This window comes from Streptomyces sp. NPDC005863, from assembly GCF_042871345.1.
Classification (GTDB): domain Bacteria; phylum Actinomycetota; class Actinomycetes; order Streptomycetales; family Streptomycetaceae; genus Streptomyces.
The window spans coordinates 287,243-343,100 of sequence record NZ_JBIAII010000002.1; the positions used below are offsets into that span (position 1 = coordinate 287,243).

Here is a 55,858-nt window from a genome sequence, read left to right on the forward strand (position 1 = left end):
CGGATACGGCGGAAACCGGGGCGACTCTGACGTCATGCCGGAACGCTACCCAAAGAGGCGGGGGTCAGCTCGGCTTGACGGCCAACGTCGCAAAGTAATGCGACATGTACTGGGCGGATGCGTTGGATTGGTGCGGCGCTTCCGAGAAGCCGGTGAGGACGAACCCCGCGGCGAGCTGCCCGGTGATCTGGTCGGTGAGGGTGTGGCTGTATTCGAGTGGGGCTTCCGCGCCGAACTTCGTGGCGCGTTCCTCGGCGGAGTAGTGCGTGAGGTCGCTGTAGGGCAGCTTGTGCACGACGTTCAGTTCGCCGCGCTGGTCGAGCGCCTCGTGGTCGAACAGATACACATCGGGGTTGAGGAAGCCCGCGAGCAGAGTTCCGCCCGGTCGCAGGACGCGGAAGCACTCACGCCATACCGCCGCCACGTCCGGTACGAACGGGTTGGAGACCGGATGGAATACGACGTCGAACGTCGCGTCGCCGAAGGAGCTGAGGTCACGCATGTCGCCGAGGACGGTGCGCAGTTCGAGTCCGTCGCGTTCCGCCACCATCTGATCCTGGCCGAGCTGGCGGGGCGAGTTGTCGAACACGGTGACGCGGGCCCCCGCGGCGGCGAGGATCGGCCCCTGCTGGCCGCCGCCGGAGGCCAGGCACAACAGGTCCTTGCCGGTCAGGTCCGTCGGCAGCCAGGAGCGGTCGACCGGCTCATGCCCGATGAGCACCACCGACCAGTCGCCGTTGCGGGCGCGCGCGACATCCGCGGAACTCACGGGCCGCGACCACTCGTTGCCATCCTGGACACACTTGTCCCAGGCGGCCCGATTGTGGGCAACCGGATCGACACCAGTCTCACTGTCCTGCACGTCCAACTCCCTGCAAGTTCGGTGCCGCCAGCCAACACGATGGCGGGGCGCGGGATCAACGAGATTAGCGGGCGTGGAGGTGGGCCGAACGCTCCAGACCCGACGCGCGAGGGCATCGGCGAGATCAACGGTGTCGTTGGCACACAGGAGGTAGAGGGCTGACCGCGCTTCCTGCATCTGGTTCACCAACTCATTGGCTCCGGGACCGCCGTCGCCGCCCAGCTGTGTTCCCGTGAGGCAGTCGAGTAGCTGAACCACAGCTGTGTTGCAGCCCCACCGACGGCCAGCGTTCTTGACCATGACTCGCCCGCCGGCCGGCAGCACAGGTCGACCCAAGGTTCAGTCCCTGCGCGGGCCGGACAGGCGCTGGGCTTCGGCGATGACGTTCGCGTCGATCTCGGCCAACGTCCTGGCCTCGTCACCGGTCTCGTATGCAGCGCTGTCGTAAGCGTCATCGAGCTCGGCGAGGCGCACGGCCAGGGGTAGTTGGTGGCTGAAGCGTTGATGGATTCGCAGAGCGAGTTCGCGTGGGGTCAGCTTTCCTGTCAGCAACTGGCGCGCCAGCGCCCGCACCGCGGCATCCTGCCTGGCCTCGACGTCGACGTCTTGCGGGTAGAACACCCGGTCCAGTTCGTCGAGTACGGCGGGGAGTAGATCAGGCATCTCGTAATCCGCCTCGGTGCGCGTGCAGCCGGCCAGGATGCGGAGCGTGGGACTGTCGAGTCCCACGACTAACGCGGCGCAGGCAGCCTCAACGATCTCGTACGCGCCGACCTCGCCGACGCTCCAGAGCGCCGCCAGGTCTTGCAGGTCATCCGCTGCGGATTCGTTCCTCGATATCTGCGGCTGCACGTCGTCCTCCCCTGCGGCTCCACTCATACCGGCCTCGCCGCCAGCAGCCGGACGCCGAGCCACTGTTCCGCGCCGTAGGCCTCGTACCGTTCCTCCTCACGGAAGCCCAGTCTTGACGCCAGGCGCATCGAGCGTGTGTTGGCGGTCTGCGTGGCGAGCACCACCGGTTCGCCCGGAAGCGCGGTGGCGAACCAGTCGAGTGCCGCCGCGCACGCCTCGGCGGCGTACCCGTGGCCCCACACCTCCGGCAGGGAGTCCGGCGACGCCAGCAGGTCTATGAGTGCGGCACGGTCCCGGCGTTCCGGTTCTCGGACGACGAGTCTCTCGGTCTGGATCGGAGCAGGGGGGCCAGGCGATGGGGCCGAGCTCAGGCACGTCGAGCATGTCCAGCAGCCAAGCACCGGGCTCAGCGGCCATCAAGGCCTTCCGGCCAACCGTCACGTCATACCGCTGAACACGACTCGCGCCCCATCCGTATCCAGAGGCCTTACACGGTTCCAGGAGCCATACGCGGCTTCAGGCACCCTGCACGTTCCGGAACCCGCACAGGAGGCGACGAGTTGAGGCACAAGCGGATAACCAGGCGCAAGGCCGTCCTGACAGGAGCTGCTGCCATGAGCGTCCTGACGACAGCCCTGCTGTTGCAGCATGCCGACGCGTCGCAAACCGGGAAGCCCAGCCGAGCCGGTCAGCACGGCATGCCCGACCTACGGAAAGGGACGAACGTGCGCAAAAGCGCCCGTGAACTTCACGCCGCCGCACGCACGTTGGCCGACCGTGCCACCATGCCCGGCACTTCGTGGGCCGTTGATCCCCGGACCCGTCAAGTCCTGGTCACAGCCGACCGTACGGTCGTCGGCAAGCGGTGGGACCGGCTTGAGGCGGTCGTCGGATCCCTTGGCGCCGGGATGGCCCGCATCCAGAAGTCCGCGGGCGAGTTCAAGACGTTCGCCGCAGGCGGTGACGCCATCTTCGGGGGCGGCGCGCGCTGTTCCCTCGGCTTCAACGTGACGACGGAGGACGGCAGCCCCGGCTTCCTCACCGCCGGCCACTGCACCGTCGCCGCCCAGGCGTGGTCGGCGGAAGCGGAAGGCGCACCCATCGGTACCGTCCAGGCCGCGACGTTCCCGGGCGACGGCGACTTCGGGCTTGTCACCTACGACGACGCGGCCACGGATGCCCCGAGCGTCGTCGATACGGGGGACGGCCGGACCACCCAAATCGTGCGGGCCGCCGACGCGACGGTGGGGCTGGAAGTGTCCCGCATGGGCAGCACGACGGGCCTCCAAGACGGCGTGGTCACCGGGCTCGACGCCACGGTGAACTACCCGGAAGGTACCGTCACTGGCCTCATCCAGACCGATGTCTGCGCGGAACCGGGCGACAGCGGCGGCCCGTTGTTCACGGTTGACGATGGCGGTACCGGAAACGCGGTCGGCCTCACCTCGGGCGGCAGCGGCGACTGCACCGCGGGCGGCGAGACCTTCTTCCAGCCCGTCTCCACCGCGCTCAGCGCCGTCGGCGCAGAGATCGGCGACGGCGCCGGCAACAACGGCAGCAACAGCGACGGCGCCCCCAACCGCGACTGACCGTCGAGCAGAGGGCAGGCCCCGGAGGCGGGGACGCCACCCGCACCACGGGCACCTGACACGATACGGCCGTGCCCGCCTCCCCCGAACCTCCCGCGCAGCCCACCCTTCCGCTCCCCCTCCCCCTCGCCACCCCTGCCCACCTGAAGCCGCTGCTGCACGCTCTGACCGGCAACACCTCCGCCCCCGCGGACGTACTGCTGCGCCTGTCGGTGGCGGACATCGACCGGCGCGGCCTGGCCCGGCGCCCCGATCTGCCCGGTGACGTCGCGGCCGCTCTCGCCGCCGTCCCCGACTGGTCCGTGCGGTCGGAACTGGCCGGGAATCCACACCTTCCCGCCGCGGTTCAACGCGCCCTCGCGGACGATGACGACCCGCGGGTGCGAAGCCGACTGGCCGAAGGCGCCGAGTACTTCAGCACTTTCGGGCCGCGCGGAAACCGGCTCCCGGACCCACTTCCGTACGAGGTCTACGCACTTCTCGCCCGCGACCCGGCACCGAAGGTCCGCCGCGCACTGGCCTTCAACCGTCACCTGCCGGACGGCTTGCGCAGCAGGCTGCTCGATGACCCGGATCCCCGAACTGCCGCCCTCACCGCGGAGGAATGGCCCCACGTGCCGGGCGGCCGGATCGAGGAGTTCCTGACGAGGGGGACCGGTGGTTTCAGCCGGGAGCTGCTGCTGTGCCACCTCGACGGTCCGCTTCCCGCCGAGACAGCACGTGCCCTGCTCGCCGACATCGGCTCCCCCGCAAACGTCTCCTCGACGGGCGGTTCACCTGTCGACGCCTCCCCGGCAGGAGACTCTCGCGACACGAGCCTGATGCGAAAGATCGCCGAAGTCGCCGCGCTGGACGCCGAACTGACGGGACGTCTTCTCGCGCATCCGGATCTTCGTCCGGGCCTAGCGGCCAACCCCACCCTGGATCCCCGGCACATCGCGGAGCTCGCGGGTGATGCGGACAACGGCGTACGCGCCGCCGTCGTCGCCAGGCGCGGGCTCGACCCCGCGCTGCGTGAATCCATACCGGTCACCTACGAAGAGCGCAGCAGCGCCGTCGTCAACTGGTTGCTGACCGAGGAGTTGTCCGAGCAGGAGCAGTCGGCGTACGCCCGAAGCCGTCACCAGATACTCCGCAAGACCCTCGCCCTGCGGCCCGGCCTCTCGGACGAGGTCGTCCGGATCCTCGCCGATGACGAGAGCTTCGCCGTGCGGCTCTTCGTCTGCGAGCGGCAGCCGAACGCCCCCGGACCGCTGCTGGCCCGTATCGCCGAACAATGGACCGGCTACAGCCGTAGGGACATGCTCGCCCACCCGAACTTTCCCGCCGATGCCGCGGATCGCCTGGCCCGCTCCGGTGAATCCCAGGACCGCGCGGTCGCCGCGGCGCATCCTGGTCTGTCGTCCGAGCGGATCGAGGCGCTGCTCGTCGACGCCGAGGCCCCCGTACGACATCGCGCCGCGACCAATGGCGCCATCGAGGCCTCCCGGCTCGTCGAGCTGCTCGCGGGCGCCGATACGGCGGTCGCCTCGGGCGCTGCCGCGAACCCGCGGCTTCCCGCCGCCGCGATGCGCCTCGTGCTCGATCAGGCGGGGTGGTGACGACTGGGCGATACGGACGCGCCACCCCGGGAAGTACCGCCCCCGACTCTCCAGGCGCACGCCCCGCCCCTCCGCACCTCCGCGAAGCACGGCCTCCAGCACCCCCGATTCCCCCAGCACCCCCAGCTCCCCCAGCAGACCAATGGCCTGAAACTCGGCTTCGCCATGCGCCCGCCAGCCCAAGCCACCCCTCCCGCGAAATTAGTTTGAGGCCCACCTGCTTGCCCCCCCTCCTTGTCCCCGGTGGTGCTCGTACGAGCGCCGTAGGAGTGCTCATGACGGTTGACTCGACGGCGCCCTCGGCCGCCGTGGCCATGACCCTGGCCGCGCTCGCGGCGACGGGGGCCACGCCTCGGCCGTCCGGGGAGGGCGTGACGGAACAGAAGCTGCGCATCGCCTCCGGCATCGAGCGGCAGCTCTCCGATCCGGCCCTGGCGACGCAGGGCAGCTGGCAGCTGGCGTGGCTCGCGGTGAGTCCGGACAACGCGAACATGGCGTACATCGCGAAGGACACCTCCGGGTCGAACGCCTTCGCCGTGGTCGTCCGCGGGACCGTCTCGAACGCGGTCGACACCCTTGAGGATCTCGACGTCGGCACGGTGGTGCCCTTCACCGCGGGCGGGCCCTCGCCGGTCTCCGTGTCGAAGGGCGCCATGACGGCGCTCACCCAGGTCACCGGCATGACCGACGGCTCCCCGGGAGCGGGCTCCTCGCTCGCGCGGGCGCTCTCCCTGCTCCTCGCGGACGCTCCCCCGCAGGCCACGGTCACCGTGATCGGGCACAGCCTGGGCGGCTGCATCGCCACCATGCTCGCGCTGTACCTGCGCGACCAGAGCTGGGGCAGCCTCGCGCCGCAGTTCGGTGTCATCACGTTCGCCGCCCCCACGGCGGGGCTGCAGGACTTCGCCGCTCGCTTCAACTCCGTGCGGTGGAACGTGAATCAGGCCTACGTCAACACGTACGACCTCGTGCCACGGGCCTGGGCCGATCTGGACGCGGCCAAGCAGTGGTACCCCGCTCCCCCGGGCCCGGCCGCACCCGACGACGTCAAGGACTTCCTCCTCCGGGAGATCGAGGCCCTGCCCGGGCCCAACGTCTACGTCCAGCCGGACAACGCCACCTCACCCCTGAACGCCGACTACCACCTGTACGACCCCGCCGTGGTCAAGAGCTCGACCGAGGACTTCCTCGCCCAAGTCGCCTATCAGCACGCCAACTCCACCTATCTGGCGCTGCTGCAGGCACCGCAACTGCCCACCGGCCCGGTGGTGACGGCGATCAGCCCGAACGTCGGTACCGCAGGCACCACGACGGTCACCGTCACCGGACGCGGCTTCGGCTCGGACAGCGTCGTCGACTTCGGCCCGGTCCCCTGTACGAACACCGTCATCGTCACCGATACGGAAATCGTCACCACCCCGCCCGAGGGGTTCGGCGTCGTCGACGTCAGGGTCACCGGGGCGCTGGGCACCTCCCCGGCCGTTGCGACCGGTCAGTTCGCGTACGGCGGGCCGCAGCCGGTCCTGGTCACCGGCGTCTCACCCGACAGCGGGAAGTTGGGGCAGCAGGTCACCATCACCGGCGCGGGCTTCGCCGAGCATCCCGTCGTGTACTTCGGCAAGAATTTGGCCGCAGCGTCGTTCGTCTCCCCCACGGAGATCTCCGCGACGGCACCGTCGACCGGCCCGCTCCAGAGCAGGACCGCCGACGTCAGGGTCCTGGTGAACGGTTACCTGTCCCCCGCCGTTCCCGTGGACGAGTTCACGTACCCGTCGCCCTGACGCCGCCGGCCCCAACCGCTCTCGCCGCCGCCTCGACCTTCGCGTACCGGGCCCGCCGGTACTCCTCGCCGGGCTCCGCCGCCGAGTGTTCGGCGGTGGTGCCCGTGGAGCCGTCGAGATGTTCCCGCAGGATGTCGGCGTGGCCGACGTGCCGGCTGGTCTCGGCGAACATGTGCACCAGGATCTCGGTCAACGTCACCTCTGGCCGTGGCCACCAGGGCACGTGCCCCGGCGCGTCGCCGGTGAGGGTCGTGATGGTGGCGTCCGAGTGCTCCGCGACGCGGCGGTACCGGCCGACGATCTCCTCGCGCGTCTCCCGCTCGGTCGCCCACATGTCGGTGCCGCTCGCCTCGGGGTCGTCCCATCGGGGCAGGGGTTCCGGGTACGGGCGGCCGAAGACCTCGCCGAAGTACCTGGCCTCCCAGGTCGACAGGTGCTTGACCAGGCCGAGGAGGTTGGTGCCGGTCGACGTCAACGGGCGTCGGACGTCGTACTCACTCAGCCCGTCGAGCTTCCAGACCAGCGCCTCGCGGAGGCTTCGCAGGTAGCGGTGCAGGGGTTCTTTCGCGGGTTCATCGATCACGGCCGAGGAGCCTGTCACCCGCCCTCGACGACCGGCAAGGGAATAAGGCGGGCCGGGGGCGCGCCTCTCGGGTCGCCGCCTGCCGCGTGTCGCCCCTGGTCGCGCGCGGCCGGGGCGGCGCCTGCCGCCCGTGTCAGGTGCGGCCGGGGCGCCGGCCGGTGGACCCCGTGCCGTCCGCAGGCCCCGCGGCACGCACCGCACGTCCGATCTCCAGCAGCAGCAACTCTCCCGCTCCATCGATCCGCTCTCGCCAACCCGGCTCACCGACGCGATCGGCCAACCACGCGATGTCGCGCGGCGGTTCACCGGCCTCATGCCGAGGCCGGTCGGCGGCGGCCCGGTGGCGGTGGGCCGTCATGGAGGCGCGGAAGGCCACCCGGGTCTGCTCAAGCAGCCGTTCATGTGCGCCCCCGCGCAACAGGTGTTGTACGGCCAGCAGCACCGTCTCCGCATGCGCGACCACACCCTCGGCGGTCGTCGGCGCGGTGGTCGTGGAACTGACCGTGCGCGTCTGCCAGTTGACGGTGACCGTGGTCAAGGGAGCCATGACCGCCCGTACGGCGGCGGTGAGTTCGGTGTGTTCCCGCGCCGTGAAGTCGGCGGTGGACTGGCCGAGCCGGGTCACCAGGCGCACCAGGCGTGAGCGGGCCGGCGCCGTGCCGGGCGGGTGGGTGAACCGCGCCAGCGGGCCGAGCGCGACGTCGCGGGTGACCTCCTGGCTGCGGCGGCCTCGGCCCAGCCAGGTCAGCAGCGCCTTGAGGGCCTGCCGCGTGGGGACGGACTCGTCGCCGTACAGCCAGAGCCACAGCGGGAGTTGGGCCAGGGAGGTGGGTTTCGGCTGCTCGCGGCGGTGTTCCAGCAGGATCAGAAGCAGTCGCCGCTGGCCCGCGCTGTACTCGGCCTTGCCCGAACCGCGGTGCGCGGGGCGCGGGCGCGGATGGTCGAGGAGACCCATGGAGACCCAGGTGCGGATCAGTCGTTCGTTGACGTCGGGGTGGCCCGCGGCGTGCGCGTCGACGACGAGAACGTCGATCGTGCCCGGCCCCTCGATGTGTTGCCAGTGCTGCACAGCCGGAAAGCTACAGCTGCTACATGTCTCAACAATTTGTGCAGAACCGCTGGAAATCGGCGCCGCCTTTTGCCCCAGAGGCAAGTGACCAGCGACATTTGACCGTACGTCACCGTGCGGTGACGCGAGCTGGTACGTACTTTTCGGTCAGGCGTCCTGGCAGGTTGGCGCGATGAGGCGGTACAGCGCCCACGTTGTGCGAACGATCTTGACCGGGCACCATGTCGTACCGCCGGGACACCGCGCTCATCAGGGACGCGCGGAGACCGGACCCGGAAGGAACAGCGCATGATCCGGCTGGCCGATTCACCCATGACCTGGGTGGCGACCGGAGACAGCATCACCCAGGGGGTGCTGCACACGCACGGCGCCCGCGGCTGGGTGGAGCATCTGCACGAGCGCGTCCGGTGGCAGTTGAACCGCCTCACGGACGTCGTCATCAACACCGGCGTCTCCGCGTGGACGGCCACCGATCTGCTCGCGGCGTACGACCTGCTCGTCGGCCGCCACGAGCCCGACGTGCTCTCGGTGTCGTTCGGCACCAACGACTGCCTGGCGGGCGAGGCCGGGCTGCCCCGGTTCCATGACGCGGTGCGGGGCATCATCGAGCGGACGCGGCCCGCGACTCAACTCGTCCTGCACACACCGGTACTGGTCAGCGTCTCGGGCTCGGACCGGCGCGCGGCGCTTCCCGCGTACTGCCAGGCGGTACGGGAGATCGCCGCGGACACCGGCTCCCTGCTCGTCGACCACGAGGCGTACTGGCGGGAGCACCACGGCTCGGACGACCCGATCGCCTGGCTCGACGACCCGGCCCACCCCAACGCGGTCGGCCACCGCCACATGGCCGACCACGCCCTGCGCGTCATGGGGCTCGGCGAGCTGAACCCTCTCTAGCGCGGCGCGGCCGCTCGGGTGTCGTCCAGACGGGCGCGCTGCTCCTCGGTCAGCTCCAGGTCGAGCGCCTCAAGGGCCTCGTCGAGCTGGTCGAGGCGGCTGACGCCGACGAGCGGGATGACGGCGGGCGAGCTCTGCAGCATCCAGGCGTAGACGACCTGGCCGGGCGTGGCCCCGGTCTCCGCCGCGATCTTCGCCAGGACCCGCAGGGCGGGCTCGGTGCCGTCGTGCAGGTATTCGACCGGGACGGGCTTGCTGCCCGCGTAGGCGCCGTTCAGCAGCGCGCTGTAGGCGAGCACGGTGAGATCGGGCTGCGTGGCGGCGTACGCGAGCGTCGGCTCGTCCAGGGCCACTTGGTAGTCGAAGTCCGCGTCGGGCGCCGGGGTCAGATAGGTGTGCCGCTGCTGGAGCGCGGTGAACGCGGGCAGGTTCTGCCGCTTCGCCAGTTCCCGGGCCCGGGCGAGCCGCGTCCCGTTCTGGTTGCTCATGCCGACCTGGCCCACCAGGCCTTCGGCGACGAGCGCGGCGTACGCGCCGACGGTCTCCTCCAACAGGGTCGACGGGTCGTCGATGTGCCCGTACAGGAGGTCGATGCGGTCGGTGCCGAGCCGTCGCAGGCTGCCGTGGACGGCGTGCCGCAGGGCTTTCTCGGACAGGCCTTCGCGGTTGGCGGGCCAGGTTCCCTCGCCGGCGGGCAGTGCGCCGGTCTTGGTGGCCACGGTCACCTCGTCCCGGATGCCGCGCGTGGCCAGCCAGCGGCCGAGGAGCCGTTCGCTGTCGCCGCCGTCGCTTCCCTCGCGCCAGAAGCAGTAACAGTTCGCGGTGTCGATGAACGTGCCGCCCTTCTCGACGAACCGGTCGAGCAGCGCGAAGGACATGCCCTCGTCGACCACCGTGCCGAACGGCAGTGTGCCCAGGCACAGCGCAGAAACCCGTTGAGAACCCATGGTGTGATGACGCACGGGATACCCCCTCCTCAAGCCCACGAGCAGCCGCCGTCGCTCGGCGGTGATCGGGATCTTGGCACCTGGAGTGCGCTCCAGCGCAAGGGGCCGCCCCGCACAATGGCCGGGGTCGGCCCGGCGCACCCGGGTCGTCGCGCGGTATGGCGCGGATCACAGGAACTCCGCCGACGTGACGGAGAGAAATCACCGTGAGGGACTCAGAGAACGATTTGCGCAGACGTGTGAGAGCCGGGGAACGCGACGCGTTCGCCGAGCTGTACGACCAGCACGCGGGCGCCGTCTACCAGCACGCGCTGTGGCTCTCCGGCGACTGGTCGACGGCGGAGGACGTCATGTCGGAGACGTTCCTGGCGGCTTGGCGGGCCCGCGAACGGCTCCATCCGGACGAGGGCTCGCTGCGCCCCTGGCTGCTGGGCATCGCCACCCACAAGGTGGAGAACACCCGGCGCGGGCTGCGTCGCCGCCTGGCCTTCCTGGCCCGGCAACGGCGCCGGCCCGAGGTCGCCGACTTCGCTCCCGAGGTCGCCGGGCGCATCGACGACGCGCGTCGACTGCGCGCCGTACAGGACGCCCTGAACCGGCTGCAGCGGCACGAGCGGGAAGTACTGACGCTCTGCGTGTGGTCGGGCCTCGACTACCGGCAGGCGGCGGAGGCGCTCGGCGTCCCCGTCGGCACCGTGCGCTCACGTCTGTCGCGGGCCCGCGCGAAGCTCGCCCGGTTCGCCGACGAGGCCGCGGCCGAAGAACGGGCGGACCACGTGAAGAGCGCTGCGAACGCGACGCATTCGAGGAACGCAGGCAACGCGGCGAACGCAAAGAACAGGGAACCGCGCGGCGCCCGCGGAGAGATGACTGGTGAAGCCGCACTCGCGGCCCTGCCCATGCGGGAGGAAACGGCATGAACGACAGGGACACCGCCTCGACCGAGGCCCGGCGCACCGATGCGGACATCGCCGCCGACGCCGACATCCGGGAGATCGTCCGGCTCCTGCCGCCCCCTCCCCCTCAAGGTCTCCCGCACGGGCAGCACCTCCAGCACAAGGAACGACTGATGCGACGCATCGACAGCGACCAGGCCGCCCAGACCGACCGGGCCGCCACATCCCGGCACACCGGCACCGACACGGCCCACTCCTCCGGCACCCGCCCCTCCCGCCGCCTGCTGCGCCCCGCGCTCCTGGTGCCGGTCTCCGCCCTCGCCCTCGGCGGCATCCTCGCCGCGGGCATCACCCTCACCTCGGACGACGACGGCCGGGCCACGACGGCGACGCGGCAGCACGACGGACGCGACATGCAGCCCGCCGCGGCGCTCCTCGCCCAGATCTCCGACGCCGCGGGCAAGGGTGACGCCCTGCGCGTGAGGGACGAACAGTTCCTTTACACCCGGGAGAAGATCCGTGAGGCAGATCTGAGCAGCGGCAAGGCGGTGGTCGGTCCGCTCCGGGACTCCGAGTCCTGGGTCTCCCAGGAGCCGGGCCCGCTGCACAAGCTCGGCCTGACCCGCAGCGACGGGGAGACCCTCCCCATCAACGCCGAGCTGGGCGACACCCACGGCACGCCCGCCGGCCTGTACCGGCCCACGTACCGCTGGCTCTCCTCGCTGCCCACCGACCCCGAGAAGCTCCTGACGTATCTGTACGCGAAGACCCCCAGGTCCGAGCGTGCGGAGCGGGACCAGGCGGTTTTCGACCGCATCGGAAGCCTCCTCGGCGGAGTGATGCCTCCCCGGACGGGCGCCGCCCTCTACCAGGCGGCGGCCAGGATCCCCGGCGTCACCAAGGTGTCGGAGGCCCATGACGTCACCGGGCGCTCCGGCGTCGCGATCGTCCGCGACGACGCGACGTTCGGCGCCCGCACCGAATGGGTCTTCGATCCGCAGGACTTCACCTTCCTCGGCGCGCGCAGCTACCTCTTCAAGGACACCCGGTACGGCAAGGCCGGCACCCTCATGTCCGCCACGGCGATCATCGATCACGCCGTGGTCGACAAGGCGGGCCAGGATCCGTCCTCCCCGCGCACCTCCACACGGGAGAGCTGACCCGCACCCGCTCCGGTCACCTCGGCCGCCGCGACGTTCCCGGTCGTGGCGGCCCACAGGGTCGCGGCGGTCCGATACGGTCGCGGCGGTCATCGCCCCGGGCTCCTCGCCGTCACCCCATGAGGGGCGAAGTCGGGCAGAGCGAGGCAGGAGTGAGCGGGCTGCCCTTGCGTGGGCGGCAGGGTGCTCAGACCGCGCAGCATGTCGTTCCGCCTCTCCAGGGCCGGGGCCGTGGTCGGGAAGAGTTTCGCGTCGCCCTCACCGATCAGGTCCTGGTTCCTTCTCACGAACGCACGGGTGCCGTGTTCGTAAGCGGCCAGCCCCGCCGCCGCATCCGGGCCGGCCAGGGAGCTCGCGAGCATGTACGCGCCGACAAGCGCAAGGCTGGAGCCCTGTCCGGTGAGGAAGGAGGGCGCGTACGCGGCATCGCCCACCAGTGCCACCCTGCCGCTGGACCAGCGGTCCATGCGGATCTGGCTGACGACGTCGATGAACAGGTCGTCCGCCTCGTCCATGGCGGCGAGCATGCCCGGGACCTCCCAGCCCGCGTCGGCGAAGGTCGTGACGACCAGGTCCCGTTGGGCGTCAGGGTCGCGGAACGCGTCGAACGGCGGCGGCTTCGCGTGGGCGAAGTTCAGGAAGGCGTGTACTTCGTCGCCGTCGTCCACGGCATAGAGCGCCGCGGCCCGGCCCGGGACGTTCCACATCAGCGTCTCGTGGGAGAGGCCGAGAGTGTTGCGCATGGTGAAGACGGCGAAGCAGTACCCGAGGTAGCGGTGGAACTGCTCTTCGGCGCCGAACACGGCCGCCCGGGTCCGCGAGTGCAGCCCGTCCGCGCCGACCACGATGTCGAACGTACGGCTGCGGTCCCCGCGGAAGCCCCCACGAAAGCCCTCTCGGAAGCCCTCGCGGAAGACGACATCGACATGGTGGTCGGACTGGTCGAGGGTGTCGACGGAGGTGTCGAACAAGAACTCAACGTCGTCCCGGACCGCCTCGTAGAGAGCGGCGGTCAGGTCACCGCGCCGTACTTCGAGGTCTCGTCCCGCGACACTGCCGACGACGGCGTGCGGATTGACCGAGGCCACCGTGGCGCCGCCCCCGTCGAGAAAGGTGATCCGGCGCAAGTCGACCTGGACGCCTTGCAGTTGGCGCAGGATTCCCATTCTGCGCACCACCTCCAGTGCGGTGCCACGCACGTCGACGGGGTAGCCCCCGCTCCTCGGTGCGCTCGCCTTCTCCACCACCGTGACCGCGTATCCGCAGCGGTTCAGCCAGTACGCGGTGGCCAGGCCCGCGATGCTCGCGCCCGAGATCAGGGCCGTGCGGCGGGGTGGGACGCTGCCCCTCGACAACAGGTCGGTGTGGCTCACTGCTTGACTCCCTTGTTCATGGTGCGGACGACGAGCAGGGACAGTGCCGTCAGGGCGCCGGCCACGATGAAGCCGGTGACGAAGGCCAATTCGGCCGGGTCCTCCGCCCCGGGGTGGGTTCCCGCGGCGAGGATGCCGCCGCTGACCTGGACGCCCGAGGCAAAACCGATCACGCGGGTCACCAGGACAAGGCTGGTGGCAATGCCGGTGCTGCCCTGGTCGACCGAGGTGGCGGTCCTGACCACCATGGCCGTGATGCAGACTCCGCCGGCCAGGGCGATCAACGCCTTGCCGACCATCAGGTGCCAGACCTCGGAGTGCAGGAACGACAGGGCGATCAGGGTGCTGGTCATGAGGCCGATTCCGGCGGTGACCACGGCCGTCGAGCCGTACCGGCGCGCGGCGAGACCGCCGAGGGGCCCGCTGATCGCCGCCGTGACGGCGCTGGGCAACAGGTACCGCCCGATGTCGGTCGAGCTGGCCCCGAAGCCGTACCCGCCCGCGGACACCGCGAACAGTTGCGGGACGAGGTAGGTCGCCGCCGAGGTCCCGACGCAGACGGCGAGCGTGACCACGTAGGAGCTCCGGATCGCCGGCTTGGCCAGCAGGTCGAGGTCGACCATCGGCGCGGCCGACCGGCGTTCCACGACGACCCAGCGGGTGACGAGGACGGCGAGGAGCGCGACGAGCGCACCGAAGACGAGCGGCTGGTCGGCGGCGTCGGCAACCGTCGCGAGTCCGGCCATGAGCGTCAGAAGGATGCCGCTCAGCAGGGCAAGGCCGGGCCAGTCCATCCGGGCGCCCGACCGGACCGGCGCGTCGTCCGGCATCACCCTCTGGACCCACACGGTCGCCACGAGGATCGCGGCCGTCGGTATCGCGAACATCCAGTGCCGGGACAGCCCTTCGGCGATGGGCCCGGCCATCAGCGTGCCCAGCATGCCGCCGCCCACGAACAGTCCGCTGACCACCCCGATGGCCACCTGGGACTGTCCGGCCGGGAGATGCTTGCGCACCAGGATGAACGAGAGCGGCATCGCGCCCACCATCGCGCCCTCCAGCATCTGGCCGAGCAGCAGCACCGGAAGGTTCGGCGCTAGCGAGGAGATCAGACCACCGACCGAGACGATCGCCATCAGCCGGAGCATGACCCACTTGCCGCCCCGGCGGTCACCGAGGTTGCCCGCTATCGGGGTGACGAGAGCGCCGGTGATGAGCATGGTGATGCTGAGCAGTGCCCCTTGGGCGGTGCTCAGCGACAGTTCGCGCTGCAGCAGCGGGAGCGTCGGTGTCACCACGGACTCCAGCGATCCGGTGGCGGCCGCCAGCATGCCGAGAGCGGCGACGGCGGGTTTTCCGACGCGTACGGGGTGAGCGGGCGGGGCGGGATGAGCCAGGGTCGTCGTCATGGACGTGTCTCTGGGCGCGTGGTCGTGCGCGTGGTCGTGCTCGTGCTCGTGGAGGCGCTCGTATGCGTGCTTGTGGTCGTGGTCGTGCTTGTGCTTCCTCACATGGGCTCCCTTGTCTCGAGAGCCGGATGTTAGGAATCGGGCCGTTCCCCCCACATCACCCCACGGAGCCACTGTTGATGTCATACCGAGGGGTGAGCTGGTGCCCCTTACGAGCAGAGACGGGCCGCTTCCGGAGCGGTCGACAGGTCAGGACCCGCCCGGCAACAGCACCGCCGAGTCCGGTTCCGGCCGGGTGGCGAAACCCCCGGTGACGGCGAAGCGTTCCAGGTCGACGACCGCGATCCGGTTCGGTCCGAGCAGGGACACGTACGCCATGGGCCGGTCGGGGTGGAAGGCCACCGCGGCCGGTGTGCCGTCGAGCGTGAGGGAACGGATGGGGCGCAGGTCCGTGCCGCAGAGAGTGATCGTGCCGGCGACGATGTCGGTGACCAGGAGCCGCTCGTCGTCGACGGTGTAGACCCGCAATGGGTCCCCGCCCACCTTCCGGCTCCGCCGCACCCTGAGGGTGTGCGCGTCCAGGGCGACCAGTGTCGAGCTCTTGCGGGCGCCGACGAACAGCGTCTTCTCGTCCCGGCTCAGACAGCTGCTCTCGGGCAGCCGCCCAGGGGCGGCCAGGAGCGGCGGCACGGAGGCGTCGTGCGGGCGCACCAGGCTGACCGTGTGGGACAACAGGCCGGTGACGTAGGCCCGTTCGCCGTCACGGCTGAGGGAGAACAGGTGCGTCTTCACTCCGTGGGTGGGCACGGCGTCGGTGGGCGCCTCGTCCGTCGCCGGGGTGTCGAAGCCGAGCAGGACGGCCTTCTCCTCGCTCAGTGCGTACAGCCGGTCGTGGCCGTCGATCCCCATGCCGTGGATGCGGTTGAACGGCCGAGTGTCGATGGTGCGCGCCAGGGACCGGGTGGCCAGGTCGATGACGAAGACCGCGGAGCCGCCCTCGCCGACGGTGGAGGACATACGTACGCCGTAGTGGCCGACGTAGGCGAACCGCCGGCGCGAGTCGACGACCATCTCGTGCGGGTAGTGGGGCAGCGGGACCGTTCCCCGCGGCCGCCCCGAGGCCACGTCGTAGAAGCTGACCGAGTGGCCGCTCTTCTCGACGACCACCAACTCGTCCGCACGCGTCGCCCGGGACCCGGGCAAGGGCATATCGGTCGCCAAAGTCCCCGCCCCCGCTCCTGCCGCCGCCTTGATGACCGTTCGACGTGTCGCCACGCTGCCCACCCCACCCTGATCTCTCGCCGCACCGTCGACGCACTCTCGACCGTCCGCCACGCCTCCGGGACCCGTGCCCCTGACATCCAGATCCTCCATCAGGTCGACGCTCAGGCGCCGGCGTTCGCCCGGGTCAGCTGTATCGGCTCCGTCAGCTGGGTCGGCTGGGCCGGCTGGGCCGGCTGGACCCGGAGGCGCTCCGCGGGTGAGGGTGGGGCCGTGGCTCATACGACGCAATCAGGTCTTTTCACCCGCAGATACGGGCCGTCGCCTCGCCAGGGCGGGCCCGTCGCCGTTCTCGTCCACGGTCTCGGCCTCTCGGGGCGGTACTTCGTTCCGCTCGCGCGACGGCTGGCCGCGGGCGGGGCGACCGTACTGGTGCCCGATCTGCCGGGCAACGCGCGCTCGCGCCGCGCCGTCCGCCGCGCGCCCGAGGTGGGCGAGGCCGCGGACGTCCTGGCCCGCTGGTGCGAACACTCGGCTCCGGGGCCGAACCTGTTCGTGGCCAACTCGGTCGGCTGCCAGGTGGTCGCGTCCCTGGCGGCACGCCACCCGCACCTGACGGGCCGACTGGTGCTGATCGGCCCGGCCCTCGAACCGGGTACGTCCGGCGTACGTCAGTTCGGCCGGCTCATCGCGGATGCGCCCCGTGAGCCACTCGGCCTGCTCCCGCTCGCCGCGTTCGACTATCTGGCGACCGGCCTGCCGCGCTGCGCCGCCTCGTTCCGGCACGCCCTGCGGGACGCCGCCGAGGCATTCGAGGTGAACCTCTCCCGGGTGCGTGTGCCGACGCTCGTCGTACGGGGAGCGGGTGACACGATCGCCTCCGACGCCTGGATCCGGCGCGTGGCACACCTGGTCGGTCCCGAGGCCGGCGCCGCCACGGCCGTACTTCCGGGCGCCGCCCACGCAGCCCACTTCAGCGCGCCGGACGCCATGGCGGCACTGATCGAGAAGTTCACCGCGGGAGGAGAACCCGGATGAGGCCGTCGAAGACATCCGACCCCGCCCCGTCCCGGCGACAGGAACGCCCGTCGCCCTGGCTGCGGCTGTTGCCCGGCATCTCCCCCAAGCGCCGGGGGTTCATCCTCGCCTGGTGGGGGTTCGCCCTCACCTTCGGCGGGATGCGCCTGCTCACCTGGCTCATCCACATCGACGTGGCCGGGGTGGGCGACATGCAGGCGGGCGGAGTGCACATCCACCATTACGTGTGGGGCATTCTGCTGCTCGCGGCGGTGGGCGCCGCCGGTCTGGTCGACCGTACGGCGCGGGCCCGCGCGTGGATGGGCCTTGCGTACGGGGTCGGGCTGGCCCTTGTAGTCGACGAGGCAGCCCTCCTGATCAGCCTGGAAGACGTGTACTGGGACACGGAGGGCGGGTTCAGCATCGCCCTGGCGATCGCCCTGATCGCCGTCGCCGGGAGCGTGCTGGCGGTCACACGGGGGCGGCGCGCCTCAAAGGAAGACGACGACTGAGGGCGCCGAGGGCACTGCGACACGGGGGGGGCGCTGAGGGCGCGTAACGACGAGACTCAATCCTCCGGCCGCAACAGCACCGGCAACGTCCGCACACTGTTGCTGATGAAAGAGGGCAGTGGCGCCACGTCGGCGACGGAACAGGCGAGTTGCATGTCCGGGAAGCACGCGAACAGGGCCGGCAGCGCGGTCTCCGCTTCGAGACGGGCCAGGGCGGCGCCGACGCAGTAGTGCGGTCCGTGTCCGAAGGAGAGGTGCCTGCGCGCCGGCCGGGTGATGTCGAACTCGGCCGCGTCGGAGCCGTGTTGCCGGGGGTCACGGCCCGCTGCGGCGTACGAGGCCAGTACCGCCTCCCCCTTCGGGATCACGGTGTCGCCGACAAGGATGTCGTCGAGCGCGTACCGCAGCGGGAAGTGGGCGACGGGTGAGTCCCAGCGCAGGGTCTCCTCGACCACCTCGGCCCAGCCGACCCGTCCCGTGTCGAGCGCCTGCCGCTGCTCCGGGTGGGTGAGGAGCGCCTTGGTCGCGTTGGTGAGCAGGTTGAGCGTGGTGCCGTGACCGGCGACGATGACGAGGACCAGCGTGCCGATCAACTCCTGTGGAGAGAGCCGGTCTCCTCCGTCGTGAGCGGCCGTCAGATGGCTGGTGAGGTCGTCGCCGGGCCGGTCGCGCCGCAGCGTGACCAGTTCGGTCAGCAGCGCGTGCAGGGAGTTCCGGGTCGCCGCCGTCTCCTCGGGGGTCGTCGTACTGCTGACCAGACTTGCCGACAGATCACGGAAGTCGTCGAACCGTTCCGCGGGCACACCCATCAGCCTGCCGATGGTGTTCATGGGCAGCGGATAGGCGAAGTGGCGGCGCAAGTCCACTGCTCCGGGCGGGTGTTCGGCGAGTGCGTCCAGCAGGCGATGGGTCTCGGCCTCGATGCCGTGGCGCATCGCCTCGACCCGCCGGGCCGTGAAGGCCTGTGAGATCAGGCCGCGCAGCCGGCGGTGGTCGTCGCCGTCGGCCGTGGTCATGCCGGGGTTGGTGACGAAGTCGATCAGCGGCCAGCCGTCGGGGACGCGACCCTCGCGCAGCGCCTGCCAGTGCGCGGGATTCTTGACGACGCGAGGATCGGCGAGCAGGTCCTGCAACGCGTCGTGCCGGGTGATCACCCAGGCGGGAACGTTCCCGGGGAGCTCCACGCGTACGGCGGGCCCGAGTTCGCGCAGGCCGGCGTTCTCGCCGTGCACGTCGGCCGCGGTCGCGTCGAGACGTATGAGCGGGGGGTCGGTGGTCACTGGGCACCTTCCTCGTCTGGAGCCGGGTCCGGGGGCCGGGCCCGGGGGCCGGTTCCGGACTGGTACCGGCGGCCGGCACCGGGCGAACGGATGCGGACATGGGCGCCCACCGTCACTACAACGGGTCTGCTGTACGCCAACTGTCCACCATGGCACGCCAACCCGACGTACAGTCACGGAAGTTGACGGGAGGGGAGCAGCGAATGCTTCATGACCTGGGCGAGCTCGGTCGTGTCGGCCGTGTGCTGTACGAGGTGATGGGCCTGCTCGAGGACGAGCAGAAACGCCTTGAGGAGCTGTACGGGGAGACAGCGGCCGACGAGTGCACCGCGGGCAGCCCCCGGCAGACGTTGCACGGGATCTGTGACCTCACCCGCGGCGTGAGCGAAGCGCTGCGGTACGTCGCCCTGGCCCTCGGCTATGTGGCGCTCGGCCTGGACGCGCGGGCCGACCACGCGGTGAAGATGGCGCGCATGAAGCCGGTCGGCGTCCCCTCCGGGGTGGACCGCATGGCACGGCCGCTCGGCGCGTCCACCGTGCGGGCGCTGGAGCTGATCGGCCAGCTCGACGACTTCTTCGCCGGTGGCATCGGGATGGCCGTCGAAGTGACGTTGGCCGCGCCCCAGGCGACGTACCCGCCGGACGACTGGGAGGCGTACCAGCGCCAGCAGATGAACCGGCCGGACTGAGGGCGACGCCCCCTCGTACGGCACGCGGGGAGCGGTACGCGGGGAGCGGTACGCGGGGAGCGGGGAGGGAGAGGCCGGCTCAGGCCTCTTCCTGAGTCACCGACATCGCCGAACCCACCGAAGAGGCCGGACTCACCGAGGCCGAGCCCACCCCAGCGCCCATCCGGTACGCGTGCCGCGTGACCGCAGGCCGCTCCCACGCCGGTGGACGCAACGTCATCAGGAGGTCGGCGAGGCCGCCGGGGGCCCGCCCGCGCAGCCGGGCCGCCGTGCGGACGGGGTGCCGGTCGGTGCGGGCGACGCGGTGGCCGCTCGCGACGAGCCGGCCCACCAGGTCGCGGTCCTCACCGGTGGGCAGCGCGGCGAAACCGCCCACCCGCCGGTACGCCGCGGCGGTCAGGCCCATGTTCGCGCCGTGGACGTGCGGGTGCTCCCACGCCGTGGCCCTGCCGGTGCGCGGGCGGGTGCGGAAGTAGTCCGCGTCGTGCCGGGCGACGATCAGAGAGCCGGTCCGGGCGGGGGCGAGCCGGATGGTGCCGAGGACGGCGTCGTACCCGCGCCGGGCCCAGGCCATCTGCTGTGTGAGCCAGTCCTCGGGCACGGTCGTGTCGGCATCCGTCATCGCCAGCCACACGCCCTGACCCGCCGGCCGCGCCCACGGTCCCGCAAGCCGCTCCCCCGCTTCCCCGAGCCGCTCCCCCGCCCCCGCCCCCGCGAGCCACTCCATCGCATGCTCCGTGCCGGCCGCGCGGGCGGCACCCACGTTCCGCGCGTCGATCTCGACGACCTCCGCGCCGGCATCCGCGGCCACCGCCGCCGTCGCGTCCGTGCACGCGTCCGCCGCCACCACTATCAGCACGGGGACCGGCGCCGCACGCGCCGCCGCCCGGCGCAGGCTGTGCAGGCAGGCCCCGATGCGGTGCTGCTCGTTGTGTGCGGGGACGACGACGGCCAGGGCCGCCGGGGCCGGAGCCGAGGCAGGGGTGGAGCTCACGCAAGCCCCTCCGCGCGGGCGGGCGAGAGCGCCGGGCCCCCGTCCGGGACATGTGCGTGGACGGTGAGGGTGAAGTCGGGGTCGTCGTAGCGCGCCAGCCGGCTCAGACGTGAGCCCGGGCTCCGCTCCGGACCCGGCAACGCGTCGAGGTGGTCGGCGATCTCCCGCCCCGTACAGGTGTGTTCGGCGACGGGGTGGTTCCAGTGCACCGTGACCAGGTGGCCTCCCGGGACCAGACTCTCCACGCTCCGCCGCAGCAGCCGGGTCCGCGTCGCCTCGTCGAAGTAGTAGAGGAGTTCCGAGAGCACCACGAGGTCGAAGGTCTGCTCGGGCCACTCGTCGGGGACGGTCATGCGTTGTACGTCGACGTGGTCGAGGCCGGCCGTGCGCCGGACGGTGGTCTCGACGGCCGACGGCGCGCGGTCGGTGGACAGCAGGTGGTCGCAGCGGCCGGCCAGCAGCTCGGTCAACACCCCTACCGAGCAGCCCGGTTCGAAGGCGCGCTCGTAGCGGGGGCGGGGCAGCGCCGCGACGGTGAGCTGGTACTTCCGGCGGTCGTACCACCGCTCGTCGAGGTGCCAGGGGTCGGCGGCGCGGGCGTACTGCTCGTCGAAGTAGGTGGCGGGGGTGCTCATCGGATCACCGTCTCGAAGGCGCGGGTGTGGTGGGCGATCTCCTCCGCGGGAAGCACCGGCCCGACCTCGGGGCCGCGGGGCTCCAACTGGCTTGCGAAGCGGGCGAGCGCCGCCTTCTTCCGGCCGAGCGCCGCCTCGGAGAGCGGCAGGACGCCGCAGCGGTGCCACGGCACCCGCGCGTCGTCGGGCCGCGCCCAGTGCCACATCCACACCGGGTACGACCACACCGGGAGCGACGTGCTGCGGCAGGCGCGCAGGGCGGCCCGGCCCGCGGCCTCGTGGTCGCTGTGCAGGTCCGCCGCCCACGGCGCGACGCACACGGCGGCCCCGGCCGCGTCCAGGACCCCGCCGATCACGGTGGCCGCCTCGTACTCGTACGCGTCGAGTTCCGTGTCGGGCAGCGCGGCGAACACCGGCTCGGGTACGGCGGATACGGCGGGAACGGCTGATGCATCGGATACGGCTGATGCGTCGGGCACGGCTGATGTGTCGGGTACGGGGCCGAGTTCGGCGAGCGCCGCCCTCAGTTCGTCCCGCCGCCGGGCGGCCAGTTCGGCTCGGGCGGAGGCCGACGCGGCGCCGTGGGACGCCTCTCCGTCGGTCAGGCACACGGTGTGCACCTCGACACCCGCGGCGAGCAGCGTGGCCATGGTGCCGCCGAAACCCAGCACCTCGTCGTCGGGATGGGCGGCCACGACCACTACGGGCCCGGTCGGCAGCTCCAGCTCCGGCAGTCCTTCGAGCAGCCCCGCGTCCCGCCACTCGGCCTCGGCGGTGCCCCGCGCGTCGATGGCGGCGGCGGCAGCCAACCGCGCACTCGTGCTCGTATGCGTGCCCGTGCTCTCGGGGTGGGCGGTCTGCGGCAGGCTCATCATGCGGCTCCACCTGCCTCGGCCGTGGCCAGCCGCCCGAGTTCCGCGAGGGCCGCCTCGGCGTGGTGCTGGCGTACGTACACCGTCAGATCCGCCACCGCGCGCGCGTGCGCCTCGTCGTGGCACAGCGGCCCGGCGCCCGTGGCACGCCCGACCCGGTCGAGCACCTCCGTGCACACCTTCTCCACGAACGACCGCACCCGCAGGCTCCGCGCCCGCGCCTCGCCGCGCTCGTCGAAGGGGTCGGCGTCGATGTCGTCCCCGGCCTGGCGCAGCAGCGTGTCGGCGGTGTGCAGCAGCAGGTCGACGGCGCCGAGGTGGGCCGCCGCGTGGTCGTTGAGCCGGCCCGCCGCGGCCCGCTCGTACAGCGGCGCGGCGACCGCGTGGGCGCCGCCGAGCCAGCAGGCGGCCACGCCGATGCCGCCGTGCTGGAAGCCGGGCCGGTCAAGGTAGGAGTTCACCTCGCCGACCGCCCGCGCGGGCACGTCCGCGAATGACACGTCGAGGCTGTCGCTGCCGGCCATGCCGACGGCGGGCCACGTGCCGCGCACCGGCGTCACGCCGGGATGCGCCAGGTCCACCGCGAAGAGCCGGTACCCGTCGTCGGCGTCGGCGCTCACCAGGGCGTGTGTGCAGGCGCGGGCGCCGGAGCAGTACGGCTTGACGCCGCTGAGCGTCCACCCCCGCCCGGTGCGCGTCGCCCGGACGCCGGGGCCCGGCGGACGCGCCGCCCACACGCCCCACCGCTCCCCCGGCGCGGGCGCGGAACCCTCCACCTCGTGGAGTATCGCCGCCGCGTCCAGATGTCCCTCGGCGAGCCGTACCAGCGACAGGTCACGTCGTCCGAGCGCCGTGAGAGCGGCGAAGCGGCGAGCCGTGGCCTGGCCTGGGAGCGGTACGCCGGCGGCCTCCCGCTCGACGAACCCCGCGAACAGGTCCGCGGTGCGCCGCTCCGCGCCGCCGAGCGGTTCTCGCTGCTCGACCAGTTCGGGGGACGGGGTGATCACGCGGCCTCCTGCAGATCTTCGACGACACCGACACACGACCTGGTATCCGGAGGCTCTGGCTCAAAACCACCGGTCACTGTGTGTGCGGCGTGGCAGACGGTGTGTGTGTGGGGTCCCATGCGCGGCGGGGCGGGGTACGCGGATGAGGAGGACGTGACCGCGGCGGCCTCCACCGCCCACCCGCACGGGAGCTCCCAGGCTGCGCCCCGCCCGTACGCGTCGCAACCTGGAGACATGTCACCGGACCCGGCCGACGCCCAGGCCCCGATAGTCGTCCACCGCCCGTCCCCGTCGGGCGGGCGGCGGGTGACGGCGCGCGGGCAGATTCTCGGCCTCGCCCACTCCGACCACGACGTCGTGGAGTTCCTGCGCCGGGCCGGGCTGCCGGACGCGGAGGGTCTGCTCGACGATCCCGCGTGGGTGAGGTGGCGAGGGGGCCGCGCCCACCACTACGAGGCGGCCTAGGGCAGGTAATGCCCAGGTCAGCCGCTCGGCGCGGTGGTCCTGAAGCGGGCCCGGTAGGCGGACGGGCTGGTCCCCAGAGCGTGCTGGAACACGCGGCGCATGGTCTCCGAGGAGCCGAGGCCGGACTCCTCGGCCACCTGCTCGACGGTGTCGTCGCCCGCTTCGAGGAGGGCCTGCGCGGCTTCGAGACGTACGGATTCCAGGTACCGCCCCGTCGTCATCCCGGTCTCCCTGCGGAACAGCCTGCCGAGGTGGCGGGCGCTGACGCCGACGTCGCGTGCGAGGGACTCCAGGCTGTGCGGGGCCGCCGGATCCGTGCCGACGCGGTCCATCACCCGGCGCACCACCGGGTGCCCCGCCTCACGCGGTGTCAGCCGGGCGCTGAACTGGGACTGGCCTCCGGGCCGCGCCATGAAGACGACCAGCTCGCGGGCCACGTCCCGCGCGAGGTCGGCGCCGTGGTCGTCCTCGACCAGGCACAGGGCGAGGTCGATGCCCGCGGTGACGCCGGCGGAGGTGATGACGTCGCCGTCCCTGACGAAGATCGGGTCCGTCTCCACGCTCACCTCGGGATACGCGGTCGCCAGCTGCCCGGCGAGCTGCCAGTGCGTGGCGGCGCGCCGCCCGTTGAGGGTGCCCGTCTCGGCCAGGACGAAGGCTCCGGCACACACCGACGTGGTCCGCCGTGCGCGGCCGACGACGTCGGTGACGAGGTCCACCAGGCTCCGGTCGGCGACGGCCCGCCGCCAGTCGCGTCGGCCCGGCACCACCACCGTGCCGAGCCGCGCGGGCAGCGCGTCCGGCGTGGCGTCGACGCCGATGCGCACGCCCGACGAGGTGCGGACGTCGGTGCCGGTCGGCGAGAGGATCCGTACGTCGTAGCGGGCGCCGAAGGCGTTGGCCGTGGTGAAGACCTCGACGGGGCCGGTGACGTCAAGGAGTTGCACGCCGTCGAAGGCGGTCACCACGACCACGTGGGGCGCCGGTGGGCGAGCCGCTACTCGGCCCACGGGGAGTCCAGGATGGTGCGCACGAAGTCCCCGCGCTCGAAACCGGGCACGTAGTGCGCGAGCACATCGGCCTTCACGTTGCCGAACGTGGTCTGCGGCTTGGGCCGCACCCCGTCGGTGAAGGCCGCCAGGATGCGCTTCTTGAAGTCGGGGCGCGGGTGCACGGCGACGACCGCGGCGCGGTCCGCCGCGTCGAGGTCGTGGTAGCCGATGCCGAGGACGTCGTACTCCACGCCCGCGGTCACCAGCGCCACCTCCGGCTCCATGTAGGCCGGGATGCCCGGCGTGGTGTGCAGGGCGATGGCGGTCCAGACCCGTCGGACGCCGTCCTGCGGCACCTGATGCGCCTCCAGGAACCGCCGGGCCTCGTCGGCGCTGTCCACCTCGAAGCGCCGCCCACTGGCGTGGAAGGGCTCGTTCAGGCCGAGGTCGTGGAACATCGCCGCCACGTAGAGGAGTTCGGGATCGAAGCTCAGCTTCTGGCGGGCGCCCTGGAGGCTGCCGAAGAAGTACACGCGGCGCGAGTGGTGGTAGATCAGCTCGTCGGTGCTGTCCCGCACGAGCTCGGTCGCCTCCCGCGCGAGCCTGGAGTCCGGCACCCGCACGCCGGCGGGGGCGGAGGAGTCGTCCGTCATCGTCATCACCTGGTCCCTCGGTCCACCGGTCCCTCCGGCGACACCTCCAGTCTCCGGTGTGCCGGGGCGCCGTGCCATGGCTGTGGGGCCGCATGCCCCACAGATACGGACACGGCCGCCACTGGGTCAGCGTGCCGCGCCGAGCCGCTTCCGCACCGGTGTGCCGGTGCGCGTGCGGTGCGCGAGGCGGGCCGTGCGGGTGGCTACGTCGACCGTGTACGCCTCGACGGTCATCGCCCGCCCGGACACCTTCAGGACCATGAAGCCGTGCTCGGAGAAGTTCTGCCAGGCCGACGGGTGGCCGAAGTGGGCTTTTCCATCACCGGACTTGGCGGCCGCGCCGCACACGATCTGCCGGGTGCCGCCGGTGCGGGCGGTGGGCTCCAGGATCTGCAGGGTGTGGTCGTGCCCGGAGAGGATCAGGTCGGCCTGCCCGCACACCACCTCCTCGTACAGTTCCTTGAGGTGGATGCCGCTGGTGTAGTTCCCGATCACGAAGCCGTCGTACGAACCGGCGCTCCCGTGCTGGCCGTTGTTCAGGTACGGGTGGTGGCCGAGCACGATCTTCCAGCGGGCCCGCGACGCCTTGAGCGCGCCGTCCAGCCAGCTGCGCTGCTCGCGCATGTACGGGCCGTTCCACCAGTAGTGCGGGTCCATCTGGGCGACGTACGAGGCGACGGGGTTGGTGTCGAGCGCGAAGAACTCCACCACCGGGTCGCCGCCGTCGCCCCCGCCGGCCGACAGGGCCACGTTGTAGTAGCGGCTCGGCATGTGCCAGCGGGGTGAGGTGGCGGCGTACGCGACCTCGCGGTCGCCGCGCGAGGGGTCGCCGCCGCTGCCGGGGATGAGGCCGGAGCAGTCGTGGTTGCCGAGGACCATCAACCAGGGGATGTCGAGACCGGAGTTGGGGTCCTCGAACTTGGTGCGGAACTCGGAGTCGTCGGCGGACTCGGGGCCGTTCTCGTAGATGTTGTCGCCGAGGCCGACCGCGAGGCCGATGCCTTCCGCGCGGCACACCTCGCGGGCCGCGGCGGCGACCGCGTGCTGGGCCTCCTCGCCCGTACCGGCGTCACCGGTGAGCAGTACCGCGTACTCCCCGGCCCTGTTCGGCGCCGTCGGCAGCGGGAACTTGCCGGTGCGGGCGGCGGCGGGCGCCGCCGCGGCCGGTGACCCGCCCGGCAGGACGGTCAGCGCGGCCGCCCCCGCCACCACACCGCCGAGGACGGCCCGGCGGCCCGGCGCCCGCAGCTGCCTGACCCGCTCCCCCACCGGCCCTTCGGCCAGGTCCGGGTCGGCCGTCAGCCACTGATCCTCCGTCAGATCCGCGCTCGGCGGTATCAACTCGTCGTCGCACATGGAGGGTTTCTCTCACGGGAGCGCGTGCCGATGGTGGGGAACCGATGAACTCCTGGTGGACGAATGGACACGGATCGAGCCCCGCGCCCGCGGTCCTCAGGCCGCCTCCACGACCTCGGGACCGTCCGACGGCTCGGTGCCCTTGGCGAACTGGGTGCGGTACAGCTCCGCGTACCGGCCGTCCAGGGCGAGGAGTTCCTCGTGGGTGCCGCGTTCCACGATCTGTCCCGCCTCGACGACGAGGATCTGGTCGGCGGAGCGCACCGTGGAGAGCCGGTGGGCGATCACCACGGCGGTGCGGCCCTCCAGGGCCTCGCTCAGCGCCTCCTGGACGGCGGCCTCCGAGGTGTTGTCGAGGTGGGCCGTGGCCTCGTCGAGGATGACGACCCGCTGACCGGCCAGGAGCAGCCGCGCGATGGTCATGCGCTGGCGTTCGCCGCCGGAGAGGCGGTAGCCGCGCTCGCCGACCACCGTGTCGAGGCCGTCGGGCAGGGAGCGTACGAGGTCTTCGAGGCGAGCGCGCCGCAGCACGTCCCAGAGCGCGTCCTCGCTCGCGCCGGGCCGGGCGAGGAGCAGGTTGGCGCGGACGGACTCGTGGAAGAGGTGGCCGTCCTGCGTCACCATGCCGAGGGTGGCCCGCATGGACTCGGCGGACAGGTCCCGCACGTCGACGCCGCCGATGCGGACGGCTCCCTCATCGGTGTCGTACAGGCGCGGAAGGAGTTGCGCGATGGTCGACTTGCCCGCCCCGGAAGAGCCGACGAGGGCGATGGTCTGGCCGGGTTCGGCGCGGAAGGACACGCCGTGCAGCACCTCGTCGCCGCCGCGGGTGTCGAGGGTGGCGACCTCTTCGAGGGAGGCGAGGGAGACCTTGTCGGCGGAGGGGTAGGCGAACCGCACATCGTCGAACTCGACCGCCACGGGACCCTCGGGCACCGGCACCGCCTCGTCCTTCTCCTCGATGAGCGGCTTCAGGTCGAGCACCTCGAAGACCCGCTCGAAGCTGACGAGGGCGCTCATGACCTCGACGCGGGCGCCGGCCAGTGAGGTCAGCGGCGCGTACAGGCGGGTGAGCAGCAGTGCGAGGGAGACGACGGCGCCCGCCTTGAGGGAGCCCTCAAGGGCGAAGTAGCCGCCCAGGCCGTAGACGAGGGCCAGCGCGAGGGCCGACACGAGCGTGAGGGCGGTGATGAAGGCGGACTGCGACATGGCGGTGCGTACGCCGATGTCCCGCACCCGGTGGGCGCGCTCGGCGAACTCCGCGGACTCGTCGCCCGGCCGGCCGAAGAGCTTGATGAGGGTGGCGCCGGGCGCCGAGAAGCGCTCGGTCATCCGCGTGCCCATGGCGGCGTTGTGGTGGGCGGCCTCGCGCTGGAGCCGGGCCATGCGGGAGCCCATCCGGCGGGCCGGCACGACGAAGACGGGCAGCAGGACCAGCGCGAGAAGCGTGATCTGCCAGGAGAGCGTCATCATGACGACGAGGGTCAGGAGCAGGGTGACGACGTTCCCGACGACTCCGGACAGCGTGTTGCTGAACGCCCGCTGGGCGCCGACCACGTCGTTGTTGAGGCGGCTGACCAGGGCGCCCGTGCGGGTGCGGGTGAAGAAGGCGACGGGCATGCGCTGGACGTGGTCGAACACGGCGGTCCGCAGGTCGAGGATGAGCCCTTCGCCGAGGTTCGCCGACAGCCAGCGGCTGAGCAGTCCGAGCCCGGCCTCGGCGAGGGCGATGCCCGCGATGAGGAGGGCGTACCGTACGACGACCGAGGAGTCGTCGCCCGAGACGATGGCGGTGACGACGTATCCGGCGAGGACCGGGGTCGCCACGGCGAGCAGTGCGGTGACGATGCTGAGCAGCACGAACTGCCAGATGCGTCGGCGGTGGGGCCGTGCGAAGACGGCGATGCGGCGCAGTGTGGCGCGGGCGAAGGGGCGGCGGTCCTGCTGGGCATGCATGACGCTGTACATCTGCGTCCATGCCGTCGTTTCCATGCTCATGCGGAAAACGTTAGAACCTCAACTAAACTTGAGGTCAAGCCCCGGCGGGTATTTCACCCGCCGGAACCGCCGTCCTCACCCCGGGGTGTCAGCGACCGGACAGGCCGGTGCCTGCCCGGCGGGCGACCCTAGCCGAGTTCGAGCGAGGTGACGCCGAAGACGCGCTCGTGCGCGTACTCCCTGATCGGTCCGGTGTACATGCGGGCCGTGTCGAAGGTGGGCTTCATGCCGCGCGCCTCGGCGAGCGCCACCGCCTCCGGGTTGGTGCCGGGCACGTCCATCGCGACGGGCTCGCCGTCCGCCTCCGCGGCCAGTGCGTCGAGGAGCGCCTCGGCGTCGGCGCGGGTGTCCGCGAACAGCGGCCCGACCCGCCGGGCATCGCGGCCGGGCCTGAGCACCCCGTATCCGGTGAGCCTGCCGTCGACGATACGGGCGAGGGAGCGGTGGCCCGGGGCGGTCAGCCAGGACTGGAGGAAGCGCGGCCGGTCCGCGGGCAGGCACGCGCCGTCGTACGCGACGAGCGCCCGCAGGCCCGCCGCCTCCACGGGGCGCACCTGCCGGTCGGGCTCGTCGACGACGGGGAGCGTGCCGATGTACCGCTGTGTCCCGTGCTTCCACGCGAAACCGGAGCGGCGGTAGTTGTCCTGCTGGGCCGGGACGCCGTCCAGTCCCACGGTCCGGGCCCCCGCGTGCGCGAGCCCCGCCCGCCAGGTGGCGAGGCCGTGGCCGCGGCCGCGCAGGTCGGGGCGGACGAGGTAGCAGCCGAGAAAGGCGTACGCGTCCCCGTAGTTGACCACGGAGATCGCGGAGACCGGTTCGCCGTCGACGCGCCCCAGGAAGAACCCGTCCGGGTCCTGCGCGAAGAACGAGGGGGTGTCGGTGAGGCCGGGGTTCCAGCCCTCGTCCGCCGCCCAGCCCGTCACCACCCGCCAGTCGTCGGGCGTGGCCCGTGCGATCGTGAGCCGCCCGGCGGCCGAATCCGTCATCGCTGCACCCTTCTCGATCCGACGGGGCGCGGCGTGGACCACCGCGCCCCGCTGCATCCTGCCCGGACCCGCGTCAGCCGATGCTCGCCACATGACGCTCGCGCGCGGCGCCGAACCCGGCCACGACCTGCGGCACCAGCAGGACGAGCAGGAGGATGAGCGGCACCGTCCAGCTGTGCGAGACGTCGTGGACGGCGCCGAGCAGGGTCGGCCCGGTGGCGGCCAGGATGTAGCCGAAGCACTGGGCCATGCTGGAGAGTTGCGCCGCGTGCCGGGCGTCGGGGGCCCGCTGCACGATGAACAGGAGCGCCAGGCTGATGGCCGCGCCCTGGCCGAGGCCGAGCAGCGTCATCCACAGGTAGGCGCCGCCGACGGGCGCGGCGAGCAGTCCGCCGAAGCCGAGGGCGCAGAGTACGGCGCCGAGCGCGGCCAGTATGCCCGGGCGCAGCCTCCGGCCCACGACGACCGGGGCGAGGAAGGAGCCCGCGATGCCGAGCAGCGAGGAGAAGGAGAGCATCCAGCCGGCGTCACCGGCGGCCATCCCCGCGTCCTGGAACACCGTCGGCAACCAGGCGGCCGCAGCGTAGTAGTTGAGGGACTGCAGGCCCATGTACGCGGTGACCTGCCAGGCCAGCGGGGAGCGCCAGAGGCCTCGTACGGGATGGGCGGCCTGCCGGGCCGCCGCCGCGCTCACCCGCGTAGGGGAGCGCAGCTGCGGCAGCCACACGATCAGCGCCACGACCGCGAGGGCACCCCAACACGCCAGGGTGGTACGCCAGTTCATGCCGCTCGCCTGCTGTACCGGCAGGGTGACGCCGGCCGCGAGGGCGGCGCCGCCGAACAGCGACATCGAGTAGAGGCCGGTCATCAGGCCGGCCTTCGCGGGGAAGTCGCGCTTGATCAGGCCGGGGAGCAGGACGTTGGCGACGGCGATGCCGGCGCCGATGACGACGGTGCCCGCGAAGAGCGCGACGACCGAGTCGAGCAGGCGCAGGGCGGTGCCCGCGCAGATCAGCGCCATGGTGCCGAGCAACGAGCGTTCCATGCCGAAGCGGCGGCCGAGCCGTGGCGCGAGCGGCGCGAGCAGGCCGAAGCAGAGCAGCGGGAGCGCGGTGAGGAGGCTGGTCGCGGCGGCCGACATGCCGCTGTCGTCGCGGATGGTGTCGGCGAGCGGGGAGACGGCGACGAGGGCGGGGCGGAGGTTGAGCGCCAGCAGGACGACGCCGAGGGCGAGGTAGAGGGCGCGGCGCCCGGCCGGCAGGGAGGAGGGGGCCGGGGGTGCGCCGGGCCCGGCAGGCGTGTGCTCCGGGGCTGCGCCGGTCTCCGCGGCCACGTCGGCCTCCGTGCCCACGCCGACCTCCGCCGACACACCCGCCGAGGCCGCGTCGGCCTCGGCGGAGGAACGCGCCGGGCCCGCACCGGTCGCCGTGGCGTCGCCGGGTGCGGGCCCGCCGGTGGCCGGTGCTGCTGTGTCACTCATGTACTGCTCCTGCTCCTGCTTCTGCTTCGCGTGCTGCTGGTCACTCATGTGCGGGGTCACTCACGTGCGGCGTCGGCTGCGCGGGGGGCCGCGCCCGCCGCGTCCGGGTCGTCGTCGAGGGCTTCGCCGGGGCCGTCCAGCGGCTGCTCGCGCAGCGCGGCCATGCCCTCGGAGATGTGGGCGAGCACCGCGGCCTCGGCGGCCCCGGCGTCCCGCGCCTCGATGGCGTCGACGATCGCCTTGTGCCCGGCGAGCTGGTGGCGGACGGAGTCGGGGACGGGCGCCCCCATGACGGACTGCACGGTGGAGCGCAGGGCGTCGCTGAGGTGTCCGTACAGCTCGGCGAGGACGGTGTTGTGCGCCGCCTCCGCGACGGTGCGGTGGAAGGCCATGTCCGCGTCGACGAACGCCGCGGTGTTGCCGCTCTCCCAGGCCAGGGTGCGCTCCTCCAGCGCGGCCCGCAGCGTGGCGAGGTCCTCGTCCGTACGGCGCTCCGCGGCGTACCGGGCGGCGTCGCGCTCCAGGCCCGCGCGCACCTCGTACGCCTCCAGGACCCCCGCCCTGCGCATCCTGCGCTGGACCGCGGCGCCGAAGTCGCTGTTGGCGCGCACATAGGTGCCGTCGCCCTGGCGGGGTTCGAGCATGCCGGTGTGCACGAGGGCGCGGACCGCCTCGCGCACGGTGTTGCGGCCCACGGCGAGCTGCTGCACGAGCAGGGGTTCGGCCGGGATCTTCTCGCCGACCCGCCACTCGCCGTCGGCGATGAGGCTCTCCATCTGGACGATGACGAGGTCGACGAGGTTGGTCCTGGCGGCGCTGCGCAACGGCATCGGTCGGCCCACCTTCTCTCCGGGACGCCCTGCCGGGACGCCACACCTGGGAACATCCCATGTATACGAGACATGGGAACATCCCATGTTTCGACTGTCAAACGACGTGGACACCGGCGCGGGCGAGGCACGAACGAGGACAACAAGGGCCGCCCACCTGTCGCGCCGCAGGTTTTACCCGCACCTCCTGGTCTAGACCTTGACAGGTTCAGACCATTTCGCTTGAGTCGCGGCACCCCCATGGCGGCGCGGGCCCCAAACCGCCCTGCCCGTAAGGAGAGTTGGCATGATCCGACGCATCACCGGCTTCGCGGCCGCGCTCGCCGCGCTCGGCGCGACGATCGTCCTCGGTCCGGCCGCCACCTCGGCCTCCGCCGCCGAGTGCGCGGCCCCGTGGAACTCCTCGTCCGTCTACACCGGCGGCAAGGCGGCCTCGTACAACGGGCACAACTGGACCGCCAAGTGGTGGACCCAGAACGAGACTCCGGGCCGCGCCGACGTCTGGGCGGACCAGGGCACCTGCGGCGGCGGCACGAACCCGGGCGACCCCGACCCGTCCGGCTTCGTCGTCAGCGAGGCCCAGTTCAACCAGATGTTCCCGAACCGGAACTCGTTCTACACGTACCAGGGCCTGACCGACGCGCTCAAGGCGTACCCGGCCTTCGCCAACACCGGCAGCGACACGGTCCGGCGCCAGGAGGCGGCGGCGTTCCTCGCCAACGTCAGCCACGAGACGGGCGGCCTGGTATACGTGGTCGAGCAGAACCAGAGCAACTACCCGCACTACTGCGACCAGTCCCAGCCCTACGGGTGTCCGGCGGGCCAGGCCGCCTATTACGGGCGCGGACCGATCCAGCTCAGCTGGAACTTCAACTACAAGGCCGCGGGCGACGCCCTCGGCATCGATCTGCTCCACAACCCCTACCTGGTGGAGCAGAACGCCTCCATCGCCTGGCAGACGGGCCTCTGGTACTGGAACACCCAGAGCGGCCCCGGCACCATGACCCCGCACAACGCCATGGTGAACGGCGCCGGTTTCGGTGAGACCATCCGCGCCATCAACGGCACCCTGGAGTGCAACGGCGGCAACCCCTCACAGGTCCAGAGCCGCATCGACCGCTACAAGGCCTTCACCCAGATCCTCGGCACCACCCCGGGCTCGAACCTCAGCTGCTGAGCTCCGCCGACAACTGCTGAGCCCCGCCGACGACGGGACCCGCCGTGCGGCCTTCTCGGGACGAGGCCGCCGGCTCCCCGCATGCCGCCTCGTGCGGGTCGGCCTACGCTGAAATGCCCCGGCACGTATCGCGTAGAGCCTCGGTGCCCCGGCGCTCGGGAGGTGCCGTACGTCACCCTCCCGCCGCGCGGCAAGATGCGGGCACCGAGGCCCCCGAGGAGGAACCGCATGCCCATCGCCACGGTCGACCCGGCCACCGGTGAGACCCTCGAGACCTTCGAGCCGCTCACGCCCGACGAGATCAAGGAGCGTCTGGCGGCCGCCGACGCCGCGTACGCGCACCACCGCACCACCGACTTCGCCGAGCGCGCCCGGCTGCTCGACCGCGCCGCCGACCTGCTCGAAGAGGACATCCCGGCCATCGCGCGCACCATGACGACGGAGATGGGCAAGCCGGTCAAGGCCGCGAGGGCCGAGGCGGCGAAGTGCGTCAAGAGCATGCGCTGGTACGCGCGGCACGCCGAGTCGCTGCTCGCGGACGAACACCCCGCGCGGGAGGACGTGGCCGACTCGGGCGCTTCACGGGCCGTCGTCCGCTACCGCCCGCTCGGCGTCGTCCTCGCCGTGATGCCGTGGAACTTCCCGCTCTGGCAGGTCGTCCGCTTCGCCGCGCCCGCGCTGATGGCCGGCAACGTCGCCCTGCTCAAGCACGCGTCGAACGTGCCCCGCACCGCCCTCTACCTCCAGGACCTCTTCACCCGCGCCGGCTACCCGGAGGGCTGCTTCCAGACGCTCCTGATCGGCTCGGGCGCGGTCGAGGACATCCTGCGCGACCGGCGGGTGGCCGCGGCGACGCTCACCGGCAGCGAGCCGGCCGGACGCGCGGTCGCCTCCGTCGCGGGCGACGAGATCAAGAAGACCGTCCTGGAACTGGGCGGCAGCGACCCGTACATCGTGCTGCCGAGCGCCGACGTCGAGCGCGCGGCCGCGACCGCGGTGACGGCCCGCGTGCAGAACAACGGCCAGTCCTGCATCGCCGCCAAGCGCTTCATCGTGCACGCCGACGTCTACGACGCCTTCCGCGACCGGTTCGTCGCCGGCATGCGGGAGTTGACCGTCGGCGACCCGATGGACGAGGACACCGACGTGGGCCCGCTCTCCAGCGAGCAGGGCCGCGCCGACCTGGAGGAGCTCGTCGAGGACGCGCTGAACAAGGGCGCCACCGCGCTGTGCGGCGGCGAACGCCCGAAGGGACAGGAGCGGGGCTGGTACTACGCCCCGACCGTCCTCGCGGACATCACCCCGCGGATGCGGATCCACCAGGAGGAGACGTTCGGTCCGGTGGCCACGCTCTACCGCGTCGCGGATCTGGACGAGGCGGTGGAGCTGGCCAACGACACGCCGTTCGGCCTGAGTTCGAACGTGTGGACCCGTGACGACGCCGAGGTCGAGAGGTGTGTACGCAACCTGGAGGCGGGCGGCATCTTCTTCAACGGCATGACCGCCTCCCACCCCGGCCTGCCCTTCGGCGGCGTCAAGCGGTCCGGCTACGGACGGGAGCTCTCGGGCCACGGCATCCGGGAGTTCTGCAACGCCACGACCGTCTGGCACGGCGCTCAGCAGGGGTGAGCAGGAGAGGTGACCAGGAGGCTCCGTCCGTCACGCGGTCAGCACGGAGTCGTCCATGGTCCTCGCGCCCGGCAGCCGGTGGCCCGCCGCGACGACGGCCGCGTCGACGTCGCTGGTGCCGGTCGCGAGGCACAGGCTGTACGCCACGTCCTCGTACGCCTGGCGGCTCTCGGCACTTCCCTGGTCGGCGCGGAGCAGGGCCAGGGTCTTGTAGCGCTCCAGCAGGTCTTCCAGGACGACGGGGTGCGCCAGCAGCATGGGGGGCTTCCTCCGGATCGGATGCGATGATCACTCGGACTCCCGCCTGCCCGCCCGCGACGACTCGAATCAAACACGCGCCCGCATTTCGCGCCCCCGTTTGTAGAGTCCCTGGTTCCTGGGCAGACTCATGATGTGGACGCGTCGAACAGGGGAACCGGGGACGACCCGGGAACGCCCCCTCCGAGCGACGACCGCCGCGAGACCGAGAGCGAGCGCGCCGACCGCCGCTGGGGCGAACTGATCCAGGAGGTACGGGTCGCGCAGACCGGCGTGCAGATCCTCTTCGGCTTCCTGCTGACCGTCGCCTTCACGCCGCGGTTCCAGAACCTGAGCGACACCGACCGGACCATCTACGTCGTGACCGTGATCCTCGGCTCCGCCGCGACCGGGGCCCTCATCGGCCCGGTGTCGTTCCACCGCGTCGTCGCGGGCCGCAAGATCAAGCCGGCGGCGGTGCTGTGGGCCTCCCGGCTGACCTTCCTCGGCCTGATCCTCCTGCTCGGCACGTTGACGTCGGCGCTCCTGCTCATCCTGCGGGTGGCCACCGACGACACCGTGGTGCCCTGGCTGGTGGCCGGGGTCGTCGGCTGGTACCTGCTGTGCTGGTTCGTGCTGCCCATGTGGGCGCGCCACCGCCACACGACACCGGGCTGAGCGACCGGACCGACGCGGGCCGCCCCCGGCTCACCGCCTCACGTGTCCGGCTCACCGCCTCACGTGTCCGCGTTCTTCCCTATGTACAGCTCCGCGAAGGCCGCGGCCCCGGTGGACGAGGCGAGGAGCCTGCGCAGCCGGGCGTCCGCGACGCCCGCCTCGAACGGGTCGCCCGACGAGGCCCCGTGCAGCACGTCGGCGAACCACTGCGAGAACTCCTGGTACTGCCACACGCGCGGCAGGCAGTCCGCCGAGTAGCCGCGCAGGCCGCTCTCGTCGCCGTCCCGGGCGTGCGCGACGAGGGCGTCGCCGAGCGTCAGCGCGTCGTGCAGGGCCAGGTTCATGCCCTTCGCCGCGATCGGCGCCGTGAGGTGGGCGGCGTCGCCCGCCAGGTACAGCCGGCCCCGGGACATCGGCGCCACCACGTAGTTGTGCATGTCGAGGACGCGCTTCTCGACGATCCGCCCCTCGGTGAGCGGCGGCGCCCCGTCGGCGGCAAGCCGCGCGTGCAGCTCCGCCCATACCCGCTCGTCGGGCCAGCCGGCCGGGTCGTCGCCGGGCGGGCACTCCAGGTAGTAGCGGGTGATCTCGGGGCTGCGCGCCATGTGGGCGGCGAAGCCCCGGGGGTGCAGCCCGAAGACGACGCAGTCCGAGGACGGCGGCGCCTCGGCCAGCAGGGCCAGCCAGCCGATGCCGTAGTCACGCCGCGCGACAACCGCACCCTGCCCCTCGGTCAGGTGGGCGCGGGTCACTCCGCGCGCCCCGTCACAGCCCGCCACGGCGGCACAGTCAATGCGTACGCGCTCGCCGGTGGCGGGATCCGTGTACGACACCGCCGGACGGTCCGTGTCGATGTCGTGCAGTCGTACGTCGCGCACACCGAAGCGGATGTCGCCGCCCGCGTGGTCCGCGTAGGCCCGCACCAGGTCCGTCACCAGCAACGGCTGGGGGTAGACGAAGTGGCGGTGGCCCGACAGTTCGGCGTAGCGGAAGCGGTGGCGCTGCCCCGCGCTGCGGAACTCGCACTCGGTGTGCGTCTGCGCGCGTTCGAGGAGCGGCCCGGCCAGCCCCCTGCGCTCCAGGGCGCGCACCGCCCACTCCTCCAGGAAGCCCGCGCGGGGCCGCTGTTCGATGAACTCCCTGCTCTCCGTCTCCAGGACCACGCAGTCCACGGAGGCGGCACGCAGGATGTTGGCAACGGTGAGTCCGGCCGGTCCGGCCCCCACGACGACGACGGTCATCCGAGCAGTATGGCGGTGCCTCCCGGCAGCGGAAGCGGCGCGTCCGTCCTTTCGCGCCCGTCCTTCCCGCACCGGGGGCCCCAGAGGTGTGGATCACCGAGGCCGGGGCACCCAGTTCCAGGACCGAAGCAGGCAGCAATCCGCCCTGATCGCCGTATGTCACTACGTGTCACCGTTCGAGTGGTGACCGACGCCGAACCGGCGGAGCGTGGAAGGAGGAGCACCCTCGTGGAGTTTCCGCAGACGGGAGATGCCGCATGACCACGCACACCAGGACCCCGATGCCGACGCCGGCCCGCCCGGCGCCCCTCTTCACCCTGCCGGGCGTGTACGCACCGCAGCACGACACCGCGCTGCTCACCCGCGCCCTGGACCGTGAAGGCATCGGAGCCGGCACTTCCGTACTGGACCTGGGAACGGGTTCCGGGGCGCTCGCCGTGGCGGCCGCCCGGCGCGGCGCGCGGGTGACGGCCCTCGACATCTCCTGGCGGGCCGTGCTGACGGCCCGGCTCAACGCGCTGCTCAGCCGGCAGTCGGTCACCGTGCACCACGGCGACCTGACCACCAGGGTGCCGAGAGGACCGTTCGACCTGGTCCTCAGCAATCCCCCGTATGTTCCCTCGCCCTCCCCGATGCTGCCCCGCCGCGGCGCCGCGCGCGCCTGGGACGGCGGGCTCGCCGGGCGCCTTGTCGTGGACCGCGTCTGCGACACGGCGCCCCGGATCCTGCGGACCGGCGGCGTCCTGCTGATGGTGCACTCCGCGCTCTGCGGCGAACAGCTCACGCTGGACCGGCTCGCGCTGCGGGGCATGAAGGCCGAGGTCGTCGAGCGGCGGTCCATACCCTTCGGGCCCGTGCTGCGCTCGCGCCAGGCGTGGCTGCGCCGGCGCCACCTCATCGGCGACGACGAGACGAGCGAGGAGCTGGTGGTGGTCCGTGCCGAACGCGTCTGAACGCCCCCGCCGCGTCACGGTCGACCCGGAGGGGCCGCTCCTGGTGGAGGGTCCGGTGGAGGTGGTCGCCGACGACGGGACCGTCTCCGTCTCGGAGCGCTTCGCCGTCGCGATCTGCACCTGCCGCCGCAGCCGTTCGTACCCGTGGTGCGACACCAGTCACCGCAAGCGGGTCAAGCGCCACGAGGAGCAGCCGTCCACGACCGACACCGAGGAGCCGGAGGCCTCGTCATGACCGCCCCCGCCGAGACGACAGCAACAGCGCCCGTCGAGACGACCGCGCCCGTCGAATCCCGCCGACACATCCCCGAACTCCCGTCCCCGCGGGGCACGTTGTCCCGCGCCCTCGTCACCGCGCTGCGGGGCGAGGGTCAGGCCCCCGACCCAGGACAGGCACACCAGGCAGAGCCGTACGGGGACGACCTCCAGCTCGCGCTCTACGTCCTGTACGAACTCCACTACCAGGGGTTCTCCGGAGTGTCCGACGAGTGCGAGTGGGACCCGGCCCTGCTGGCCCTGCGACGCGCACTCGAGCAGCGCTTCCTGGACGCCCTCGACGCCGACGTGCCGCGCTGCGAGGACGCCGACGAGGCGCTCGGCGCGCACCTCGTGGAACCCGTCGGGCACGACGCGTCGAGCGTCAGCCACCACCTGCAGCGCGACGGCGAGCCGTGGCAGATGCGGGAGTACGCGGCGCTGCGCTCCCTGTACCACCTCAAGGAGGCCGACCCGCATGCCTGGGTCATCCCGCGGCTGCACGGCCGGGCCAAGGCGGCGATGGTGGCCATCGAGTACGACGAGTTCGGGGCGGGGCGCGCCGAGGACGTCCACGCCCGGCTCTTCGCCGAGCTCATGACCGATCTCGGCCTGGAGACGGCGTACGGCCACTATCTGGACGCCGCCCCCGCCGAGGTGCTGGCCACCGTGAACCTGATGTCCCTGTTCGGGCTGCACCGCGCCCATCGCGGGGCGCTGGTCGGCCACTTCGCCTCCGTGGAGGTGACCTCCTCGCCCGGTTCGCGGCGGCTGGCGGCGGCCCTGCGCAGGATCGGCGCGGGTCCCGCCGCGCAGCGGTTCTACGACGAGCACGTGGAGGCGGACGCGGTGCATGAGCAGGTGGTGCGCCGTGACGTCATCGGCGGTCTGCTGGACGCCGAACCGGGGCTTGAGCCCGATGTGGCCTTCGGGGTACGGGCCACCGGCTTCCTGGAGGACCGTCTCGCCGCCCGGGTGCTGGCCGCCTGGCACGAGGGGCGGAGCGTGCTGCGCGTACCGCTGTCCGACGCCCCCAAGGCTTCCGGCGCATCCACCGCCCGGTGAAGGGTCAGCCGCCCTCGACGCCGGTCACGTCGTGCGGCGAGCCGACCGGCTTGGACTCCGGTGAGCCGCGCTGGCGCAGGTAGACGGAGAAGATGGCCATGGAGCCCACGGCGAGGAGCTCGGACTGCCAGTTCTGCAGCGTGCGGCCCCAGAAGTCGGCGGTGCCGAGGTAGCCGAACCAGCTGATGGGCGCCTGGAGTTCACGCAGGTGCTCCTCGTTGTACGCGGCCGCGCCCGCCACCGACTGGGCCAGCCAGGAGAGCAGGAAGAACGTGCACATCAGGATGGAGAGGGACCGCGCGTACCAGGCCTGGCGGAAGCCTCCCGCGGAGGCGAGGGCGGGTGAGTCGGGCTGCGCGTGCGCGCCCGCCTTCTGCCGGGCGTCGGACTCCGGGCCCGCCTTGTCGAGCTCCTTCGACTCGGGCGAGCCGCGTTGGAGCAGCCAGACGGTGCCGAAGATGTAGAGGAAGAACTGCGGGTACTCGGACTGCCAGTTCTCCGTCACGTCGACGGCGAAGTCGGAGGTCAGGAGGTAGCCGCCGAACGTCGTCGGGGCCAGCTCCTGCGCCACGAGCTGGTTGTTGAAGTCGGCGTGGCCCGCGACCGCCTGCCCCGCGAGGGCGAGCAGGAAGGCCGCGCCGAACACCAGGGTCAGGCTGTTCTCGCGCAGGAAGCGCCGCACCCGGCTCACCGCCGCGTCAGCCCGAGCGCCAGGCAGTAGGCAAGACCCGCCACCACCACCAGCAGCCCAGCTTCGTTCCGCGCACCGTTGCTGCGCTCCCTCACGGTCCCGTCGGTCGGTGGACGCCGCACCGCGACGGTGGTCCGTGCGGACGCGGGCCCCCCGACGATGCCGGAGCGCGCCCGGTCGGCCCTGTCCGGACAGCTCTGTCCGGACAGCTCTCTCCGGTCAGCTCTCCCCGATCGGCGCGCCGTGCTCGGGGCCGGTCAGGCGGAGCTGTACGTCGACCTCCTGGTCGCCGGACGCGGTGCCGACGGTGGCCACCACGAAGGCGGCTTCGAGGGCTTCGCGCAGGCGGGCGACCGCGACCGGACCGCCGTACAGGTCGGCGGTGACGGGGCCCGCGAGCAGGGTGCCCGGCACGTGGTCCGGGCTCCGGTCGGCGAGGAAGCCGCCGGTCCAGACGGCGGGCCCGGGGTCCTCGGTCTGGCGGGGCGCGTCGGCGCCGCGGTCGGACGGGAAGTGGGCGCGCAGGACGGTGAAGACGGTGTCCGCGTCGGCCACCGAGCACTCGCCGAGGACGACCTGCACGAGGTCCGCGGACGGCGGGTGCGGGGCGGCCGGTGCCTGGTCGGGCGTGGGGTTCACGGGATCGGTCTCCTTACGGTGGTGCGTGGGCCGGGGTGGGTGGCCGCGGTGGTGCGTGGGTGCGGTGGCGCGTGGGCGCGGGGTGCGTCACAGCTCCCGCAGCGCGGGCAGCAGCTTCTTCTCGGCCCACTCGATGAAGGGACGCTGGTGTGCGCCGCCCACCTGGACGAGGGCGATCTCCGTGAAACCCGCGTCGGCGAAGGGACGTACGGCCTCGACGAAGGTGTCGACATCGTCGCCGCACGGGATCTGCTCGGCCATGTCCTGCGGGGTGACGAACTGCGTGGCTCCCGCGAACGCGGCGGGCCCGGGCAGTTCGGCGTTGACCGGCCAGCCCCCGACGGACCAGCGGAACTGGTCGTGGGCGCGGGCGATGGCCGCGTCCTTGTCGGGGTCGTAGCAGACGGGCAGCTGGCCGACCCGGGGCTTGCCGCGGCCGCCGTGCCGTTCGAAGGACTCGACGAGTTCGGCCTTGGGCTCGGTGGCGATGACCAGATCGGCGTGTCGGCCGGCCAGTGCGCAGGACCGCTCTCCGGAGACGGCGATGCCGATGGGCGGCAGCTCGTCGGGCAGGTCCCACAGGCGGGCGTTGGCCACGTCGAAGTGGGTGCCCTCGTGGTTGACGTTCTCGCCGGTGAAGAGCCTCTTGATGATGCCGACGGCCTCCTCGAACATGTCGAGGCGGACCCGCGCGGAGGGCCAGCCGCCGCCGACGACGTGCTCGTTGAGGTTCTCGCCCGAGCCGAGCCCAAGCCGGAAGCGGCCCTCGGAGAGCAGCTGCATCGTCGCGGCCTTCTGCGCGACGACCGCGGGGTGATAGCGGGTCGTGGGGCACGTCACGTACGTCATGAGCGGGATGCGCGAGGTGGCCTGCGCCGCCGCGCCGAGCACGCTCCACGCGTACGGGGAGTGTCCCTGGGAGTCGAGCCACGGGAAGTAGTGGTCGGAGGTGACGGAGAAGTCGAAACCGGCCCGCTCCGCCGCGACCAGGTCGTCCACGAGCGCGCGCGGCCCCGCCTGTTCGGTCATCATTGTGTAGCCGATTTGCACCATAGATGATCGTTTTGCCGAATCGCCTCCGCTGAAACCTCCGACGGTTCACGCGCCACCGGACGGCTGCGGACGCCGTGCCGGGGTATCCGGAGTACCACAGTCACGGACAGAGAGGCAGCCTCCTTTGCGCACCGTAGGAGTGGAGGAAGAACTCCTCCTGATCGACCGCAACAGCGGGGAGCCGCGGGCCCTTTCCTCGGCGGTCCTGGCCCGGGCGGCCAAGGACACCGCGGAGAAGGCGGAGCACGCGGAGAACAGTGAGAACGCGGAGACCGAGAAGCAGGACTGCGACTACCGCGAGCCCGAGGACGAGGCGTTCGAAAGGGAACTCCACGGCCAGCAGCTCGAATTCGCCACCCAGCCCCGGGAGAGCATGTCCGACCTCGCGGACGAGGTGGTCCGGTGGCGCGCGGACGCAGCCCGGCACGCCGGTGACGTGGGCGCCGCGGTCGCCGCCCTCGCCACCTCTCCCCTGCCCGTCAGCCCGTCGGTCAACACGGGCCGCCGCTTCCAGTGGATGGAGGAGCAGTTCGGGCTGACCACCCAGGAGCAGCTGACCTGCGGCTGCCACGTCCATGTGGCGGTCGGGTCGGACGAGGAGGGCGTGGCCGTCATCGACCGCATCCGGCCCTGGCTCCCGGTTTTGGTGGCGCTGAGCTCCAACTCGCCCTTCTGGCAGGGGCACGACAGTCTGTACAGCAGTTACCGCAGCCGGGTGTGGGGCCGCTGGCCGATGGCGGGCCCGACCGAGATCTTCGGCTCCGCCGAGCGGTACGAGCAGCAGGTGCAGGACATGGTCGCCACCGGAGTACTGCGCGACCGGGGCATGGTCTATTTCGACGCCCGGCTCTCCCACCGCTACCCCACCGTCGAAGTCCGGGTCGCCGACGTCTGTCTGGAGGCCTCGACCACCATCCTGATCGCGGCCCTCACCCGGGGCCTGGTCGAGACGGCGGCGCGCGAGTGGCGGGCGGGCCGGCCGCCCGCCGCGCACGGCATCGCCCTGCTCCGCCTGGCCGCCTGGCGGGCCGCCCGGTCCGGCCTGGACGACGTGCTGCTCCACCCGGTGACCATGCGCCCCACTCCGAGCGGCGAGGTGGTGCAGGCGCTCATCGACCACGTACGGGAGGCCCTGGAGGACTCCGGCGACCTCGACCTGGTCCGCACCACCGCCGCCGGCCTGCTGAAGGGCGGCAACGGGGCGCGTGTCCAGCGGGACATCCTGGAACGGACGGGGAGCCTGGGCGACGTGGTCACGGAGTGTGTGCGCCGCACCCAGGCGGCGTAATAAGCCGGCACCGGGCACGCGCGCGACCGTCATCGGGGAGATCGTTTGGGAGCGTGTGTCGCGGGCACACCGATGGACCGGCGCGCCGTCGGAAGCGGCGGGCGCGCCGGTCCCCGACCCCGAGCGCGAGGTAGTCATGAGCGACCAGAACATGGCGGACGACGCCTACCAGCCCACCGGCGGCAACGAGGAGCAGGAGGACGCCGCGCCGCTGGACCTCCAGGACGCGGTGGACGAGCGCACCTACGACGACATGCTCGACGAGGGCTACTCGCCGCCCGAGAAGCCGCTGGGCGTGACCAAGACCGGCACCACGGCGGCCGAGCAGCACGAGGGCGAGTCGCTGGACGAGCGGCTGCGGCAGGAGGTGCCGGACACGGGCCAGCCCGACGGCGACGGCGTCGGCGACCTGCCGGACGGCGAGGGCGAGCCCATGGATCCGGAGGCCGGCGCGGAGCGCGCGGGCCGCCTTGTGGCTCCGGACGAGGGCGCCCACGAGGACACCACCAAGGAGGCCGTCGCCACGGACGAGGGCATCGACGGGGGCGCGGCGGGCGCCGAGGAGGCGGCGATGCACGTCGTCTCCGACGAGGACCTGCCGCCGGCCTCCGACGGCCGGGACTGACGTGTCCGCGGCCAAGAGCCGGGCCCGCCGGACCACCCCGTGGGCGTCCGGCGGCCCGGCTCACGGCCGGGGGTTCACCCGCCGCCAGGAAGGCCGCGCCTCGTCCCCGCGCCGCCCGGCCACGGACGCGCACCGCCGGCACAGCGCCTGGACGCGGTCCGCCGCGCCGCCGGACTCCGGGATGACGTCCGTCCACGGCACGTGCGGGAAACGCGTGAGCTGCGACCGGTGGAGGGAGAGTCCGCAGACGGTCTCGTTGCGGCCGGGCTCCCAGGCGTGCGCCTCCCCGGCGGGCAGCCGGCTGCGGCCGTCCTCCTCGTCGACCCACTGACCGGACGCGGCCACCGCGTATCGCGTGGACCGGACCATCGGGACCACCTCCCACCGCTCGTGCCGGCCCCTCCCACGCTAGGCGGACCGACGCCCGTACGCGCCCGCCAGGGCCGCCAGGACCGCAAGGACCGCCACGAGAATCCGTTCCCCACCCGGAAGCGCCCCCTCAGGAGCCCCCATGACCGCCCCCACCCCCGCATCGTCCGCGTCGACCGCGTCCCGTACCGGCGTGGCCGTCGTCACCGGCGCCGACTCCGGCATCGGCCGGGCCACGGTGGTCCGGCTCGCCGAGGCCGGCATGGACGTCGGGATCACCTGGCACAGCGACGAGGAGGGCGCCCGCGAGACGGCCGAGGAAGTGGGGCGGCACGGGCGGCGCGCCGCCGTCGCACGGATGGACCTGACCCGGCTGCCCGACGCGGCGGACGCCGTCGACGATCTCGCCGAGCGCCTCGGCCGCATCGACGTCCTGGTCAACAACGCGGGCACCGGCACGGCCACCCCGTTCCTCGACCTGACCCTCTCCGACGTACGGCGCGTCGTCGACGTGGACCTCATCGGCCCGTTCCTGTGCGGGCAGCGCGCCGCGCGCCGCATGATCCGGCAGGGTGACGGCGGCCGCATCGTCAACGTCACCTCGGTGCACGAGCACCAGCCCCGGGTGGGCGCGGCCCCCTACTGCGCCGCCAAGGGCGGCCTCGGGCTGCTCACCCAGGTCATGGCCCTGGAACTCGCGGAGCACGGCATCACCGTCAACGCGGTCGCGCCGGGCGAGATCGCCACGCCGATGACCGGGCAGGAGGACACGGACGTACGAGGCGTGCGGCGCCCCGGCATTCCGCTCGGGCGTCCCGGTGACGCCCGGGAGATCGCGGCCGTCATCGCCTTCCTCGCCGGGCCCGACTCCTCGTACGTGACCGGCGCGTCCTGGGTCGCCGACGGCGGGATGGTCCGGATGGGGCCGCAGGCCGGTTCGCACCTGGAGAGCGACGCGTGGCGGCGGCCCTGAGGGGGTCGCGCGGAGAGGTGACGCGGTACGGCCTGCGGTATAAGGGAAGTCCGGCATAAGGGAAATCCGCCCGTGTCGAACCCCGCGGCCCGGGTACCGGTGCTACCTGGAACAGGGATCGACGGAGACCGGCGCGCCGCACGGTCGTGCGGACGGCCGGCGGCCGGAAACGGAGCAGCAGGTGACGCCGAACGCAGAAGGCACCACTCCCGACGCACACAAGCCGGTCACGGAGCTGCGTCCGGCCGGCGTGGCGACCGGGGGTTCCCCGCACCACGAGATGTGCGCCGACGAGCTTCCACCCGACCTCAACCAGGCCATCCTGGAGGCGACCAAGCAGGTCGCGGCCATCCTCAAGCGGCGCGAGCACGACTTCGCCCTCGCCGGCAGCGTCGCCGTCTACGCCCACGGCGGCACCGGCAACCTCCAGCACGACGCCGACTTCTGCATCAAGCCCGAGGATGCCGAAGCGGTGGCGGCCTCGCTGGAGGAGGCCGGCCTTCCGGTCTACGCGCCGCCGGAGGACTGGCTCCTGAAGGCCAAGTGCCTCGGCCAGGACATCGACCTCATCTTCCGGCTCGCCTCCCGCCCGGTCTCCACGGAGCTTCTCGAGCGCGCCACCCAGCTGCCGGTGGACTCGGTGCACATGCCGGTCCTCTCGCCGACCGACCTGGTGCGCTCGCTGCTCGCCGCGTTCTCCGAGCACCACTGCGACTTCGGCGCCGTGCTGCCGATCGCCCGGCAGCTGCGCGAGATGGTCGACTGGGAGGCGCTGCGCGACGAGTACGGCGACACCCCGATGCCCGCCGCCTTCCTCTTCCTGCTCGAACGCCTGGAAGTCATCGCCCCGCGAGGAGGAGACCGATGAACGACCACGCCAACGTCGAGTACCGCATCGCGCACCTGCAGGACCGCCTCGCCGCCGAGGAGCTCGGCGAGCTGGGCATCCGCATCGAGGCCCGCGGTTCGTCCGTGGCGGTCGTCGGGACCGTGCCCACCGCACAGTGCCGCGAACAGCTCCTGCGCACCGTGCACGAGGAACTGGCCGGACAGACCGTCCACTTCGATGTCGCGGTGGCCGACGCCTCCGCCCCGGACCACCCGGAGGAAGTCACATGATCCGCATCGCGGCCGTGGGGGACATCCACATGGGGCTGGACAGCCAGGGGGTGTTCCGCCCCGCATTCGAGACGCTCGACGACTGCGCGGACCTGCTCCTGCTCGCCGGCGACCTCACCCGGCACGGCACCCCGGAGGAGGCACGGGTGGTCGCGCGCGAGGTGAGCGCCCTGCCGGTGCCCGTCGTCGCGGTGCTCGGCAACCACGACCATCACGACGAACGGCCCGACGAGGTCACCGCCGTGCTCCGCGACGCGGGCGTGCGCGTCCTCGAAGGCGAGGGCACGGTCGTCGAGGTCGGCGGGGCGCGCGTGGGCGTGGCGGGCACCAAGGGGTTCGGCGGCGGGTTCGTGGGCCGCTGCGGCAGCGAGTTCGGCGAACGGATGATGAAGGACTTCATCCGCTACACCCGGCGCTGCGCCGACGGCCTGCGGACCTCCCTGGAGGAGCTCGCCGAGCAGGGCTGCGGTACGCGGGTGGCGCTCACCCACTTCGCGCCCGTGCCGGACACCCTCGCGGGCGAGCCCCTGGAGATCTACCCGTTCCTCGGCAGCTATCTGCTGGCGGAGGCCGTCGACGCGGCGGGCGCGAATCTGGCCGTGCACGGCCACGCCCACGCGGGCACCGAACACGGCATGACCAGCGGTGGCGTCCCGGTGCGCAATGTCGCCCAGCCCGTCATCCGCAAGGCGTTCAACGTGTACCACCTCAAGGAGCACAGCCCGGCCGAGGCGACGACGGCCGCGCACGGCGGGTGACCGACGGTGCGCGCCCCGGTGCGGGTCAGGAGGCCTGCTGGACTCAAGGGGCCTGCTGGACGTCGCCCCGGGTGGAGGAGGCGACGGTGTCGCGGTGTGCGAAGTCGCCCGGCGGAATTCCCGGGTGGTGGCCGGGCAGCGGTTCGGCGGCGGTCGCGGCGGGGCCGAGGGTGAGCCGGGAGACGATGCGGTAGCGGTCGCCGCGGTAGAGGGAGTGCACGTACTCGACGGGCACTCCGTCCGTGTCCGAGGTGAGCCGTTCGAAGAGCAGCGCGGGTGACAGCTCCGGCACGTCCAGGAGCTCCGCCTCGGCCCGGGTCACCACGGTCGGCTCGATGGCCTGTACGGCTTCGCGCACGTGAACGTCGTGGTGTTCGCGCAGATGCTCGTAGAGGTCGCCGTTCTCCAGCTCCTGGGCGCTCAGGCCCGGCACCAGGTCGGCGCGGATGTGCAGGTGCTCGATGGCCATCGGCGCCCCGTCGACGAGGCGGAGCCTGGCCACGTAGACGATCTGGGCGGCGGGCGAGAGGCGCAGCTTGCGGCCGACACGGGCGCCCGCCTGGATCGTGGTGAACTCCAGGAGGCGGCTGGTCCATGCGCCGGCGGCCTGCGGCACCGTCAACGCCTGTTCGCGGGCGACCAGTTCCTGGGTGATCTTCTTCTGGGCGACGAACATGCCGCGTCCGTGTTCGCGGACGAGAAGGCCCGCGGCGACGAGTTCGTCCACAGCTGCGCGCAGCGTCGGACGGGAGACGCCGAGGGCCGCGCAGAGGGCCCGCTCGGAGGGGATGGGATCGCCGGGGCGCTGTGACTCGATGAGGTCGAGGATGTGGTCGCGGACCCGCTCCCGCTTGAGCACCGCCCCCGGTGGCCGCCCCGTCGCCCCGGCGCCCTGCGGCCGCCGCGCGTCCTGCGTGCCGGTTTCGGCCGTCCCCTGCACGTCGGCGTTCACCGCGCACCCCCTCGCACGTAAGACCAGTTGCCTGACCAGTTGACCACAGGAGCCTGGAGGTCGACAACTGACCAGCATTTACCGGGGGGTTGACGCCTCCATTGGTCCATGCCACCTTTCTCCATCACCAGAGGTCACCTGACCAGTCAGCCAACTGGTCAGGTCCGACTCCCAGAGGTGACCCGTGAAGCTCCGCTTGCTCGCCGGCCTGTCCGCGTTCGTCGCGGCCGCCGGGCTCAGTGCCTGCAGTTCCGGCTCCGGCGACGGGGTGTCCGGGGACGGCGGGCGGACCACCATCGACGTGTGGCTGATGCGCGACAGCGTCTCCACCGCCTTCCAGAAGCAGTTCGAGAGGGCCTTCGAGGCGGCACACCAGGACATCGACGTACGCGTGCAGATCCAGGAGTGGGACGGCATCGGCGAGAAAGTCACCGCCGCGCTGGCCAGCAACGACGCGCCCGACGTGATCGAGACCGGGAACACCCAGGTCGCCCAGTTCGCCCAGAGCGGCGGCCTGTGGGACCTGAGCGACAAGGTGGACGAACTCGGCGGCCGCCACTGGCTGAAGGGCCTCGCCGAGCCGGGCACGTACGACGGCAAGCAGTACGGCATCCCGTACTACGCGGCGAACCGCGTCGTCATCTACCGCAAGGACCTCTTCGCGAAGGCCGGCGTCGACGCCCGCGCGATCAGGACGCGCGCCCAGTGGATCGCGGCGACGAAGAGGCTCGACAAGGGCGACCGGCAGGGGATCTATCTGCCCGGCCAGAACTGGTACACCCTCTCCGGCTTCATCTGGGACGAGGGCGGCGAACTCGCCGAGAAGACCGGCGGCGAGTGGCGCGGCACGCTCGACACGCCCGAGGCCCTGCGCGCGATGGCCTTTTACAAGAAGCTGCAGGCGCTCGGCAAGGGCCCCAAGGACTCCGACGAGGCGCAGCCGCCCCAGCACGAGGTGATGGCCAAGGGGCAGGTCGCCCAGATCATCAACACACCCGGCGGCGCCAACGTCATCGCACAGAACAACCCTGCCCTGAAGGGCAAGTTGGGCTTCTTCCCGATCCCCGGCAAGTCGGCGGGCACGCCCGGCGCGGTCTTCACCGGCGGCTCCGACCTGGTGATCCCCACGGTCGCCCGGAACCACGACGCCGCGTACCTGTTCGTCAAGGAACTCACGGGCGACGCCTGGCAGAAGAAGCTCGCCGTCGCGATGAGCTACGTGCCCAACAAGACGACACTCGCCGGCGCCGTCGCCAAGGACCCCGGCGCGTCCGCGATGGCGGTCGGCGCAGCCGTCGGGCACGCCACGCCGAACACCCCGGGCTGGGCGGCCGTCGAGGCCAAGAACCCGGTCAAGGACTACATGACGGCCGTCCTCACCGGCGGAAATCCGGCGCACGAGGCCGAGAAGGCCTCCGACGCCATCACCTCCGCGATGAAGTCCGGATCCTGACCTCCGCCCCGAAGGGAGTGAGCGCCGTGTCGGTCGTCCGCGAGCGGACCGTACCCCGCCCCCTCACCCGGCCGCCCCGGCGCCCCACCCGGAAGGCCCGCCGCGCCACCGGTTCCGGGCCGTGGCCGTACCTCCTGGTGGCCCCCGCCGTCCTGGGCATGCTGTACCTGCTGCTCTACCCGCTGGCCCGCACCGTCCTGATCTCCTTCCAGGACTTCGAACTGCGCCAACTCATCCTCGGTGACGCCCGGTTCACCGGTTTCTACAACTACACGACGCTGCTCTCCGACCCGCGCTTCTGGACGGTGGTGCGCCGCACCTTCCTCTTCATGGCGGTCGACGTCGTGCTGATCATGGTGCTTTCGACGCTGGTGGCCCTGATGCTGGAACGGCTCGGCAGGGTCTGGCGGACGGCGGTGCTCAGCGCGCTGGTGCTGGCCTGGGCCATGCCGGTGGTCGCGGCCACGACGGTCTTCCAGTGGCTGTTCCACTCCGAGTTCGGGATCGTCAACCACGTGCTCGCCGGGCTCGGGTTCACCTCGTTCGACGGCTATCCCTGGCTCGCGCACGGCACGGCCGCCTTCGCGATCCTGGTGACGCTGGTGGTGTGGCAGTCGGTGCCGTTCGCCGCGATCACCCTGTACTCGGCGCTCACCACGGTGCCGGGCGAGCTGTACGAGGCCGCGCGCATCGACGGCGCCTCCGCCGCGCGCGTCTTCCGGTCGGTCACCCTGCCGATCGTGCGGCCCATCTTCATGCTGGTGCTTTCGCTCGAGGTCATCTGGACGTTCAAGGCCTTCGTGCAGATCTGGGTGATGACGCGCGGCGGCCCCGGCGACGCCACGACCATCCTGCCGGTCTACGCGGTCCAGACGGCGCTGTCCGGCCAGCACTACGACCTCGGCTCCGCGGCCTCCATCGTGACGGTGCTGCTGATGTCGGGCGTGCTGGTCCTCTACTTCCGGCAGATGTTCCGACAGGAGGCCGAGCTGTGACGTCCCCGCGCGCCCTGCGCCGGCTGCCGCTGCACCTCGCCGCCGCGCTCACCGTGGTCCTCTGCCTCTTCCCCGTCTACTGGATGGTCACCACGGCCTTCAAGCCGTCCCGGGACATCCAGTCGGAGCATCCGCGCCTGCTGCCGCGGAGCTGGACCCTCGACCACTTCCGGCGGGCTGTCGAGGCGGACGGGTTTGGGCTGTTCTGGCGCAACAGCGTCCTCGTCACGCTCGGCGCGGTGGCGCTCTCGCTGCTCGTGGCGCTCGGGGCGTCGTTCGCCGTGGCCCGGATGCGCTGGCGGGGGCGGCGGCAGTTCATGCTCATGGTGTTCGTCGCGCAGATGGCCCCGTGGGAGTCGCTGATCATCCCCGTGTACATCATCGCGCGGGACACCGACATGCTGGACCGGCTGCCGACGCTGACGCTCGTCTACTTCATGATGACGCTGCCGTTCACCATCGTCGTCCTGCGCGGCTTCCTCGCGACGATCCCCCCGGAGCTGGAGGAGTCGGCGCGGGTGGACGGCTGCACCCGGCTCGGCGCCTTCCGCCATGTGGCGTTCCCGCTGCTCGCGCCCGGCCTGATGGCGACGTCGCTGTTCGGCTACATCACGGCGTGGAACGAGTTCGCGTACGCCAACTTCCTGATCATCAAGCAGCAGGACCACCGGACGCTGCCGGTGTGGCTGTCCTCGTTCCACAACACGTTCGGCACCGACTGGGGCGCCACGATGGCCGCCTCCACCCTGTTCGCGCTGCCCGCGCTCGTCATCTTCCTGCTGCTGCAGCGGCATGTGACGTCGGGATTCGCGGCCGGCGCGGTCAAGGGCTGACCCGCCCGCTTTCCTGGAGGTCCGCAGTGCCCGCACACCGTCCCGCACCGGTACCGCACCCCACGCAACTCTCCTGGCGCCCCGGCCACTTCACCCTGGACGCCACGACGACGGTCCGCTCGGCCCCCGGCGCCCGCCCCGCCCTGGACCTGCTCCGCACCCTGCTCGCCCCGGCCACCGGACTGCCCCTGCCTCCGTCGCCCGAGGGGCAGTTCGTGCTGGCCCTCGACCCTCAGTTGCGCGGTCTCGGCGAAGAGGGGTACGGCCTGACGGTGGGGCCCGACGCACTCCTCCTGCGCGCCGCCCACCTCACGGGCCTGTTGCGCGGCGTCCAGACGGTACGTCAACTCCTGCCGGTGCGGGCGCTGTCGGACCAGCCACAGCCGGACACGCCGTGGGAGTTGCCGTGCGCCGAGATCACCGACGTGCCGCAGAGCGCCTGGCGGGGCTTCATGCTCGATGTGGCTCGGCACTTCCAACCGGCGGGCGTGTTGCGGAGATACGTGGACCTGCTCGCCCTGCACAAGATGAACGTGCTGCATCTGCATCTGACCGACGACCAGGGCTGGCGGATGCCGGTCGCCGCCTACCCTCGGCTCACCGAGGTCGGCGGGCGGCGCGCCCAGTCGATGGTGGGCCCGGCGGGCGCGGCCCGCGGCACGGGTGACCTCACCTTTGACGGCGTCCCGCACCAAGGCGCGTACAGCCGAGACGAGTTGACGGACCTGGTCACGTATGCCGCCGCGCGAGGCGTGACGGTGATGCCGGAGATGGAGATGCCGGGCCACGTCCGCGCCGCGCTCGCCGCCTACCCAGAGCTCGGGAACACTCCGGGGCGACGGCTCGACGTCTGGACCCGCTGGGGAGTCTGCGACACCGTCCTCGGGGTCGGCGACCCGGTGCTCGACTTCTGCCGCACCGTCCTCGACGAGGTCCTCGACGTCTTCCCCTCCCCGCACGTGCACATCGGCGGCGACGAGTGCCCCACCACGGAGTGGGCGGCCAGTCCCGCGGCGCGCGCCCGGGCCGCCGCCGAGAGGCTCCCGGACACCGGCGCGCTGCGCGAGTGGTTCCTCGGCCGTATCGGGGCGCACCTCATCGAGCGCGGGCGCACTCCGACAGCCTGGGCCGAGACCGGCGAGGGCCTTCCGCCGGAGTTCACGGTGATGACGTGGCGCGATCCCGAGCACACCCGGATCGCGCTGAAGCGGGGCCACGCGGTCGTCAGCTGCCACCACCGGGCCGCCTACCTCGACTACCCGCAGTCCCACGCGCCGACCGAGCCGCCGGGGCAACCGGGGGCGGTGGTGGACCTGCGCTCGGTGCACGCACACGAGGCGGGGTACGGCCCGGACACCGCCGAGAGCACCGGTGGCTCTGGGGGCACCGAGTTTTCCCGTAGCCCAGCCGGCTCCGAGCGTTCCGGCACCTCAGACGGTCCGGGCACCCCCGATCTCCCCGGTCAACTCCTCGGACTGCAGGCCCAGTTGTGGACGGAGTTCGCCCCCACCGCCGACCACGTCGACTACCTCACCTTCCCCCGCCTGTGCGCCCTGGCCGACCGCGCCTGGCACGGGGCCGCGCCCTGGCCCGGTGTGCACGCCCGGCTCCGGGCCCACGCCGCCCGGCTCGCCGCCCTCGGACTGCGACACGGCCCGCTCGACGACCCGTACTCCCCCGCGCCGAAAGCCTCACCCGCACCGTAAGCCTCCCCCGCACCGGAGGCCCGACGTCCCCTCCCCCACCACCCCGTCCCCCACCGTTCCGGAAAGGAACAGCCATGAGAAGGACGCACCCCACCGGATCGCGCACGCCGTCGGCATCGGCCGCGAAGCGCTCCCTCACGGCAGCCGTCGCCGTGGCGCTCGGCTGTGCGGGCCTCGTCGCGGTCCCGTCGAACGCCGCCGCGGCCACGGGCGATCTGACCGTCCAGTACCACGCGGGCGCCACAGGAAGCGACCAGGCCGAGCCCTGGCTGAAGGTGAAGAACACCGGCAACACCTCCGTCGCCCTCAGCGGCGTCAAGATCCGCTACTACTTCAAGTCGGACGCGGGCTCCCCGAGTTACCGCTTCGCGTGCTCCTGGGCGGTCAAGGGGTGTGCCAACGTCACCGGCACCTTCGGCACCCTCGCCCACCCGACCGCCACCGCCGACCGCTACCTGGAGATCGGCTTCACCTCCGGCGCGGGAACCCTCGCGGCCGGCGCCGACACCGGCGACCTGCAACTGCGCTTCCACCGCGCCGACTGGCAGGCCCTGAACCAGGCCGACGACTACTCCTTCGGCGCCGCGCAGTCGACGTACGCGAACTGGTCCAAGGTCACCGCCCGGCTCGACGGCGCGACGGTCTGGGGCACGGCGCCCGAGGGCAACGACCCGACCGATCCCACGGATCCGACCGACCCGACCGACCCGCCCGGCGCCGGGGCCACCCTCTTCGACGACTTCACCTACACCGCGTACGACGACCCGAAGATCTCGGCGCACAGCTGGAACGTCCGCTCCAACTCCGGTGGCCCCGGCGTGCCCGGCGCGACATGGGCGCCGCAGAACGTGACGTTCCCGTCGTCGGGCGGCAGCACCGTGATGAACCTGGAGACGTCCACGGCCGGCACCGGGGCGAGCACCGAGCAGACCGAGGTGCTCACCAAGGCGACGAAGTTCCGGAACGGCACCTACGCGGCGCGCGTGAAGTTCAGCGACGCGCCCCGCGGCGGGCCCGACGGCGACCACCTGGTGCAGACGTTCTTCACCATCAACGATCTCAAGGCACCGATGGCCGACGACTACGCCGAGTACGACTTCGAGTATCTGCCCAACGGCGGCTGGGGCGAGCAGTCGAACATCCTCTACACGACGTCCTGGGAGACCTACGATCCGGACCCGTGGCAGGCCGTCAACCAGCACACGGAGAGCCGGCAGAGCTACGCGGGCTGGCACGACCTGGTGGTCACCATCGACAACAGCGCCATCCGCTACTACGTCGACGGGCAGCCGTTCGGCACGCACGACGCGGCGTACCTCCCGGAGCGGCCGATGTCGATCAACTTCAACCAGTGGCTGATCGACCTGGCCGGTCAGTCGAGCACCACGCCCCGCTCGTACGACCAGCAGGTGGACTACGTCCTGCACGTCAAGGACCAGGTGCTGACCCCGGCGCAGGTGTCGGCGAAGATCGCCGACTACCGGGCGGCGGGCACGGCCTTCGAGGACACCGTCCCGTCGCCGTGACCCCGTAACCTCGTGCACGCACATGTCGAGAGACGATGTGCGTGCACGAGGCGGGTCGGAGAAACGGTACGGCGGGGAGGCGACGGTGCTCGGACGGGGCACAGGGATGCTCGCGGGCGCCATGGCGGTGGCGTGTCTGCTGCTGCTCGGTCCCAGCGCGCCGAGCGGCGCGCTCTACGGCAGGACGCTGCCCGCCGCAGCGGCCAGGGACATCGTGCCGAACCGCGTCATGACGTGGAACATCTGCAACCCGTGCGAGGAGAACAACGTCGGCCGCGCGGCGGAGATCGCCCGCTATGCACCGCAGGTCATCGGCCTGCAAGAGGCGTGCGTCCGCGACGTCGAGCGGGTCCGGGACTACCTGGAGCAGCTCTACGGCCTTGTCTACCACGTCGAGTACGGGTCGGTTCTGCGCAATTGGGGCCGCTGCGGCGGCTGGCCGTGGAGTCCGGGAGGCTTCGGCCAGGCGCTCCTCTCGGCGGCGCCGATGACCGACCGCGTCCTGGTGGAGTATCCCCACGGCGGCTCCGAGGACCGCGGCTATCTGGCGGTCACCACCTCGGTGGGCGGCCGGCCGACCCGGGTCTTCAACACCCACCTCGCCCAACGACAGCAGGCGCCGGTCCGGGCCGGGCAGATCCGGGTGCTGGCCGCGGAGGTCGCCCGCCACGACCGCGCGGTCGCCCTCGGCGACTTCAACGCGGTGCCGTACTCCCCTGAACTCGCGCCGATGTGGGCCCTGTCGTCGGGCGCGGCGCCCGGCTGCCGGCCCGGATCGGCGGACGCGGACGGAAGCGACGTGAAGGGCGACACCGGCGGCACGGGAGAGGGCGTCTGCGAGCCGACCACCGACTGGCAGAGCACGTTCGACTACGTCTTCCTGCGGGGCCTGACCCCGCTCAGGCACCACGTGCGGCCCTCCCCGTACTCGGACCACCACCCGCTCTACGCGGACATGACGACCTCGGCGGGCCGGTCGACGGCCCGCGAATAATGGGTTGCCCGCCCGGGATGGGGCGGTTGCAATGGCCGGCATGGTCAACGAGGTGTTCGGTACGTCGGCAACTCCGTCCGGCGCGGGGCAGGATGGCGCGGGTCGGGACGACGGGCCGCCCGTCAGGATCGGCGCGCTCGTCCCGCTGACGCGGCCCGGCTGGGTCGGGGCGGGGCAGCACCTGCTCGCCGGGCTCGAACTGGCCGTACGCGAGGTCAATGCCGAGGGCGGGATCGCCGGCAGGCCGCTGGAACTGGTGGTACGGGACACCGCCGCCGACCCCGAACGGGCCACGGCGGCCGTCGACGAGCTGGCGGACCTGGGCGTGGCCGCCCTCGCCGGCGAGTACCACAGTGTCGTGGCCCGTTCCGTCGCCACCCGGGCCGACGCGCTCGGACTGCCCTACCTCTGCTCGTCGGCCGTGCTCGACACCCTCACCGACCGGCCGACCGACTGGGTCGCGCGCCTCTCCCCGCCGCAGTCGCGCGGCTGGCGGACGTACGCGGACTTCCTCGTCGGAGCGGGTCACAGCCGCGTCGCGGTGGCGACCCAGCCGAGCGTCTACTGGGCGGCAGGCACGCGGATCCTGCGGGACCACCTCGCCGCACGGGGCGGCGTCGTCGTCGAGATCGACCTGCGCGAG

At 72.0% G+C, this 55,858-nt stretch carries 57 protein-coding genes and 2 pseudogenes (2 of these 59 cut by a window edge); 29 read left to right on the top strand and 30 right to left on the bottom strand.

The genetic code is table 11. The annotated features are described in order from the left end of the window. The 5 genes and pseudogenes from ACFYO9_RS07535 to ACFYO9_RS07555 all read right to left on the bottom strand — a co-directional run. Positions 1–36, bottom strand: partial view of a hypothetical protein gene (locus ACFYO9_RS07535; protein ID WP_355806519.1) — the beginning only. Its footprint begins 333 nt before the window's first position; only the first 36 of its 369 coding nucleotides appear in the window; it begins with the start codon at positions 34–36; its stop codon lies beyond the left edge, outside the window. A gap of 28 nt (positions 37–64) precedes the next feature. Next, positions 65–862, bottom strand: a complete 798-nt coding sequence (locus ACFYO9_RS07540) for a class I SAM-dependent methyltransferase (RefSeq protein ID WP_358774541.1) — start codon at positions 860–862, stop codon at positions 65–67. A gap of 78 nt (positions 863–940) precedes the next feature. Then, positions 941–1,135, bottom strand: a pseudogene (locus ACFYO9_RS07545) (hypothetical protein); the annotation flags it as partial. 66 nt (positions 1,136–1,201) lie between these two features. After that, on the bottom strand, positions 1,202–1,714 hold the full coding sequence (locus tag ACFYO9_RS07550; protein ID WP_358774280.1) for a hypothetical protein: 513 nt from the start codon (positions 1,712–1,714) through the stop codon (positions 1,202–1,204). A gap of 23 nt (positions 1,715–1,737) precedes the next feature. Beyond that, positions 1,738–2,089 (bottom strand): annotated as a pseudogene (locus ACFYO9_RS07555) (GNAT family N-acetyltransferase). Positions 2,090–2,274: 185 nt separating this feature from the next. Here ACFYO9_RS07555 and ACFYO9_RS07560 point away from each other — a divergent pair. From ACFYO9_RS07560 to ACFYO9_RS07570, 3 genes are all read left to right on the top strand, one after another. Next, entirely contained in the window at positions 2,275–3,303 is a 1,029-nt protein-coding gene (locus ACFYO9_RS07560) for a S1 family peptidase (RefSeq protein ID WP_388666067.1), read from the top strand. A 71-nt stretch (positions 3,304–3,374) separates the two neighbouring features. Continuing rightward, positions 3,375–4,904 carry a hypothetical protein gene (locus ACFYO9_RS07565; protein WP_358774278.1) on the top strand — a complete coding sequence of 510 codons (1,530 nt, stop codon included), beginning with the start codon at positions 3,375–3,377 and terminating at the stop codon, positions 4,902–4,904. A 275-nt stretch (positions 4,905–5,179) separates the two neighbouring features. Then, positions 5,180–6,685 (top strand): IPT/TIG domain-containing protein, encoded by a 1,506-nt coding sequence (locus tag ACFYO9_RS07570; protein ID WP_358774276.1) that lies wholly within the window; start codon positions 5,180–5,182, stop codon positions 6,683–6,685. Here the strand turns inward: ACFYO9_RS07570 and ACFYO9_RS07575 are convergent. Both ACFYO9_RS07575 and ACFYO9_RS07580 read right to left on the bottom strand, forming a co-directional pair. After that, complete coding sequence (locus ACFYO9_RS07575) at positions 6,666–7,268, bottom strand: DinB family protein (protein ID WP_358774274.1); 603 nt, start codon at positions 7,266–7,268, stop codon at positions 6,666–6,668. The genes ACFYO9_RS07570 and ACFYO9_RS07575 overlap by 20 nt on opposite strands. A gap of 133 nt (positions 7,269–7,401) precedes the next feature. Next, positions 7,402–8,337: a hypothetical protein gene (locus ACFYO9_RS07580; protein WP_358774272.1), complete on the bottom strand. Its 936-nt coding sequence runs from the start codon at positions 8,335–8,337 to the stop codon at positions 7,402–7,404. Between the two features lie 288 nt (positions 8,338–8,625). On the opposite strand from ACFYO9_RS07580, the gene ACFYO9_RS07585 reads away from it, so the two are divergent. After that, a complete protein-coding gene (locus ACFYO9_RS07585) occupies positions 8,626–9,234 on the top strand; it encodes an SGNH/GDSL hydrolase family protein (RefSeq protein WP_358774270.1) in 609 nt (202 codons plus the stop codon). Here the strand turns inward: ACFYO9_RS07585 and ACFYO9_RS07590 are convergent. Then, positions 9,231–10,196 (bottom strand): aldo/keto reductase, encoded by a 966-nt coding sequence (locus tag ACFYO9_RS07590; RefSeq protein ID WP_358774268.1) that lies wholly within the window; start codon positions 10,194–10,196, stop codon positions 9,231–9,233. The two genes, ACFYO9_RS07585 and ACFYO9_RS07590, sit on opposite strands and share 4 nt — an antisense overlap. Before the next feature lie 212 nt (positions 10,197–10,408). Between ACFYO9_RS07590 and ACFYO9_RS07595 the strand changes: the two genes are divergently transcribed. Beyond that, positions 10,409–11,101, top strand: coding sequence for an RNA polymerase sigma factor (locus tag ACFYO9_RS07595; protein ID WP_358774539.1), 693 nt, complete (start codon positions 10,409–10,411; stop codon positions 11,099–11,101). Next, positions 11,098–12,237: a CU044_5270 family protein gene (locus ACFYO9_RS07600; RefSeq protein WP_358774266.1), complete on the top strand. Its 1,140-nt coding sequence runs from the start codon at positions 11,098–11,100 to the stop codon at positions 12,235–12,237. Before ACFYO9_RS07595 ends, ACFYO9_RS07600 begins: the two co-directional genes overlap by 4 nt. Before the next feature lie 89 nt (positions 12,238–12,326). Here the strand turns inward: ACFYO9_RS07600 and ACFYO9_RS07605 are convergent, their stop codons facing one another. The 3 genes from ACFYO9_RS07605 to ACFYO9_RS07615 all read right to left on the bottom strand — a co-directional run bounded on the left by ACFYO9_RS07605 (position 12,327) and on the right by ACFYO9_RS07615 (position 16,294). Next, positions 12,327–13,610 (bottom strand): FAD-dependent monooxygenase, encoded by a 1,284-nt coding sequence (locus ACFYO9_RS07605; protein ID WP_358774264.1) that lies wholly within the window; start codon positions 13,608–13,610, stop codon positions 12,327–12,329. Further along, a complete protein-coding gene (locus ACFYO9_RS07610) occupies positions 13,607–15,019 on the bottom strand; it encodes an MFS transporter (protein WP_358774537.1) in 1,413 nt (470 codons plus the stop codon). The genes ACFYO9_RS07605 and ACFYO9_RS07610 overlap by 4 nt, the downstream gene beginning before the upstream one ends. A gap of 249 nt (positions 15,020–15,268) precedes the next feature. Next, a complete protein-coding gene (locus ACFYO9_RS07615) occupies positions 15,269–16,294 on the bottom strand; it encodes a YncE family protein (protein WP_358774262.1) in 1,026 nt (341 codons plus the stop codon). A 219-nt stretch (positions 16,295–16,513) separates the two neighbouring features. Between ACFYO9_RS07615 and ACFYO9_RS07620 the strand changes: the two genes are divergently transcribed. Further along, the gene (locus ACFYO9_RS07620) at positions 16,514–17,278 is read left to right on the top strand and encodes an alpha/beta hydrolase (RefSeq protein ID WP_358774260.1); all 765 of its coding nucleotides are present in this window, start codon (positions 16,514–16,516) and stop codon (positions 17,276–17,278) included. Further along, the gene (locus tag ACFYO9_RS07625) at positions 17,275–17,769 is read left to right on the top strand and encodes a hypothetical protein (protein ID WP_358774258.1); all 495 of its coding nucleotides are present in this window, start codon (positions 17,275–17,277) and stop codon (positions 17,767–17,769) included. The genes ACFYO9_RS07620 and ACFYO9_RS07625 overlap by 4 nt, the downstream gene beginning before the upstream one ends. A gap of 56 nt (positions 17,770–17,825) precedes the next feature. Here the strand turns inward: ACFYO9_RS07625 and ACFYO9_RS07630 are convergent, their stop codons facing one another. Continuing rightward, positions 17,826–19,049 carry a cytochrome P450 gene (locus tag ACFYO9_RS07630; protein WP_358774256.1) on the bottom strand — a complete coding sequence of 408 codons (1,224 nt, stop codon included), beginning with the start codon at positions 19,047–19,049 and terminating at the stop codon, positions 17,826–17,828. Positions 19,050–19,252: 203 nt separating this feature from the next. Between ACFYO9_RS07630 and ACFYO9_RS07635 the strand changes: the two genes are divergently transcribed. Next, on the top strand, positions 19,253–19,738 hold the full coding sequence (locus tag ACFYO9_RS07635) for a hypothetical protein (protein ID WP_355806494.1): 486 nt from the start codon (positions 19,253–19,255) through the stop codon (positions 19,736–19,738). Between the two features lie 79 nt (positions 19,739–19,817). On the opposite strand, the gene ACFYO9_RS07640 is transcribed toward ACFYO9_RS07635, so the two are convergent. Genes ACFYO9_RS07640 through ACFYO9_RS07655 form a run of 4 tightly spaced genes read right to left on the bottom strand, consistent with a single transcriptional unit; the run spans position 19,818 to position 23,243 of the window. After that, positions 19,818–20,732, bottom strand: coding sequence for a glycosyltransferase (locus ACFYO9_RS07640; protein WP_358774254.1), 915 nt, complete (start codon positions 20,730–20,732; stop codon positions 19,818–19,820). After that, positions 20,729–21,367 (bottom strand): SAM-dependent methyltransferase, encoded by a 639-nt coding sequence (locus ACFYO9_RS07645; protein ID WP_358774252.1) that lies wholly within the window; start codon positions 21,365–21,367, stop codon positions 20,729–20,731. The genes ACFYO9_RS07640 and ACFYO9_RS07645 overlap by 4 nt, the downstream gene beginning before the upstream one ends. Next, positions 21,364–22,242 carry a PIG-L family deacetylase gene (locus ACFYO9_RS07650; RefSeq protein WP_358774250.1) on the bottom strand — a complete coding sequence of 293 codons (879 nt, stop codon included), beginning with the start codon at positions 22,240–22,242 and terminating at the stop codon, positions 21,364–21,366. The genes ACFYO9_RS07645 and ACFYO9_RS07650 overlap by 4 nt, the downstream gene beginning before the upstream one ends. After that, positions 22,239–23,243 (bottom strand): acyl-CoA dehydrogenase family protein, encoded by a 1,005-nt coding sequence (locus ACFYO9_RS07655; RefSeq protein ID WP_358774535.1) that lies wholly within the window; start codon positions 23,241–23,243, stop codon positions 22,239–22,241. The genes ACFYO9_RS07650 and ACFYO9_RS07655 overlap by 4 nt, the downstream gene beginning before the upstream one ends. Before the next feature lie 237 nt (positions 23,244–23,480). Between ACFYO9_RS07655 and ACFYO9_RS07660 the strand changes: the two genes are divergently transcribed. Further along, a complete protein-coding gene (locus ACFYO9_RS07660) occupies positions 23,481–23,711 on the top strand; it encodes a hypothetical protein (RefSeq protein WP_355806488.1) in 231 nt (76 codons plus the stop codon). A gap of 17 nt (positions 23,712–23,728) precedes the next feature. On the opposite strand, the gene ACFYO9_RS07665 is transcribed toward ACFYO9_RS07660, so the two are convergent. From ACFYO9_RS07665 to ACFYO9_RS07695, 7 genes are all read right to left on the bottom strand, one after another. Continuing rightward, on the bottom strand, positions 23,729–24,685 hold the full coding sequence (locus ACFYO9_RS07665; protein ID WP_388666070.1) for a GlxA family transcriptional regulator: 957 nt from the start codon (positions 24,683–24,685) through the stop codon (positions 23,729–23,731). A gap of 23 nt (positions 24,686–24,708) precedes the next feature. Next, positions 24,709–25,356, bottom strand: coding sequence for an HD domain-containing protein (locus tag ACFYO9_RS07670; RefSeq protein WP_358774248.1), 648 nt, complete (start codon positions 25,354–25,356; stop codon positions 24,709–24,711). 126 nt (positions 25,357–25,482) lie between these two features. Continuing rightward, a complete protein-coding gene (locus ACFYO9_RS07675) occupies positions 25,483–26,712 on the bottom strand; it encodes a metallophosphoesterase (protein ID WP_358774246.1) in 1,230 nt (409 codons plus the stop codon). A 96-nt stretch (positions 26,713–26,808) separates the two neighbouring features. Continuing rightward, complete coding sequence (locus tag ACFYO9_RS07680; protein ID WP_358774244.1) at positions 26,809–28,710, bottom strand: ABC transporter ATP-binding protein; 1,902 nt, start codon at positions 28,708–28,710, stop codon at positions 26,809–26,811. 128 nt (positions 28,711–28,838) lie between these two features. Continuing rightward, positions 28,839–29,696 carry a GNAT family N-acetyltransferase gene (locus tag ACFYO9_RS07685; RefSeq protein ID WP_358774242.1) on the bottom strand — a complete coding sequence of 286 codons (858 nt, stop codon included), beginning with the start codon at positions 29,694–29,696 and terminating at the stop codon, positions 28,839–28,841. A gap of 73 nt (positions 29,697–29,769) precedes the next feature. Beyond that, positions 29,770–31,224, bottom strand: a complete 1,455-nt coding sequence (locus tag ACFYO9_RS07690) for an MFS transporter (RefSeq protein WP_358774240.1) — start codon at positions 31,222–31,224, stop codon at positions 29,770–29,772. Between the two features lie 8 nt (positions 31,225–31,232). Continuing rightward, a complete protein-coding gene (locus ACFYO9_RS07695; protein ID WP_358774238.1) occupies positions 31,233–32,006 on the bottom strand; it encodes a FadR/GntR family transcriptional regulator in 774 nt (257 codons plus the stop codon). A 286-nt stretch (positions 32,007–32,292) separates the two neighbouring features. Between ACFYO9_RS07695 and ACFYO9_RS07700 the strand changes: the two genes are divergently transcribed. After that, positions 32,293–33,183 carry a glycoside hydrolase family 19 protein gene (locus ACFYO9_RS07700; protein ID WP_358774236.1) on the top strand — a complete coding sequence of 297 codons (891 nt, stop codon included), beginning with the start codon at positions 32,293–32,295 and terminating at the stop codon, positions 33,181–33,183. Positions 33,184–33,411: 228 nt separating this feature from the next. Then, positions 33,412–34,812 carry an NADP-dependent succinic semialdehyde dehydrogenase gene (locus ACFYO9_RS07705; protein WP_358774234.1) on the top strand — a complete coding sequence of 467 codons (1,401 nt, stop codon included), beginning with the start codon at positions 33,412–33,414 and terminating at the stop codon, positions 34,810–34,812. Positions 34,813–34,842: 30 nt separating this feature from the next. Here the strand turns inward: ACFYO9_RS07705 and ACFYO9_RS07710 are convergent, their stop codons facing one another. Further along, positions 34,843–35,070: a DUF5133 domain-containing protein gene (locus ACFYO9_RS07710; protein ID WP_358774232.1), complete on the bottom strand. Its 228-nt coding sequence runs from the start codon at positions 35,068–35,070 to the stop codon at positions 34,843–34,845. 135 nt (positions 35,071–35,205) lie between these two features. Here ACFYO9_RS07710 and ACFYO9_RS07715 point away from each other — a divergent pair, with 135 nt between their 5' ends. Then, complete coding sequence (locus ACFYO9_RS07715; RefSeq protein ID WP_355806468.1) at positions 35,206–35,727, top strand: DUF6328 family protein; 522 nt, start codon at positions 35,206–35,208, stop codon at positions 35,725–35,727. A 59-nt stretch (positions 35,728–35,786) separates the two neighbouring features. Here the strand turns inward: ACFYO9_RS07715 and ACFYO9_RS07720 are convergent, their stop codons facing one another. Next, positions 35,787–36,968 carry a 4-hydroxybenzoate 3-monooxygenase gene (locus tag ACFYO9_RS07720; RefSeq protein WP_358774230.1) on the bottom strand — a complete coding sequence of 394 codons (1,182 nt, stop codon included), beginning with the start codon at positions 36,966–36,968 and terminating at the stop codon, positions 35,787–35,789. 257 nt (positions 36,969–37,225) lie between these two features. Between ACFYO9_RS07720 and ACFYO9_RS07725 the strand changes: the two genes are divergently transcribed. The 3 genes from ACFYO9_RS07725 to ACFYO9_RS07735 are packed head-to-tail and all read left to right on the top strand — an operon-like array spanning position 37,226 to position 39,241. Continuing rightward, on the top strand, positions 37,226–37,921 hold the full coding sequence (locus tag ACFYO9_RS07725) for a HemK2/MTQ2 family protein methyltransferase (RefSeq protein ID WP_355806465.1): 696 nt from the start codon (positions 37,226–37,228) through the stop codon (positions 37,919–37,921). Then, positions 37,905–38,156, top strand: coding sequence for a CDGSH iron-sulfur domain-containing protein (locus ACFYO9_RS07730; RefSeq protein ID WP_358708661.1), 252 nt, complete (start codon positions 37,905–37,907; stop codon positions 38,154–38,156). Before ACFYO9_RS07725 ends, ACFYO9_RS07730 begins: the two co-directional genes overlap by 17 nt. Beyond that, positions 38,153–39,241 (top strand): iron-containing redox enzyme family protein, encoded by a 1,089-nt coding sequence (locus tag ACFYO9_RS07735; protein ID WP_358774228.1) that lies wholly within the window; start codon positions 38,153–38,155, stop codon positions 39,239–39,241. Before ACFYO9_RS07730 ends, ACFYO9_RS07735 begins: the two co-directional genes overlap by 4 nt. A 4-nt stretch (positions 39,242–39,245) precedes the next feature. Here ACFYO9_RS07735 and ACFYO9_RS07740 read toward each other — a convergent pair whose 3' ends face one another. The 3 genes from ACFYO9_RS07740 to ACFYO9_RS07750 all read right to left on the bottom strand — a co-directional run bounded on the left by ACFYO9_RS07740 (position 39,246) and on the right by ACFYO9_RS07750 (position 41,624). Further along, a complete protein-coding gene (locus tag ACFYO9_RS07740; RefSeq protein ID WP_358774226.1) occupies positions 39,246–39,932 on the bottom strand; it encodes a DUF6766 family protein in 687 nt (228 codons plus the stop codon). 219 nt (positions 39,933–40,151) lie between these two features. Then, entirely contained in the window at positions 40,152–40,571 is a 420-nt protein-coding gene (locus ACFYO9_RS07745; RefSeq protein WP_355806455.1) for a hypothetical protein, read from the bottom strand. A gap of 87 nt (positions 40,572–40,658) precedes the next feature. Next, on the bottom strand, positions 40,659–41,624 hold the full coding sequence (locus ACFYO9_RS07750) for an LLM class F420-dependent oxidoreductase (protein WP_355806454.1): 966 nt from the start codon (positions 41,622–41,624) through the stop codon (positions 40,659–40,661). A 124-nt stretch (positions 41,625–41,748) separates the two neighbouring features. Between ACFYO9_RS07750 and ACFYO9_RS07755 the strand changes: the two genes are divergently transcribed. Both ACFYO9_RS07755 and ACFYO9_RS07760 read left to right on the top strand, forming a co-directional pair. Beyond that, entirely contained in the window at positions 41,749–42,912 is a 1,164-nt protein-coding gene (locus ACFYO9_RS07755) for a glutamate--cysteine ligase (RefSeq protein ID WP_355806452.1), read from the top strand. A 136-nt stretch (positions 42,913–43,048) separates the two neighbouring features. Further along, entirely contained in the window at positions 43,049–43,537 is a 489-nt protein-coding gene (locus ACFYO9_RS07760) for a DUF5709 domain-containing protein (RefSeq protein WP_355806450.1), read from the top strand. A gap of 60 nt (positions 43,538–43,597) precedes the next feature. Here the strand turns inward: ACFYO9_RS07760 and ACFYO9_RS07765 are convergent, their stop codons facing one another. Next, the gene (locus ACFYO9_RS07765) at positions 43,598–43,906 is read right to left on the bottom strand and encodes a hypothetical protein (protein WP_355806448.1); all 309 of its coding nucleotides are present in this window, start codon (positions 43,904–43,906) and stop codon (positions 43,598–43,600) included. Between the two features lie 142 nt (positions 43,907–44,048). Between ACFYO9_RS07765 and ACFYO9_RS07770 the strand changes: the two genes are divergently transcribed. From ACFYO9_RS07770 to ACFYO9_RS07785, 4 genes are all read left to right on the top strand, one after another. Then, on the top strand, positions 44,049–44,879 hold the full coding sequence (locus ACFYO9_RS07770) for an SDR family oxidoreductase (protein ID WP_355806446.1): 831 nt from the start codon (positions 44,049–44,051) through the stop codon (positions 44,877–44,879). A gap of 181 nt (positions 44,880–45,060) precedes the next feature. Then, a complete protein-coding gene (locus tag ACFYO9_RS07775; RefSeq protein WP_388666073.1) occupies positions 45,061–45,747 on the top strand; it encodes a nucleotidyltransferase family protein in 687 nt (228 codons plus the stop codon). Beyond that, on the top strand, positions 45,744–45,998 hold the full coding sequence (locus tag ACFYO9_RS07780; protein ID WP_355806444.1) for a hypothetical protein: 255 nt from the start codon (positions 45,744–45,746) through the stop codon (positions 45,996–45,998). Before ACFYO9_RS07775 ends, ACFYO9_RS07780 begins: the two co-directional genes overlap by 4 nt. Beyond that, a complete protein-coding gene (locus tag ACFYO9_RS07785; RefSeq protein WP_355806442.1) occupies positions 45,995–46,756 on the top strand; it encodes a metallophosphoesterase in 762 nt (253 codons plus the stop codon). Before ACFYO9_RS07780 ends, ACFYO9_RS07785 begins: the two co-directional genes overlap by 4 nt. 43 nt (positions 46,757–46,799) lie before the next feature. On the opposite strand, the gene ACFYO9_RS07790 is transcribed toward ACFYO9_RS07785, so the two are convergent. Further along, positions 46,800–47,615, bottom strand: coding sequence for a GntR family transcriptional regulator (locus ACFYO9_RS07790; RefSeq protein WP_358774531.1), 816 nt, complete (start codon positions 47,613–47,615; stop codon positions 46,800–46,802). Between the two features lie 277 nt (positions 47,616–47,892). Between ACFYO9_RS07790 and ACFYO9_RS07795 the strand changes: the two genes are divergently transcribed. The 7 genes from ACFYO9_RS07795 to ACFYO9_RS07825 all read left to right on the top strand — a co-directional run. Then, positions 47,893–49,161 carry an extracellular solute-binding protein gene (locus ACFYO9_RS07795; protein ID WP_358774223.1) on the top strand — a complete coding sequence of 423 codons (1,269 nt, stop codon included), beginning with the start codon at positions 47,893–47,895 and terminating at the stop codon, positions 49,159–49,161. 26 nt (positions 49,162–49,187) lie between these two features. After that, positions 49,188–50,156, top strand: coding sequence for a sugar ABC transporter permease (locus ACFYO9_RS07800; RefSeq protein ID WP_358774221.1), 969 nt, complete (start codon positions 49,188–49,190; stop codon positions 50,154–50,156). Next, positions 50,153–50,989 carry a carbohydrate ABC transporter permease gene (locus tag ACFYO9_RS07805; protein WP_355806436.1) on the top strand — a complete coding sequence of 279 codons (837 nt, stop codon included), beginning with the start codon at positions 50,153–50,155 and terminating at the stop codon, positions 50,987–50,989. The genes ACFYO9_RS07800 and ACFYO9_RS07805 overlap by 4 nt, the downstream gene beginning before the upstream one ends. Before the next feature lie 26 nt (positions 50,990–51,015). Then, on the top strand, positions 51,016–52,695 hold the full coding sequence (locus tag ACFYO9_RS07810; RefSeq protein ID WP_358774220.1) for a beta-N-acetylhexosaminidase: 1,680 nt from the start codon (positions 51,016–51,018) through the stop codon (positions 52,693–52,695). Positions 52,696–52,769: 74 nt separating this feature from the next. Next, positions 52,770–54,221, top strand: a complete 1,452-nt coding sequence (locus ACFYO9_RS07815) for a cellulose binding domain-containing protein (protein WP_358774218.1) — start codon at positions 52,770–52,772, stop codon at positions 54,219–54,221. 106 nt (positions 54,222–54,327) lie between these two features. Next, positions 54,328–55,215: an endonuclease/exonuclease/phosphatase family protein gene (locus ACFYO9_RS07820; protein ID WP_358774529.1), complete on the top strand. Its 888-nt coding sequence runs from the start codon at positions 54,328–54,330 to the stop codon at positions 55,213–55,215. A gap of 40 nt (positions 55,216–55,255) precedes the next feature. Next, positions 55,256–55,858, top strand: partial view of an ABC transporter substrate-binding protein gene (locus tag ACFYO9_RS07825; RefSeq protein ID WP_358774217.1) — the 5' portion only. Its footprint extends 540 nt past the window's final position; 603 of the gene's 1,143 nt are visible here — the first part of the coding sequence; its start codon is at positions 55,256–55,258; the stop codon falls past the right edge of the window.

Coding starts and splice junctions, on each gene's coding strand:
- ACFYO9_RS07785 (WP_355806442.1), top strand. CDS start 45,995: ATGATCCGCATCGCGGCCGTGGGGGACATCCACATGGGGCTGGACAGC.
- ACFYO9_RS07600 (WP_358774266.1), top strand. CDS start 11,098: ATGAACGACAGGGACACCGCCTCGACCGAGGCCCGGCGCACCGATGCG.
- ACFYO9_RS07770 (WP_355806446.1), top strand. CDS start 44,049: ATGACCGCCCCCACCCCCGCATCGTCCGCGTCGACCGCGTCCCGTACC.
- ACFYO9_RS07780 (WP_355806444.1), top strand. CDS start 45,744: ATGAACGACCACGCCAACGTCGAGTACCGCATCGCGCACCTGCAGGAC.
- ACFYO9_RS07610 (WP_358774537.1), bottom strand. CDS start 15,019: ATGACGACGACCCTGGCTCATCCCGCCCCGCCCGCTCACCCCGTACGC.
- ACFYO9_RS07585 (WP_358774270.1), top strand. CDS start 8,626: ATGATCCGGCTGGCCGATTCACCCATGACCTGGGTGGCGACCGGAGAC.
- ACFYO9_RS07695 (WP_358774238.1), bottom strand. CDS start 32,006: ATGCCGTTGCGCAGCGCCGCCAGGACCAACCTCGTCGACCTCGTCATC.
- ACFYO9_RS07625 (WP_358774258.1), top strand. CDS start 17,275: ATGAGGCCGTCGAAGACATCCGACCCCGCCCCGTCCCGGCGACAGGAA.
- ACFYO9_RS07660 (WP_355806488.1), top strand. CDS start 23,481: ATGTCACCGGACCCGGCCGACGCCCAGGCCCCGATAGTCGTCCACCGC.
- ACFYO9_RS07750 (WP_355806454.1), bottom strand. CDS start 41,624: ATGGTGCAAATCGGCTACACAATGATGACCGAACAGGCGGGGCCGCGC.
- ACFYO9_RS07675 (WP_358774246.1), bottom strand. CDS start 26,712: ATGTGCGACGACGAGTTGATACCGCCGAGCGCGGATCTGACGGAGGAT.
- ACFYO9_RS07685 (WP_358774242.1), bottom strand. CDS start 29,696: ATGACGGATTCGGCCGCCGGGCGGCTCACGATCGCACGGGCCACGCCC.
- ACFYO9_RS07650 (WP_358774250.1), bottom strand. CDS start 22,242: ATGATGAGCCTGCCGCAGACCGCCCACCCCGAGAGCACGGGCACGCAT.
- ACFYO9_RS07635 (WP_355806494.1), top strand. CDS start 19,253: ATGCTTCATGACCTGGGCGAGCTCGGTCGTGTCGGCCGTGTGCTGTAC.
- ACFYO9_RS07570 (WP_358774276.1), top strand. CDS start 5,180: ATGACGGTTGACTCGACGGCGCCCTCGGCCGCCGTGGCCATGACCCTG.
- ACFYO9_RS07765 (WP_355806448.1), bottom strand. CDS start 43,906: ATGGTCCGGTCCACGCGATACGCGGTGGCCGCGTCCGGTCAGTGGGTC.
- ACFYO9_RS07735 (WP_358774228.1), top strand. CDS start 38,153: ATGACCGCCCCCGCCGAGACGACAGCAACAGCGCCCGTCGAGACGACC.
- ACFYO9_RS07645 (WP_358774252.1), bottom strand. CDS start 21,367: ATGAGCACCCCCGCCACCTACTTCGACGAGCAGTACGCCCGCGCCGCC.
- ACFYO9_RS07710 (WP_358774232.1), bottom strand. CDS start 35,070: ATGCTGCTGGCGCACCCCGTCGTCCTGGAAGACCTGCTGGAGCGCTAC.
- ACFYO9_RS07670 (WP_358774248.1), bottom strand. CDS start 25,356: ATGACGGACGACTCCTCCGCCCCCGCCGGCGTGCGGGTGCCGGACTCC.
- ACFYO9_RS07680 (WP_358774244.1), bottom strand. CDS start 28,710: ATGAGCATGGAAACGACGGCATGGACGCAGATGTACAGCGTCATGCAT.
- ACFYO9_RS07725 (WP_355806465.1), top strand. CDS start 37,226: ATGACCACGCACACCAGGACCCCGATGCCGACGCCGGCCCGCCCGGCG.
- ACFYO9_RS07815 (WP_358774218.1), top strand. CDS start 52,770: ATGAGAAGGACGCACCCCACCGGATCGCGCACGCCGTCGGCATCGGCC.
- ACFYO9_RS07760 (WP_355806450.1), top strand. CDS start 43,049: ATGAGCGACCAGAACATGGCGGACGACGCCTACCAGCCCACCGGCGGC.
- ACFYO9_RS07700 (WP_358774236.1), top strand. CDS start 32,293: ATGATCCGACGCATCACCGGCTTCGCGGCCGCGCTCGCCGCGCTCGGC.
- ACFYO9_RS07720 (WP_358774230.1), bottom strand. CDS start 36,968: ATGACCGTCGTCGTCGTGGGGGCCGGACCGGCCGGACTCACCGTTGCC.
- ACFYO9_RS07690 (WP_358774240.1), bottom strand. CDS start 31,224: ATGAGTGACCAGCAGCACGCGAAGCAGAAGCAGGAGCAGGAGCAGTAC.
- ACFYO9_RS07820 (WP_358774529.1), top strand. CDS start 54,328: ATGCTCGCGGGCGCCATGGCGGTGGCGTGTCTGCTGCTGCTCGGTCCC.
- ACFYO9_RS07705 (WP_358774234.1), top strand. CDS start 33,412: ATGCCCATCGCCACGGTCGACCCGGCCACCGGTGAGACCCTCGAGACC.